Annotated in this window: 46 protein-coding genes and 3 pseudogenes (1 of these 49 cut by a window edge); 25 read left to right on the top strand and 24 right to left on the bottom strand. The window is 58.2% G+C overall.

The window, feature by feature from the left end:
* Positions 1–786, top strand: partial view of a guanine deaminase gene (guaD, locus tag QRN38_RS03625; RefSeq protein ID WP_057418436.1) — the 3' portion only. The gene continues 528 nt to the left of window position 1, outside the view; 786 of the gene's 1,314 nt are visible here — the last part of the coding sequence; its start codon lies beyond the left edge, outside the window; the stop codon is at positions 784–786.
* 454 nt (positions 787–1,240) lie between these two features.
* Here the strand turns inward: guaD and QRN38_RS03620 are convergent, their stop codons facing one another.
* Positions 1,241–1,990, bottom strand: a complete 750-nt coding sequence (locus tag QRN38_RS03620; RefSeq protein WP_007245256.1) for a GntR family transcriptional regulator — start codon at positions 1,988–1,990, stop codon at positions 1,241–1,243.
* Positions 1,991–2,111: 121 nt separating this feature from the next.
* Positions 2,112–2,465, bottom strand: coding sequence for a hydroxyisourate hydrolase (uraH, locus tag QRN38_RS03615; RefSeq protein ID WP_005765312.1), 354 nt, complete (start codon positions 2,463–2,465; stop codon positions 2,112–2,114).
* 369 nt (positions 2,466–2,834) lie between these two features.
* Between uraH and puuE the strand changes: the two genes are divergently transcribed.
* From puuE to QRN38_RS03585, 6 genes are all read left to right on the top strand, one after another.
* A complete protein-coding gene (puuE, locus tag QRN38_RS03610; protein ID WP_005765316.1) occupies positions 2,835–3,764 on the top strand; it encodes an allantoinase PuuE in 930 nt (309 codons plus the stop codon).
* Complete coding sequence (gene uraD / locus QRN38_RS03605) at positions 3,761–4,291, top strand: 2-oxo-4-hydroxy-4-carboxy-5-ureidoimidazoline decarboxylase (RefSeq protein ID WP_005765319.1); 531 nt, start codon at positions 3,761–3,763, stop codon at positions 4,289–4,291. Before puuE ends, uraD begins: the two co-directional genes overlap by 4 nt.
* A 26-nt stretch (positions 4,292–4,317) precedes the next feature.
* Entirely contained in the window at positions 4,318–5,313 is a 996-nt protein-coding gene (alc, locus tag QRN38_RS03600) for an allantoicase (RefSeq protein ID WP_057418438.1), read from the top strand.
* A gap of 138 nt (positions 5,314–5,451) precedes the next feature.
* Entirely contained in the window at positions 5,452–5,964 is a 513-nt protein-coding gene (locus QRN38_RS03595) for an ureidoglycolate lyase (protein WP_005765323.1), read from the top strand.
* 5 nt (positions 5,965–5,969) lie between these two features.
* On the top strand, positions 5,970–7,247 hold the full coding sequence (locus QRN38_RS03590; protein WP_057418439.1) for a urate hydroxylase PuuD: 1,278 nt from the start codon (positions 5,970–5,972) through the stop codon (positions 7,245–7,247).
* Between the two features lie 366 nt (positions 7,248–7,613).
* On the top strand, positions 7,614–8,399 hold the full coding sequence (locus tag QRN38_RS03585) for an outer membrane protein OmpK (RefSeq protein WP_005765329.1): 786 nt from the start codon (positions 7,614–7,616) through the stop codon (positions 8,397–8,399).
* A gap of 125 nt (positions 8,400–8,524) precedes the next feature.
* Here the strand turns inward: QRN38_RS03585 and QRN38_RS03580 are convergent, their stop codons facing one another.
* Complete coding sequence (locus QRN38_RS03580; protein WP_054089894.1) at positions 8,525–9,433, bottom strand: DUF808 domain-containing protein; 909 nt, start codon at positions 9,431–9,433, stop codon at positions 8,525–8,527.
* A 147-nt stretch (positions 9,434–9,580) separates the two neighbouring features.
* The gene (locus QRN38_RS03575; protein ID WP_024666116.1) at positions 9,581–10,087 is read right to left on the bottom strand and encodes an Lrp/AsnC family transcriptional regulator; all 507 of its coding nucleotides are present in this window, start codon (positions 10,085–10,087) and stop codon (positions 9,581–9,583) included.
* Between the two features lie 165 nt (positions 10,088–10,252).
* Between QRN38_RS03575 and QRN38_RS03570 the strand changes: the two genes are divergently transcribed.
* The 3 genes from QRN38_RS03570 (at position 10,253) to QRN38_RS03560 (ending at position 11,951) form a co-directional block, all read left to right on the top strand.
* Entirely contained in the window at positions 10,253–11,269 is a 1,017-nt protein-coding gene (locus QRN38_RS03570; RefSeq protein ID WP_003376162.1) for a 1-aminocyclopropane-1-carboxylate deaminase, read from the top strand.
* 168 nt (positions 11,270–11,437) lie between these two features.
* Positions 11,438–11,677, top strand: coding sequence for a type II toxin-antitoxin system RelB family antitoxin (gene relB / locus QRN38_RS03565; RefSeq protein ID WP_005740683.1), 240 nt, complete (start codon positions 11,438–11,440; stop codon positions 11,675–11,677).
* Positions 11,667–11,951 (top strand): type II toxin-antitoxin system RelE/ParE family toxin, encoded by a 285-nt coding sequence (locus QRN38_RS03560; RefSeq protein ID WP_080395495.1) that lies wholly within the window; start codon positions 11,667–11,669, stop codon positions 11,949–11,951. The genes relB and QRN38_RS03560 overlap by 11 nt, the downstream gene beginning before the upstream one ends.
* A gap of 35 nt (positions 11,952–11,986) precedes the next feature.
* On the opposite strand, the gene QRN38_RS03555 is transcribed toward QRN38_RS03560, so the two are convergent.
* Positions 11,987–12,841: a LysR family transcriptional regulator gene (locus tag QRN38_RS03555; protein ID WP_057418440.1), complete on the bottom strand. Its 855-nt coding sequence runs from the start codon at positions 12,839–12,841 to the stop codon at positions 11,987–11,989.
* Between the two features lie 74 nt (positions 12,842–12,915).
* Between QRN38_RS03555 and QRN38_RS03550 the strand changes: the two genes are divergently transcribed.
* Entirely contained in the window at positions 12,916–13,848 is a 933-nt protein-coding gene (locus tag QRN38_RS03550) for a DMT family transporter (protein WP_057418441.1), read from the top strand.
* A gap of 28 nt (positions 13,849–13,876) precedes the next feature.
* Here QRN38_RS03550 and QRN38_RS28165 read toward each other — a convergent pair whose 3' ends face one another.
* From QRN38_RS28165 to QRN38_RS03530, 5 genes and pseudogenes are all read right to left on the bottom strand, one after another.
* On the bottom strand, positions 13,877–14,581 hold the full coding sequence (locus tag QRN38_RS28165) for a methyl-accepting chemotaxis protein (RefSeq protein ID WP_370464042.1): 705 nt from the start codon (positions 14,579–14,581) through the stop codon (positions 13,877–13,879).
* A 201-nt stretch (positions 14,582–14,782) separates the two neighbouring features.
* Positions 14,783–15,805, bottom strand: a pseudogene (locus QRN38_RS28160) (methyl-accepting chemotaxis protein); the annotation flags it as partial.
* A 251-nt stretch (positions 15,806–16,056) separates the two neighbouring features.
* Complete coding sequence (locus QRN38_RS03540) at positions 16,057–16,542, bottom strand: DUF2269 domain-containing protein (protein ID WP_007245243.1); 486 nt, start codon at positions 16,540–16,542, stop codon at positions 16,057–16,059.
* 2 nt (positions 16,543–16,544) lie between these two features.
* On the bottom strand, positions 16,545–17,672 hold the full coding sequence (locus tag QRN38_RS03535) for a saccharopine dehydrogenase family protein (RefSeq protein ID WP_057418443.1): 1,128 nt from the start codon (positions 17,670–17,672) through the stop codon (positions 16,545–16,547).
* A 389-nt stretch (positions 17,673–18,061) separates the two neighbouring features.
* A pseudogene (locus QRN38_RS03530) lies at positions 18,062–18,578 on the bottom strand (metallophosphoesterase); the annotation flags it as partial.
* Positions 18,579–18,705: 127 nt separating this feature from the next.
* Between QRN38_RS03530 and QRN38_RS28155 the strand changes: the two are divergent.
* Positions 18,706–19,257 (top strand): annotated as a pseudogene (locus QRN38_RS28155) (MCP four helix bundle domain-containing protein); the annotation flags it as partial.
* 72 nt (positions 19,258–19,329) lie between these two features.
* Complete coding sequence (locus tag QRN38_RS28150) at positions 19,330–20,388, top strand: methyl-accepting chemotaxis protein (protein WP_375233751.1); 1,059 nt, start codon at positions 19,330–19,332, stop codon at positions 20,386–20,388.
* A 13-nt stretch (positions 20,389–20,401) separates the two neighbouring features.
* Here the strand turns inward: QRN38_RS28150 and QRN38_RS03520 are convergent, their stop codons facing one another.
* The 7 genes from QRN38_RS03520 to QRN38_RS03490 form a co-directional block, all read right to left on the bottom strand.
* On the bottom strand, positions 20,402–21,601 hold the full coding sequence (locus QRN38_RS03520) for an MFS transporter (protein ID WP_057418446.1): 1,200 nt from the start codon (positions 21,599–21,601) through the stop codon (positions 20,402–20,404).
* Between the two features lie 265 nt (positions 21,602–21,866).
* Positions 21,867–23,159: a PQQ-dependent sugar dehydrogenase gene (locus tag QRN38_RS03515; protein WP_005765363.1), complete on the bottom strand. Its 1,293-nt coding sequence runs from the start codon at positions 23,157–23,159 to the stop codon at positions 21,867–21,869.
* Positions 23,156–23,584: a DUF2231 domain-containing protein gene (locus QRN38_RS03510; RefSeq protein ID WP_005765365.1), complete on the bottom strand. Its 429-nt coding sequence runs from the start codon at positions 23,582–23,584 to the stop codon at positions 23,156–23,158. Before QRN38_RS03510 ends, QRN38_RS03515 begins: the two co-directional genes overlap by 4 nt.
* Positions 23,585–23,730: 146 nt before the next feature.
* The gene (locus QRN38_RS03505) at positions 23,731–23,874 is read right to left on the bottom strand and encodes a DUF2256 domain-containing protein (RefSeq protein WP_003376191.1); all 144 of its coding nucleotides are present in this window, start codon (positions 23,872–23,874) and stop codon (positions 23,731–23,733) included.
* A complete protein-coding gene (locus QRN38_RS03500) occupies positions 23,871–25,409 on the bottom strand; it encodes a cryptochrome/photolyase family protein (protein ID WP_057417025.1) in 1,539 nt (512 codons plus the stop codon). Before QRN38_RS03500 ends, QRN38_RS03505 begins: the two co-directional genes overlap by 4 nt.
* A 105-nt stretch (positions 25,410–25,514) precedes the next feature.
* Positions 25,515–26,375, bottom strand: coding sequence for an HNH endonuclease (locus QRN38_RS03495; RefSeq protein ID WP_054089901.1), 861 nt, complete (start codon positions 26,373–26,375; stop codon positions 25,515–25,517).
* Positions 26,372–27,913 (bottom strand): AAA family ATPase, encoded by a 1,542-nt coding sequence (locus tag QRN38_RS03490; protein WP_011104676.1) that lies wholly within the window; start codon positions 27,911–27,913, stop codon positions 26,372–26,374. Before QRN38_RS03490 ends, QRN38_RS03495 begins: the two co-directional genes overlap by 4 nt.
* Positions 27,914–28,375: 462 nt before the next feature.
* On the opposite strand from QRN38_RS03490, the gene QRN38_RS03485 reads away from it, so the two are divergent.
* The 3 genes from QRN38_RS03485 (at position 28,376) to QRN38_RS03475 (ending at position 34,013) form a co-directional block, all read left to right on the top strand.
* Positions 28,376–30,544, top strand: a complete 2,169-nt coding sequence (locus QRN38_RS03485; RefSeq protein WP_057418447.1) for a TonB-dependent siderophore receptor — start codon at positions 28,376–28,378, stop codon at positions 30,542–30,544.
* A 469-nt stretch (positions 30,545–31,013) separates the two neighbouring features.
* Positions 31,014–31,262: a hypothetical protein gene (locus QRN38_RS03480; RefSeq protein WP_010202224.1), complete on the top strand. Its 249-nt coding sequence runs from the start codon at positions 31,014–31,016 to the stop codon at positions 31,260–31,262.
* 60 nt (positions 31,263–31,322) lie between these two features.
* Entirely contained in the window at positions 31,323–34,013 is a 2,691-nt protein-coding gene (locus tag QRN38_RS03475) for a beta-glucosidase (RefSeq protein ID WP_054080450.1), read from the top strand.
* A 58-nt stretch (positions 34,014–34,071) separates the two neighbouring features.
* On the opposite strand, the gene QRN38_RS03470 is transcribed toward QRN38_RS03475, so the two are convergent.
* Complete coding sequence (locus QRN38_RS03470) at positions 34,072–34,728, bottom strand: TetR/AcrR family transcriptional regulator (RefSeq protein WP_054089904.1); 657 nt, start codon at positions 34,726–34,728, stop codon at positions 34,072–34,074.
* Between the two features lie 488 nt (positions 34,729–35,216).
* Between QRN38_RS03470 and QRN38_RS03465 the strand changes: the two genes are divergently transcribed.
* The 6 genes from QRN38_RS03465 (at position 35,217) to QRN38_RS03440 (ending at position 44,325) form a co-directional block, all read left to right on the top strand.
* Positions 35,217–37,700 carry a PAS domain-containing protein gene (locus QRN38_RS03465; protein WP_007245229.1) on the top strand — a complete coding sequence of 828 codons (2,484 nt, stop codon included), beginning with the start codon at positions 35,217–35,219 and terminating at the stop codon, positions 37,698–37,700.
* 161 nt (positions 37,701–37,861) lie between these two features.
* The gene (locus QRN38_RS03460; RefSeq protein WP_003376205.1) at positions 37,862–38,470 is read left to right on the top strand and encodes a TetR/AcrR family transcriptional regulator; all 609 of its coding nucleotides are present in this window, start codon (positions 37,862–37,864) and stop codon (positions 38,468–38,470) included.
* A gap of 374 nt (positions 38,471–38,844) precedes the next feature.
* Complete coding sequence (locus QRN38_RS03455) at positions 38,845–40,476, top strand: methyl-accepting chemotaxis protein (RefSeq protein ID WP_010220566.1); 1,632 nt, start codon at positions 38,845–38,847, stop codon at positions 40,474–40,476.
* A gap of 104 nt (positions 40,477–40,580) precedes the next feature.
* Positions 40,581–41,402, top strand: coding sequence for an aldo/keto reductase (locus tag QRN38_RS03450; RefSeq protein ID WP_005619515.1), 822 nt, complete (start codon positions 40,581–40,583; stop codon positions 41,400–41,402).
* Between the two features lie 170 nt (positions 41,403–41,572).
* Positions 41,573–42,592, top strand: coding sequence for a transporter (locus QRN38_RS03445; RefSeq protein ID WP_024666695.1), 1,020 nt, complete (start codon positions 41,573–41,575; stop codon positions 42,590–42,592).
* Between the two features lie 116 nt (positions 42,593–42,708).
* Positions 42,709–44,325, top strand: a complete 1,617-nt coding sequence (locus QRN38_RS03440) for an inorganic phosphate transporter (RefSeq protein WP_057418448.1) — start codon at positions 42,709–42,711, stop codon at positions 44,323–44,325.
* 105 nt (positions 44,326–44,430) lie between these two features.
* Here the strand turns inward: QRN38_RS03440 and QRN38_RS03435 are convergent, their stop codons facing one another.
* Positions 44,431–45,594, bottom strand: coding sequence for an HlyD family secretion protein (locus QRN38_RS03435; RefSeq protein WP_007245227.1), 1,164 nt, complete (start codon positions 45,592–45,594; stop codon positions 44,431–44,433).
* Positions 45,591–47,270 carry an MFS transporter gene (locus tag QRN38_RS03430; RefSeq protein WP_057418449.1) on the bottom strand — a complete coding sequence of 560 codons (1,680 nt, stop codon included), beginning with the start codon at positions 47,268–47,270 and terminating at the stop codon, positions 45,591–45,593. The genes QRN38_RS03435 and QRN38_RS03430 overlap by 4 nt, the downstream gene beginning before the upstream one ends.
* A gap of 311 nt (positions 47,271–47,581) precedes the next feature.
* On the opposite strand from QRN38_RS03430, the gene QRN38_RS03425 reads away from it, so the two are divergent.
* Together QRN38_RS03425 and QRN38_RS03420 are read left to right on the top strand one after the other, a co-directional pair.
* Positions 47,582–48,679, top strand: a complete 1,098-nt coding sequence (locus tag QRN38_RS03425) for an enoyl-CoA hydratase/isomerase family protein (RefSeq protein ID WP_007245225.1) — start codon at positions 47,582–47,584, stop codon at positions 48,677–48,679.
* 3 nt (positions 48,680–48,682) lie between these two features.
* A complete protein-coding gene (locus QRN38_RS03420; RefSeq protein WP_057418450.1) occupies positions 48,683–49,834 on the top strand; it encodes an acyl-CoA dehydrogenase family protein in 1,152 nt (383 codons plus the stop codon).
* Positions 49,835–49,878: 44 nt separating this feature from the next.
* Here the strand turns inward: QRN38_RS03420 and QRN38_RS03415 are convergent, their stop codons facing one another.
* Positions 49,879–55,110, bottom strand: coding sequence for a dermonecrotic toxin domain-containing protein (locus QRN38_RS03415; RefSeq protein WP_057418451.1), 5,232 nt, complete (start codon positions 55,108–55,110; stop codon positions 49,879–49,881).
* A gap of 136 nt (positions 55,111–55,246) precedes the next feature.
* Positions 55,247–55,816 (bottom strand): NADPH-dependent FMN reductase, encoded by a 570-nt coding sequence (locus QRN38_RS03410; RefSeq protein WP_024667312.1) that lies wholly within the window; start codon positions 55,814–55,816, stop codon positions 55,247–55,249.
* A 210-nt stretch (positions 55,817–56,026) separates the two neighbouring features.
* Here QRN38_RS03410 and QRN38_RS03405 point away from each other — a divergent pair, with 210 nt between their 5' ends.
* Complete coding sequence (locus tag QRN38_RS03405; protein ID WP_003376227.1) at positions 56,027–56,242, top strand: hypothetical protein; 216 nt, start codon at positions 56,027–56,029, stop codon at positions 56,240–56,242.
* 46 nt (positions 56,243–56,288) lie between these two features.
* On the opposite strand, the gene QRN38_RS03400 is transcribed toward QRN38_RS03405, so the two are convergent.
* Positions 56,289–56,843: a GNAT family N-acetyltransferase gene (locus QRN38_RS03400; RefSeq protein ID WP_005770773.1), complete on the bottom strand. Its 555-nt coding sequence runs from the start codon at positions 56,841–56,843 to the stop codon at positions 56,289–56,291.
* 21 nt (positions 56,844–56,864) lie between these two features.
* The gene (gene dnaQ, locus QRN38_RS03395; RefSeq protein ID WP_007245221.1) at positions 56,865–57,644 is read right to left on the bottom strand and encodes a DNA polymerase III subunit epsilon; all 780 of its coding nucleotides are present in this window, start codon (positions 57,642–57,644) and stop codon (positions 56,865–56,867) included.
* Positions 57,645–57,671 lie beyond the last annotated feature (27 nt).

Raw genomic sequence — 57,671 nt, 5'->3', positions numbered from 1 at the left:
GTTGATACGCCAGAATCCGGCTACGCCGACAGCAAGGCGCTGATCGAGCGCTGGCATGGCAAGGGTCGCCTGAGCTACGCCGTGACCCCGCGCTTCGCACCGACCAGCAGCCCGGAACAGCTGAGCCTGGCAGGCCAGTTGTTGACTGAATACCCCGGTTTGTACCTGCAGACCCACATCAGCGAAAACCTTCAGGAAATCGAGTGGGTCAAGGCGCTGTTTCAGGAGCGCAAGCACTACCTGGACGTCTACGACCACTTCAACCTGTTGAGCGAACGCTCGGTGTTTGCCCACGGCGTGCACCTGTGCGACGAACAATGCGCGCGGCTGGCGCAAACCGGCTCGGCCATCGCCTTCTGCCCGACCTCCAACCTGTTTCTGGGCAGCGGCCTGTTTAACCTCCCGATGGCCGAGAAGCACAAAGTCAATGTCGGCCTGGGCACCGATGTGGGCGGCGGCACCAGCTTCTCGATTCTGCAGACGCTGAACGAAGCCTACAAAGTCATGCAAATGCAGGGCGCACGGCTCAGCCCGCTCAAATCACTTTACCTGGCGACCCTGGGCGGCGCGCGGGCGCTGCGCCTGGAAGACAAGGTCGGCAGCCTCAAACCGGGCAACGAGGCCGACTTTCTGGTGCTCGATTACAACGCAACACCGCTGCTGTCGTACCGGCTAAAACAGGCGAAAAGTATTGAAGAGATTCTGTTCGTGCTGATGACGATTGGCGATGACCGGACAGTGAAGCATACGTGGTCGGGTGGGCGGTTGGTGCATGAGCGGGGTTGAACTCTCGTCTCTCACACGCAGTGGACGATAGTGATTTATCGTTCCCTACGCTCCAGCGTAGGAATGCAGGTCGCGACGCTCTGCGTCGCAAAGAGGACGCGCAGCGTCCGGAACGGCATGACGACGCAGAGCGTCGCACGATAGTTGAGGTAGTTCAGGTTATCGTTCCCTACGCTCCGCGTGGGAATGCAGGTCGCGACGCTCTGCGTCGCAAAGAGGACGCCGAGCGTCCCGAACGGCATGCGACGCAGAGCGTCGCACGATAATTGAGCTAGTTCAGGTTATCGCTCCCTACGCTCCGCGTGGGAATGCAGGTCGCGACGCTCTGCGTCGCAAAGAGGACGCGCAGCGTCCGGAACGGCATGACGACGCAGAGCGTCGCACGATAGTTGAGATCGGCATGACGACGCAGAACGTCGCACGATAGTGACGAGAAGTGCCTGGGTAAGCAGTCTCAACGCACCGGTTTTTTCCTGCCCAGCACGTGCGAGAACACAGCGTGCAGGTCGTCGGAGGCGCTGTCTTGGTCGAGGTTGAGCTTGCTGTCGATGTGGTCCATGTGATGCATCATCAGCTCGACGGCCCGAGGCGCATCGCGAGCTGCGATGGCGTCGATCAGTTGGGTGTGCTCGTCGTATGAACAGTGCGTGCGGTTACCGGTTTCGTATTGGGCGATGATCAGTGACGTCTGCGACACCAGGCTGCGCTGGAAACTGATCAGCGGCGCATTTCTCGCGGCCACGGCCAATTGCAGGTGGAACTCTCCGGACAGACGAATGCCAGCGCCCCGATCACCGCGGGCAAAGCTGTCGCGCTCGTCGCTGACCATCTGGCGCAGCTCGGCCAGTTGCTCGGCACTGGCATGCTCGACGGCCAGTTCGGTGATGGCCCGCTCGACCATGCGCCGCGCAAAGAACACCTGACGCGCCTCTTCAACACTGGGGCTGGCCACCACCGCACCGCGGTTGGGGCGCAACAGCACGACCCCCTCATGACCCAGCCGCGACAGCGCACGGCGAATGATGGTGCGGCTGACGCCGAAAATTTCGCCCAGCGCCTCTTCACTCAATTTGGTGCCCGGTGCCAGACGCTGTTCCAGAATCGCGTCGAAAATGTGCTCATAAACAATATCGTCCTGAGTCACGCTGCGACCGCTATCTGGGCTGCGCGGCTGTTTCTTGAGGGGCAGGGACTGATCGTTCATGAATACTCTTGCGCGAATGGTTTACGCCGTCGGGGCTGGCGCATTGTACACAGCATGCTGCAGAAGGCAGATTCAGAAACCCGCACGAAAAAAAGCCCGCAGTGTGGGGCGGGCAAGAGAATCAGCTGCCTCTGTAGGTCGAGTAGCTGTAAGGCGAGATTAACAGCGGCACATGAAAGTGTTCCTGACCTGCATCAATGCCGAAGCGCAATACCACCTCATCCAGAAACGCCGGCTCATTGAGCACCACGCCTCTCGACCGGTAGTAATCGCCTGCCTGAAAGTGCAACTGGTACACGCCGGACTGATAATCGTCGCCCTGTAACAACGGCGCGTCGCAGCGACCATCGCTGTTGGTCACGACACTGACCATGTGCAGCAATTGCTGATCTTGCACCCGATATAAATCAACGCGAATGGCAGCGCCCGGGCAGCCGTGGGCCGAGTCCAGTACGTGTGTGGTCAATTTCCCCAAAACTTCGCTCCTTGCCATCCAGTGAGTGTGAAACAGTGCACCAATGGGGTGCCCTGCGTCGTACGATTGCGACCGATTAAGACAGTTTTGAAAAAAGCTGTACACAATAAAATGTCGTTTTCAGCTCGCTCTCCTGTTCAAACCACCAGAACTGATCGATTTCAGTGAAGCCAAGGAAAAATATCAGGTTTTTTAGCTTTAACTGACCAGTCAGGCAGGTTTCTTGCTTCATATCTTGCCAATGCTGACCTTCGATGAAGAAAAGTTCAGGGTTACAACCCGCAAAACAAATTGTATACAATCTTCACTTTGCAGTGCTTGCCTGATCTACGCATTGCACCTGATATCACGCACATAAGGAAGCTTGCAGTGAGCGCTGACTACCCACGCGACCTGATCGGTTACGGCAGCAACCCGCCTCATCCACGCTGGCCGGGCGATGCGCGCATTGCCTTGTCGTTCGTGCTGAATTACGAGGAAGGTGGCGAGCGCAATATTCTGCATGGCGACAGGGAATCCGAAGCGTTTCTGTCCGAAATGGTCGCGGCCCAGCCACTGCAAGGCCAGCGCAACATGAGCATGGAGTCGCTGTACGAGTACGGCAGTCGAGCCGGCGTGTGGCGCATTCTCAAGCTGTTCAAACAGTTCGACATTCCCCTGACCATCTTCGCTGTCGCCATGGCGGCGCAACGTCACCCGGACGTGATTCGCGCAATGGTCGCCGACGGTCACGAAATCTGCAGCCACGGTTATCGCTGGATCGACTACCAGAACATGGACGAAGCCCAAGAGCGCGAGCACATGCGTCAGGCCATTCAGATTCTGACCGAAATCAGCGGCGAACGCCCATTGGGCTGGTACACCGGCCGCACCGGGGCCAACACACGGCGGCTGGTCATGGAGGAAGGCGGCTTTCTTTATGATTGCGACACCTACGACGATGACCTGCCTTACTGGGAGCCGAACAACCCGACCGGCAAGCCGCATCTGGTGATCCCGTATACGCTGGACACCAACGACATGCGCTTCACACAGGTGCAGGGTTTCAACAACGGCGAGCAGTTTTTCCAGTACCTGAAGGACGCGTTCGACGTGCTGTATGCCGAAGGCGAGGACGCGCCGAAGATGCTCTCCATCGGTTTGCACTGCCGTCTGATTGGCCGCCCTGCCCGGCTCGCCGCACTCAAGCGCTTCATCGAATACGTCAAAAGCCATGAGCAGGTGTGGTTCACCCGCCGTGTGGACATCGCCCGCCACTGGCACACGGAACATCCCTTTACCGGCGAGGCCGCGCAATGAGCGAGTTGCAGAACCCAAAGCCCTCGAGCCTGAGCCGCGATGCGTTTATCGCTACCTATGCCGATATCTACGAGCATTCGCCATGGGTTGCAGAACAGGCATTTGACCAGGACGCAGGCCCTGAGCTGGATCAGCTCGACACCCTGCATGCGCGCTTGAGCGACATCCTGCTCAATGCCACTCACGCGCAGCAACTGGCGCTGATCAATGCTCACCCGGATCTGGCGGGCAAGGCTGCCGTCAAAGGTGAGCTGACCCAGGCCAGTACCGATGAACAGGCGGGTGCCGGTATCCACCTCTGCACGCCTGACGAATTCCAGCGCTTTACCGAGCTGAACGAGGCTTACAAGGCCCGCTTCGGCTTTCCGTTCATCATGGCGGTCAAGGGCAGCGACAGGCACAAAATTCTGGCAGCGTTTGAGCAACGCATCCATAACTCGCCCGAGGCCGAGTTCGCTTGCGCCCTGGCCGAGATCAACAAAATCGCATTGTTTCGTTTGCAGGCGCTGCACGCGTCGCAGGCATAACCGCATTCAGAAGGCAGACAATAAGCATGAAAGTTTACGCCGCACCGTTCGAGAAGTTCGTCAACCTGGCCGACGCGCGCCTGGGGACCAAAATCCTTTCGGTCACCGATGACTGGTTCGCCGATGCCAACCGCCTGTTCCAGCCAACGCCTGCGGTCTGGAAAGAAGGCGTGTTCGATGACAACGGCAAGTGGATGGATGGCTGGGAGTCGCGGCGCAAGCGTTTCGAAGGCTATGACAGCGCAGTGATTAAACTCGGCGTGGCAGGCACCCTCAAGGGCGTGGACATCGACACCTCATTCTTCACCGGCAACTTTCCGCCTTCCGCTTCTCTGGAAGCCTGCTTTCTGGCCTCTGGCGAGCCGGACGAAAACACCGCGTGGACCGAAGTGCTGTCGTCGGTGGAACTAAAAGGCAACAGCCATCACTACCACGAGATCAGCCACGACCAGGCGTTCAGCCATTTGCGCTTCAATATCTACCCGGACGGCGGTGTGGCGCGCCTGCGGGTGTACGGCGTACCACATCGCGACTGGTCGAAAGTCACTGAACGCGAGCAGATTGATCTGGTCGCGGCACTCAATGGCGGCCGTTCGATTGCCTGTTCGGACGAGCATTACGGCAGCATGAGCAACATCCTTAACCCCGGCCGCGGCGTGAACATGGGCGATGGCTGGGAAACCGCGCGCCGTCGCACACCGGGCAATGACTGGGTCATCGTCGCCTTGGGGCACAAGGGCGAAGTCGAGAAAGTCATCGTCGACACGCTGCACTTCAAGGGCAACTACCCGGACAGCTGCTCGATTCAGGGCGCGTTCGTCAAAGGCGGCACTGATAGCCAGATCGAAACCCAGAGCCTGTTCTGGCGCGAGCTGCTGCCCAGCCAGAAGCTCACCATGCACGCCGAACACGAGTTCGCCGAGCAGGTAAAAGCCATCGGCCCGATCACCCACATCCGCCTGAACGTGTTCCCGGACGGGGGTGTGAGTCGCTTGCGGGTGTTGGGCAAGGTGTCCAGGTAACGACACCTGAACTCTCGTTACCACGCTCCGCATCATATAAAGGCCTGATTTTGATGCTGGCCGCAGAAGCAGGCGAGCACCGCATTCCATGCAGTGACGAGTGCGATAAACTCTGAAACCATTTAAAGAAGAATCCGCATGCGCACACTGACTATCGAGCCACTGACCAAGGACGCTTTCGCACCGTTCGGTGATGTCATCGAAACCGACGGCAGCGATCATTTCATGATCAACAACGGCTCGACCATGCGTTTTCATCGTCTGGCCGAAGTCGACACCGCGCAGCCGGATGACAAGGCAATTATCAGTATTTTTCGCGCCGAATCGCTACCGATGCCCCTGACCATCGGCATGCTGGAGCGTCATCCGCAGGGCAGTCAGGCGTTCATACCGCTGCTCGGCAACCCTTTTCTGATCGTCGTTGCGCCGGTTGGCGATGCACCTGAATCAGCGCTGACCCGCGCCTTCGTGTCCAACGGCAGGCAGGGCGTCAATTACCATCGCGGCGTCTGGCACCACCCGGTGCTGACGATCGAAAAGCAGGATGACTTCCTGGTGGTTGATCGCAGTGGCTCCGGCAACAACTGCGACGAGCATTACTTCGAGGAGAACCAGCGGCTGGTTCTCGATCCCAACCCACAGGAAGGGTAATAACCGTGCTGGCACACATGATGGAATGGCTGAATCTGGGCGTACGCTGGATTCACATGATTGTGGGCGTCGCCTGGATCGGCGCATCGTTCTACTTTGTCTGGCTGGAAAACAACCTCAACCGCAGCAACCCGCGAGAAGGGCTGTCAGGTGATTTGTGGGCGATCCACGGGGGTGGCATTTATCACCTGGAGAAATACAAACTCGCGCCACCGACCATGCCCGAGAACCTGCACTGGTTCAAATGGGAAGCCTATTCAACCTGGTTGTCGGGCGTTGCGCTGCTGTGCGTGGTGTTTTACGCCAACCCGACGCTGTATCTGCTGGCACCGGGCAGCAGCCTGAGCGGTGCCGAGGGCGTGCACATCGGCCTGGGCTCGTTGTTCGTCGGCTGGTTCATCTACAGTTTTCTGTGCGACTCGCCGCTGGGCAAGCGCCCTGCGCTGCTGGGCGTTGTCCTGTTTTTGTTGCTGGTTGCGGCGGCTTACGGGTTCAGCAAGGTATTCAGCGGGCGCGGCGCGTATCTGCATGTAGGCGCGATCATGGGCACCATCATGGTCGGCAACGTGTTCCGCATCATCATGCCCGCCCAGCGCGCACTGGTCGCCGCCATCGCCGAAAACCGCACGCCAGACCCAAGCCTGCCCGCCAAGGGCCTGCTGCGCTCCAGGCACAACAACTACTTCACCCTGCCCGTTCTGTTCATCATGATCAGCAACCACTTTCCGAGCACTTACGGCAGCGAGTACAACTGGCTGATCCTGGCGGGTATCGCGCTGCTGGCGGTGCTGGTGCGCCACTATTTCAATACACGGCATGACAGCCATCGCTTCGCCTGGACCCTGCCGGTTGCCGCACTGGGCATGCTGTGCCTGGCGTACGTCACCGGCCCGGCCCAGCCTGCGCCGAAGATTGTCTATCAGCCGCTGCCGGGTACCGCTGTCGGTGGTCATCGGGCTGATGAGAAGCCTGCAGCGCCGCTGACTCCGCCCGCACAGGCCGAACCCGCCAAAGCGGCAGGCGCGGATTTCAGCAAGGTGCATGAGGTGATCACGCAGCGCTGCTCGGTCTGCCACTCGGCTACACCGACCAGCCAGCTGTTCAGCGTTGCCCCGGCAGGCGTGATGTTCGATACGCCTGAACAGATCCAGCAACAGGCAGCGCGTATCAAGGCGCAAGCTGTCACGTCGCCAATCATGCCACTGGGCAACATAACCCAGATGACCCCGCAGGAACGCGAGCTGGTGGGCGCCTGGATCGACCAGGGCGCACACATCAACTAGCCAAAAAGGGCAACTGCCCTGTTTTCGCTCCAGACGCCCCGCTCTGGAGCACTTGAGCACGGCGCTGCGGGTCAGTATCCTCCGCCGCCGCTGCCAACCCGTACTGCAACTTTCCTGATTGTTGAATCTGACCGCACGGCTAACTAGCTGACTGGGCGGTCAAGACTCCATTGCCCCGGAAAATGACTTGAAACCGACACGTTGGTGCCGGTTTGAGGATTACTTAAACTTTTTTTACTGATTGGCGCAGCTCTTGCTAACAACACAAAGCTGACCAGACAGACAAAATTATTGCAACCACAGACAAGGCGTCACCCATAGAACGCCGGTCTGAAAAATCACGATCCATACCAAGGGGCTCACCGCATGAACCGTACGTTTTCCAGCGTGTTACTGGCCAGCAGTCTGCTGGCTGCTGCACCCGCCATGGCAGAGGGTATCTTCCAGTGGCAGAGTAATAGCCTGACCTACCTCAATGGACGAGACTTTGCTGTCAACCCGGAAATACAGCAGACCTTCACCTTCGAGCACGCGGACAGCTGGAAATACGGTGACAACTTCTTCTTCGTCGACAAGATCTTCTACAACGGCAAGAAAGACGCAACCGCAGGCGATAACACCTACTACGGTGAGTTCTCCCCACGCTTGTCGCTGGGCAAGATATTTGGCCAGAAGTTCGAGTTCGGTCCGATCAGCGATGTGTTGATCGCGGCCACTTACGAGTTTGGTGAAGGCGATAACGAGTCGTACCTGATCGGTCCGGCATTCGATTTGAAGATTCCGGGGTTCGATTACTTCCAGCTGAACTTCTATCAGCGTCAGACCGAAGGCAATCGCCCGGGTGACGGCGTCTGGCAGATCACGCCGGTCTGGTCCTACACCATTCCTGTCGGCAAATCGGACGTGCTGATCGACGGCTTCATGGACTGGGTTGTAGACAACGACAAGACTTCACGTGGTACCTACCACTCTAACCTGCACTTCAACCCGCAGATCAAATACGACCTGGGCAAAGCGCTGAACTACCCGGAACGCCAGCTCTATGTCGGTATTGAATACGACTACTGGACCAACAAATACGGCATCAAGGACAGCGGCTCGTTTGACACCGACCAGAACACCGCGAGTTTGTTGGTGAAGGTGTTTTTCTGATCACCTGATGATGACGATCGTTCCCGCACTCCGCGTTATACACAGGTCTTGAGATAACTATCGTGCCGACGCAAAGCGTCGCACGATAGTGACGCTCATGCCATCGCAATAAAAAGCAGCCTTACTTACTCCCTCGCCGCTTTCCAGACCTTGCCCACCAGCGTCACGATCAGCACCAGTACCGCGCCGGCAATAATACCGGCGATGGCATCGATCAGGGTCGGGACAATGATCGACAGGCCACCTACGGCAGCAGATGCAGCCTCGGTCACGCCTTCTACCCAATGGTGAGCGAACGGCAGGCCGTGGACCAGAATCCCGCCGCCGACCATGAACATCGCCGCAGTGCCGACGATCGACAATACCTTCATCAGTACCGGCGCCAGCCACAGCAAAGCGCTGCCGATAGTTTGTGCCACCGAGCTCGCGGTCCTTTTCAGGTGCAGGCCCAGGTCGTCAAGTTTGACAATACCGGCCACAAGGCCATAAACGCCCACGGTAATCAGCACGGCAACAATGACCAGAACGCCGACCTGATCCATGAACGGACGGGCCGAGACCACGCCCAATGCCAGCACGATGATTTCCGCCGAAAGAATGAAGTCGGTGCGAATCGCGCCCTTGATGCGCTCTTTTTCGAACGCAACCATGTCCACTGACGCATCCGTAGCAGCCTGCTTGCGCTGGTCGTGCTCTTCGCCGGCTTCAGGGTGCAGCCATTTATGGGCAATTTTCTCGAAGCCTTCAAAACACAGAAACGCGCCGCCAATCATCAGCAGAGGCAGAATCGCCCAAGGCGCGAACGCACTGATCAGCAGCGCCGCAGGCACCAGAATCGCCTTGTTGAGCAGCGAACCCTTGGCCACCGCCCAGACCACAGGCAATTCACGATCAGCTGACACACCGGTGACCTGCTGGGCGTTGAGCGCCAGGTCATCACCCAGCACGCCCGCTGTTTTCTTGGTGGCCAGCGCCACGTCATCCAGCAGGGTCGCGATATCGTCGAGCAGGGTAAGCAAGCTTCCAGCAGCCAAAATGAAAATCCTTGAGCAAGTAAAAAAGAAACGGCGTTCAGTGAATCTCACGCCAAAAGTCATTCGTGTTGCACCAGACAACTCTGACCGTTATCCACAGCGAACGTTTGACGCCGCACAGGACACGTCAGGCACGTTGAGCAACGGTCAGATCGGCAAATGAGTCGTCGACAACACCTGACGCAAGCCCATGAACGAGCGGATCTGTCTGACACCGGGTAAATACAACAGTTGCTCGGCGTGCAGGCGGTTGAAACTCTGACTGTCTTTGGTGCGCAGCAGCATGAAGTAATCAAACTCGCCGGTGACCACATGAAACTCCATGCACCCGGAGACCTTCTGCGCAGCCGCTTCAAATTGCGCAAACGAGTCGGGTGTCGAGCGGTCCAGAACCACGCCGATCAACACCACCATGCCTGCGTCCAGTACATCGCCATTGAGCAGCGCAACAACTCCTTTGATGACGCCCGCGTCTTTCAGCCGCTCGACACGCCTCAGGCAGGCAGGCGGGCTCAGTTTGACCTTCTCGGCGAGGGCCACATTGGAAATCGAGGCGTCACGCTGCAGCGTCTTCAGAATAGCGCGGTCGATCCTGTCCAGCAGCGGCGGCGTATCAGCGCCTGGCTTTTTAGCGCGTTCATTTATTGCTTTCATGGGTAATTTCACAAAATAAAAGTTTGCTGTAATGCCCCGACACTAACGCCGATTTTGCAAATAGACAATTCTTTGCAACCACGATTATCGACCTGTTTTCTATGATAGGAGCCACATCAGGCAAACCGTTCAATGCCTGGATCAGCCTATCAACGGAGACCCGATATGAACCTCAGCAAGTTCAAACGCTACCCTCTGACCTTCGGCCCCTCGCCCATCACCCCGCTGAAACGCTTGAGCGAGCACCTGGGTGGCAAGGTCGATCTGTACGCCAAGCGCGAAGACTGCAACAGCGGCCTGGCCTTTGGCGGCAACAAGACCCGCAAGCTGGAATACCTGGTGCCGGAAGCCATCGAGGGCGGCTACGACACGCTGGTGTCGATCGGCGGCATTCAGTCCAACCAGACCCGCCAGGTGGCGGCAGTCGCGGCGCATCTGGGCATGAAGTGCGTGCTGGTTCAGGAAAACTGGGTCAACTACTCCGATGCGCTGTATGACCGGGTCGGCAACATCGAAATGTCGCGCATCATGGGCGCCGATGTGCGCCTGGACTCGGCCGGTTTTGATATCGGCATTCGCCCGAGCTGGGAAAAGGCCATGGCCGATGTAGTCGAAAGCGGCGGCAAGCCGTTCCCGATTCCTGCGGGATGTTCGGAACATCCCTACGGCGGCTTGGGGTTCGTGCGCTTTGCCGATGAAGTACGCCAGCAAGAAGAAGAACTGGGCTTCAAGTTCGACTACATCGTCGTCTGCTCGGTCACCGGCAGCACCCACGCCGGTATGCTGGTCGGCTTCGCTGCCGATGGCCGTGCGCAACGAGTAATCGGCATCGACGCCTCGGCCAAACCGGACAAAACCCGCGAGCAGGTACTGCGTATCGCCCAGAACACCGCAAAACTGGTCGACCTGGGCCGCGAAATCACCGCCGAAGACGTGGTGCTCGACACCCGCTACGCCTACCCCGAATACGGCCTGCCCAACGACGGCACCCTCGAAGCCATTCGCCTCTGCGCCCGCCTCGAAGGCGTGCTGACCGACCCGGTCTACGAGGGCAAATCCATGCACGGCATGATCGACATGGTCCGCAACGGCGAATTCCCCGAAGGCTCGAAAGTGCTCTACGCGCACCTGGGCGGCGTACCGGCGCTGAACGCGTACAGCTTTTTGTTCAAGGATGGTTGAGGCGACCAATGAACTGAATGAAAAGCTCCCGATGGCCCGCAAACTCGCGGGCCATTTTGCGAAAGCTCAGAAAGCGAATGAACCTGAAATAAAGCGAGTGCCATAGACCTCACAATCTGCACTACACTGCAGCTTGAAAAACTACAAACCACTACACATGAGGTTCATATGTCCGTTATGTCTCTACGCCTGCCGGACGAGATGGCAGATACCCTTGCACACCTCGCCAAAGCGACCGGCCGCAGCAAGTCGTTTTTGGCCTTGAACGCATTACGTGAATACTTGACTCGCGAAGCCTGGCAGATTGCCGAAATTCAGCGTGCAATTGAAGAAGCAGACGCGGGCGAGTTCGCAAGTGAAGAAGATGTAAAGGCAGTGATGAATAAATGGGCGAACAATGCAGGTTGAATGGCTAAAAACAGCATTAAAAAACCTGGATGATGAAGCCGCCTACATCTCGCTAGAAAATCCGGCTGCTGCGGTTGCTTTCGTAGAAGCAATACAAATAAGCGTAAAGCAGCTCGCAAGCTTTCCGGCCCTAGGCCGAGAGGGACGAATTGCTGGCACCAGAGAATGGCCTTTGCCAGACTGGTCTTACCTGATTCCATACCGCATCCGTAACGGCCGATTACAGGTTCTGCGGATTTTCCACACGAGAAGGCAGCCGCCGTTGGTGCGGTAAATCTCCAATACCGTTGGCACAACCGACTTCGCTGATTAAACCCGAAAATACTTCTGCATCGCCTGCGCCAACAGACTCACCGCCTCGTCGGTCTGTGACGCGGGCGAGCGCAGGAAGACGATTTCGTGCTCGGCTATCTCGGGTAGATCATTGAGGATCTGCATGGCCTCTGTAACCCCGCTTCGATCAATGAGGCTGACCGCCAGGCCCGCTTCTACGCAGGCTTTGATCGCCTGATTGGAGGGGCTTTCCAGGACCACGCGGGTTTTGCGGCCGTTGTGCCTGAGTGACGCCATCATAGCTTCGCGATAAGGGCACTGCGCGGCGTGAACGGCCAGCGGCAACGGGTCTGTCGAGGCCAGCGTAGCGTTTACCGGCCCGACCCAGACCGGCTTGGTGGATACCAGAAACTGCGTTTCAGCATTCAACTGCCCTTTGGGCTGCGCGATGACCGCTGCTTGCAGCTTGCCGCGCAGTACCTGCTCGCGCAGGGTGAAGCTGGGTGCGGTTTTCAGCTCCAGCACCACGTTGGGCCAGGCCGCCGGGAACACCGGCAGGATGTCGCGGATAACATGCACAGCGTACTCGTCCGGGACGCCCAGCGTGATGCGTCCCGCCAGATGCGTGCCATGCAAGTCGGCCAGCACCCGGTCGTGGGTGCAGAGCAATTCTGTAGTCGACGACAACAGGCGCTTGCCCAGCGCAGTCAGGGACACCGCCTGGTTGTCCCGGTTAAGCAAGCGCCCGCCTGCCACCGCTTCAAGTCGCTGGATGTGCACGCTCACGGCCGCCGGGCTCTTGTGAAGCTGCTCGGCGGCCGCCGAAAACTTGCCCAGTCGCGCCACTGCATGAAAAGTACGTACCAGCTCGATATCGAGAATTGCCGTCATGGTTCATTAATCCCGAACAACTCGTGCACTTAATTTTGATTTATTAGATTACGCGGGTTTCGTAGCCTGTGTCGATGAACCAGCACCTATCGATTTCTCCGAGCGTATCGCGGCCTGTCTGGCATCAGGCCATTCCTCTTCTCTTGCTTGAAGCAGCACTTGTGCTGACCTGGAGTTCAGGCTTCATCGGCGCACGCTTTTCGCTGGATTACGCACCGCCGCTGCTGGTGGTGTTCTGGCGTTGCGTGGTGGTCACGCTGCTCCTGCTGCCCTTCGTTGCCAGGCAACTGGTGACTCTCCCGGCTACCCTGCTGCTGAAAAATACCGGTATTGGCCTGCTGGCAATGACCGGTTACGTGGCCGGGGTGACGCAGGGCATTGCGCTCGGCGTGCCGGCGGGGCTGGCTGCACTGTTTGCCGATCTGCTGCCGATGGGCATGGCGTTCCTCGCCGCCGTAGTGCTCGGGCAAAGGCTGGTCTGGCAAATCTGGGCAGGGCTGGTGGTCGGGCTGATTGGCGTGGTGCTGGTCACGCACAGCGCGCTGGAATGGGGTAACGCGCCGCTGTGGGCGTACGGCCTGCCGCTGCTGGGCATGTTTTCGCTGGCCATCGCGACACTGTGGCAAAAACACTCCACCACGTCGCAACCCATGAAACTGCTGCCCAACCTGTGGCTGCAATGTTTTATCTCAAGCTTCGCGTTCGCCATTATCCAAGGCACACAAGGCGGCCTGGCGCCAATCGCCAGCAGCGGATTTGCGTTGAGCGTGGCATGGACGGTGGGGTTGGCGACACTGGGCGGCTACGGGCTTTACTGGGTATGCCTGCGCCGCGCGACGGCCACCCGGGTCGCCAGCGTTTTGTACCTCAGCCCTCCCGTGACAATGCTCTGGGCCTGGGCGATGTTCGACGAACCGCTGTCATGGCAGATAGCGTTGGGGATGGTGGTATCGGGGGTGGGAGTGTGGATGGTGATCAGGGCAGAAACTCGGCAGGTTGCCTCGTGAACGTTTCACGAGGCTCCTTGCCAGACGTTTAAATCTTGAAACGCGCAACCATGCTTTGCAGATCACTGCCCAGGCGGGCCAGCTCTACCGTCGAGGCGGCGCTCTGCTCGGTAGCCGATGCAGACTGGTCAGCAATGTCGCGCACGCTGAGCACGCTGCGGTTGATTTCGTCGGTCACGGCGCTCTGTTGCTCGGCCGCGGCGGAAATCTGCTGGCTCATCTGTTCAATCGTGCCGATGGACTGATTGATATCCACCAGCGCCTGTTCGGCCTGGCGGGCCAGTACCACGGTGCCTTCGGTGCGTTGCAGGCTGGCGTCCATCAGGCCCGAAGCGGCACCGGTGCCTTGTTGCAAGGTCAGGATCAGTGCTTCGATTTCAGTGGTCGAGTTCTGGGTGCGCTGGGCCAGCGAGCGGACTTCGTCGGCCACTACGGCAAAACCGCGACCTTGCTCACCGGCGCGTGCGGCCTCGATGGCGGCGTTGAGCGCCAGCAGGTTGGTCTGTTCGGCAACGGCCTTGATTACGTCGATCACGCTGCCGATCTTGCTGCTGTCTTCGGTCAGGCGCTGCATGGCTTCGCCCAGTTGCTTCACTTCACCGGCCAACTGGCCGATTTCCCGCGTGGCGTGCTGCACCACACTGCTGCCGTGCGCCGCACGTTCGCTGGCCTGTTTGGCCGCCCGCGAAGCGTCTTCGGTGTTGCGCGCCACCTCCTGGACGGTAGAGGCCATTTCGTTCATGGCCGTGGCGACCTGGTCGACTTCGTTTTTCTGCAGTGTGACGCCAGCGCTGGTCTGTTCGCTGACAGCCGACAACTGCTCGGCGGCTGTGGCGATCTGCGTGACACCGTTGCCGATGCCGCCGATCAGGCCGCGCAGGGAAACGGTCATGTGCTGCATGGTGTTCTGCAACAGGCCCAGCTCGTCCTGACGGGTCGTGCTGGAGTCCTGAGTCAGGTCACCGTCGGCGATCCGGCGCGCGGCGATGACTGTATCGTTCAACGGAATGGTGATCTGGCGAGTGATCAGCAACGCAGCAAAGATACCAATCAGTAGCACCACCAGCGCAACACTTAACAACTGCACCACAGCGGTGTTCTGTTCCTTTTTGGCGCTGACAATCTGCTGGGCCGCCAGATCATCGGCGACGGCCGCTGTTGCGATGGATTGCTGTTGCAGGTTGCCGCGAACCTGATCGGCCTGCTGGAGCATTTCCGAGATCGACGACATCAGCATCTTATACTGCTTCAAGGCATTGAGCGCGGTATCTACGGCGATGTTGGCTTCGACGGGCAACTGGCTGCGAGCCGCTGCCACCTGGGCAATCAGCGCATCGGCCGAGGTGTAGGTCGCCTGCCGGTTATCGGCGGACGGCACGCTCAGGTAGCGGCGGAACACCAGACGAAAGTTGGTCATGCCGTTACGCAGGTCGCCAGCGATCTTCACCTGCTTGATGCCGGTTTCGTCCGGTGCACGCAACGTATCGTCGATGGTCTTTTGCAGCAGGTTCTCGAAGGTCGCGCTGACCTCGTCGGACACCTTGATGATCGGCTTGAGCGCGTCATCGATCTTCTGATTGATACCGACCAGTTGATCGAACGTCTGCTTGAGGCCGCCTACCCGCTCCTTGATGTCACGCAGTCTGGCCAGGTTGCTCGATACGACGAACACCTCCAGCCCCTGATCGACACTGCGGCTCAGGGTGTCCAGCGCGCCGCTGTAGGTTTGCACACCGGCAGCGCTCGGCCCCGTGGCGTATGCCTGAGCGGCAATACGGGCGTTCAGGACGTCAGCCTTGATCTCGGAGACCTTGCCACTCTTGCCCAGACGCTCGATCAGCAGGTTGGTGCTGGAGTAACCGATAGCGGTGACGGTCAGCACGCCCAGCAAAATAGCGGCGAAGCCCAGCCCGAGCTTCTTGCTGACGTTCAAGTTATCCAACCATTTTGCGCTCATTACGTGTGTGCCTTTGATTTTCCGGAATGTCCGTAAATCGGCGCTGATTCGGTTAACTTGATAGTTAGCGTGATAACAATTAGCTTGCAATACAATAGCCAAAACCTTGAAGCCAAGGTTTTTCAGGGCTTTGAGCCTTCATTAAGATTTATTTAGCTTTGCTCAGCGGCTCTGTTTCCGATGACTGGCGACCTGAGGCACAGAGGCTTCTGCATCAGAATGGACAGAAAAACCGCAAGACAGCGATGACATCACGGCTGCAAAAATGGCATCGGCGTCATCTTGGTCACCATCATCAGCACAATGAGGAACATGCCTGAAAAACCGATGACACCCAGCCAGAACCAGAGACGATAGACAGACTGAAACTGATCGTCGATAAGCGTGCCCGTTGCCACCGCATGATCGGCCAGCCGTTCAAGACGCTTTTGCAGTATCAACACCGGCAACCACAGCGCGCCCACGCAGGCAAAAATAATCAATGAGCTGATAATCCAGTCAGTCAGAAGCGCCATGCCCGACAGTCTGACCATCGCGTAACCGGTGATGACCTGAACAAAACCGGCCGGCGTGGTGATCCAGGTGTCGAAACGCACCACCATTCTGGCGACGTGGGCAATCACCACCGGATTGCCACTGCGGCTGGCGGCAATCAGATAGAGGTAAGAGCCCATGCCAAAGCCGAACAGAAAGATCGCAGCGATGACATGCAGGTACTTCAGGTACAGGTAGAGCACCTTCAGGCCTCCCCGCTTTGGAAATGCACGTCCAGACGAATGTTCGACGGCTGGTTGATCGCTGCCAGGTACTCATCCACGGTGATCTCGCCAACGCAGGCCCGCGCCCCCGGAAGGGGACGATAGCCCGCCGCCATTTTTGCGCTCAGGGCAACCGCGGCGCAGCTGGGAATTTCCGGGCCCTTGTCGTTCAGCGCGGTCAGTTGTGCGCGCATCCGCAACGGTCGGCCATCAGGATCCACGCCACCGACATCGATGTACATCGCGCTTTTGCGGTCACCCAGATGCTCGAAGCGCGTTCCCCAGCGATGCAGACGAACGGCCCACGGCGCAGGATCGCGCAACAGCCTGCAGCGTACGGCCAATGCCAGCAACCAAGTGGCGACAACCCCCGCCTTGAGCCCGGAACCGGCCTTGAAGCTGAGGTTCTGCGCCGCGTAGCGCTCGGCGAAGACGTCGATATCCGGTGCATCGACGTTGGCCAGCAGGCGAACGCCCATGCCGGGCATTCGACGCAAGGTCAGGTCCATCCAGCCCGGCACTTCGTGCACCTGGCCGTCCTTGAGCTGGCGAATGGGCCGCCCTGCGTAGGCCAGCACGCCGAGCACGGTGGACACACCCGGCATTTTCGCCGCAGACGAGATGCCATGCTCTATCGAATCGATGCGCAAAAAACGCTGACGATGCTGGTCGATGATGGCTGCCGAAAGCGTCGGCACCGAACTGCATCCGCTCAGCAGGCTGACACCGGCATCACGGGCGGCGGCATCCAGGGTGGCAATGCCGGAGACGAAAGTGCGGCAGTCCGACAGGTCGCAATAATTGACCCCTGCGTCGATGCAATGCCGCGCCACTGCATAGGACTGCCCCTGAAAAGGCCCGGCCGTGTGAATCACCAGATCGATGCGCAACGCGCGAAGCTCGTCGCTTTTGCCGTCCTGCATGATGTCCACGCACCAGCTCTGGCAAGGCTTGCCGCCCAAGGCCTGTAGCTCGGCGAGCTTGCCTGTCAGCTTGCGACTGTCGCGGCCTGAAATAACCAGTTCGATGCCCGGCATCGTCGCCAGATGGTTGCAGATCAGGCTGCCGAAGTTACCGTAGCCGCCGATGACCAATACACGAAATGCCATTTATCGTCCCTGATGTACTGAGAGAGTGATGAATCTGATACTCGAATAATGGCGCGCATTATTGATCATTGGACGCACGCCGGGTAAAAAACCCTGTGGCTTTTCTGATCGTTCAAAGAGCAATGCTAGTCAATTGAAAAGACGCAACGTCCGCTTAAAAAAACAGCATCCACTTACGACTTCTTGCAAATCAGGGTTCAATATCCCAAGCCTGAGCCAGACGAATCCTACTTGGTGACCATCAGCTACCGACGACTGACGCCAACCGACGCCATTGCCTACCGCTTACTGATGCTGGAAGCCTACACACTTCACCCGGACGCCTTCACTTCAGACGTGAAAGAGCGTGAAGCGTTGCCCTTCGCATGATTCCGCATGTACGTGCCCTTGGCGGAGCGAACCACCAGGTCCAGGCCTTTGATCATTCCGCCGTGGGTGTGCCCGGACAGTTGCAACCCCACGCCTGCAGCAGCGGAGTCAGGCGCACCGGACGGGCGGTGTTTGAGAAGTATGACGGGGGTGTTCAGCGGCGCACCGACGAGCGCTCGGGACAGATTCGGGCCTTCATGACCAAACGCTGGAGCAGCCTCATTCGTTACACCTGCTACCACGATCTGATCGGCCCCCTTCTGCAGAATAACGTGCTCATTGACCAGCACCCGCATGCCCAGGCGCTGGAACTCGGGGATCCACTTGGTCTGCGTCGAAGTAATACTCGCGGTTTCCAGGTATCGCGATGACACCCAAAGGAGCAGTCAGTCTGCTCAACGGAGCCACGTCATTTTTCCGGGCTTCGACGGTGCCATCGACAAGGTCTCCCGAGATGAGAATTGCATCGGCGTTGAGCGTATTAGTGCGCGACACAACGCCTTCGACCCACTCTTTCTGAAACAGGCGACTGATATGCCATCCCCCACTGTAAGCAGCGCAAAATCCTGCAATAACGTCTGCCTATTCAGGCACTTGTAAATATCTATTTGGTGGCTGCCCGACTCAAGCATACTGTGCGGCTATTCGCCAGTAGTTTGACGTCATGTCACTGGCAACCCCCGTACCTCCCTTGCGAGCACCCTTGATGAAAAAACCGGTTTCTCTGGCAACCCGTATCGGTCTGGGATTTGCCGCCGTGGTATCACTGTTGATATTGATCACCGCCGTCGGCATCCAGCGGGTGGGCTTCATTGATTCGACTCTTGAGGATGTGGGAGCCAATGCGGCAAAGGTTCAGCGTTACGCGATCAACTTTCGCGGCAGCGTGCACAATCGGGCGATCGCTCTGCGCGATGCGGTACTGGTCAACAACGATCAGGACCTTGCGCTGCACCTGGGAGAAATGACCCGTCTGGAAAAAGACTACGTCGACTCGGCCATGCCGATGGATCAGCTGTATTCCCGGCCCAACGTGACCAGCGAAGAACGCCAGTTGCTGCGCAGCATCAAAGACATCGAACAGCAGACCCTTGCGTCCACTCAGCGTGTGATTGCGCTGCGTCGGGCGGGTGACATTGCCGGTGCTCAGGCGCTGTTGCTGCGTCAGGTTTCAGGGGATTACAGCGAGTGGCTGAGACGGGTAAACGCCCTCATTGACCACGAAGAGGCTTCAATCAGGTCGCAACTCGATGACGTGCAGGCAACCGCCAGCCAGTTCCGTGGCTTGATGCTTCTGGCCACTGCGTTCGCCGTTCTGCTGAGCATCGTGCTGTCAATGGTCATCATCCGTTTTGTCAAAAGAACCCTGGGGGCCGAGCCTGCCGACGTCGCGCAGGCCATTCAGCGACTTGCCGATGGCGATTTGCAGCAGAACATTTCCACCGAGCATCCCGACAGCGTGATGGGCGTGCTGAAAACGGCGCTGGGTCGCCTCTCGGAGACGATCACTCAAGTGCGAATGGCCGCTCAGGAGGTCAGCCAGTCATCGACGATTCTGTTGGCGGCCTCTTCCAGCAATAACGCTCAGGTAATGGTGCAGACCCGCGAAGCCGAACAGGTTGCAACCGCCATCAGTCAGATGGCCACCACGGTCAATGAAGTGTCCGGCTACGCGGCACAGGCAGCGGATGCAGCGCGCCTGGCCGACGCCGAGGTGGAAACCGGCAACAGTCTGGTGGAAGGCACGACCGCTGCCATCGAGCAACTGGCGGCCACGCTGGTCGAGACAACAAAAACTGTGGAACAGGTGTCCAGACACGGCGAGCAGATCGAGACGGTCATCGAGGTGATCAGCTCGATCGCGTCGCAGACCAACCTGCTGGCCCTCAACGCCGCCATCGAAGCCGCGCGCGCGGGTGAACACGGTCGCGGTTTTGCCGTGGTGGCCGATGAAGTGCGCTCCCTGGCGACCCGCACCCAGCAGTCGACGCAGGAAATTCAGGCGATGATCAACACGCTGCAAGGCGGCACCGGAACCGCCGCGCAGAACATGCGTGACAGCTGCGAGCTGGTCAACAAGGCTGTGGCGCAGACCCGCAATGCGCAGAACGCGCTGGCGAGAATCAGCAAGGAAGTCGGCGCGATCAATCACATGAACGCACAGATCGCCAGCGCTTCAATCCAGCAAAGCTCGGTGGCCGAAGAGGTCGCGATGAATATCAACAGTATTCATGACTCGACGCTCAAATCAGCCAGCGGTTCTCAGCAGGTAGCAACGGCCAGCGAAGACCTGGCGTTGCTTGCAGATCGTCTGACGCAAAAAGTGGCGTTCTTCAAAGCGGGCTGACGGTGGGCCTGTCTCACTCTGTGCAGGTGACCTGTCTTGACCTGCGCAGCGAGAACCCTACCGTTAACATGGACAGCGCGGCACACACCGCGCCAGTCACAATGGCAGCGGTAAAGCCTGCACCTTCAGACACCAGTCCGCCGATGAACGCCCCGCCGCCAATCGACAGATTCACCACACACACCAGCAGCGCCTGAACCCCTTCCACACGTCCGTTCGAGGCGTCGAAACACCATATTTGCGTGGTGATCGGAATCATCCCGAAGGCAAATCCCCAGACCAGAATGACTGGCCAGAGCAGCCACGGGTTGCTGACAAATACCAGCAGCGCACTCAGCGACCCGAGCATCAGCAGGGTCATGATCAGCACCGAGGACGGCGCGTTTCGGGCAGCCAGTGCCCCGCCAGCCAGGTTGCCGGCGACGGCTGCGAGGCCAAAGGCAAACAGCAACAATCCCAGTGTCTGACCTCTGATGTCTGCGGCGTCCTGCACGAAGGGGGCAAGGTAGGTGTAGGCCGCAAAATGCCCGACATAGATCAATAGCGCGGCGGCGAACATGCGGCGGATCTTTTGCTCGCCGGCCAGCGACAGCATCTGGCTGATACCGGCAGAGCGCTCGCCCGGCAACGCAGGCAGCAACGCCGCGATCAACAGGCCCACGGCAACGGTAACGACCGCTGCCGTTTCAAACGCAGCTCGCCAGCCGAAAGCTTCGCCGATCAGTGTGCCAGCGGGAATACCCGCGACCGTGCCAATCGAGACCCCCGCGAGAATGTACGCGGTTGCCTTCACGCCCTCCTTGCCGGGCCTCAAACGCGGCCCGAGCGAACCGGCAATGGTCCAGAAGCCTCCCAACGCGAAGCCGAGCAATACCCTGCCGGTAAGGGTCAGCCAGAACTGACTCGACAATGCCACGATCAGGTTGGACGCCAGCAGTATCGACAACAGCCCGAGCAACAGGCGCTTGCGATCGACCTGGCTGAACAGGGCGATACAGGAAGGCGCGGAAATGGCCGCGAGGATGCCGGGAACAGCCATCATCAGGCCAGCGTGGCTGACCCGTGTTCCGAGGTCTGCGGCGATATCGGGCAGCAGCCCTACGGGCAGGAATTCAGTGGTGACGGTGGCAAACGATCCAAGCGATACGCTGCCGACGGCCCACCATGAAGCGGGTTTTGTTTCGACGTTTACAGCGGTTTCAAAGCGACTCACAGCGGTTCCAGAATTCAGGTTTTTCGGCAACTGGCCGGTTTGACCAGTGCATGGATGCGAACAACCCTAACGTGTAAGCGCGTGCTGAATCCACCTTGTCTAGCGTGTGGAATGCAGTTCGCGACGCTCTGCGTGGCAAAAAAGAGGACGCAGAGCCGTGGGAGCGGACTTGTCCGCGAAAGGGCGCTCCGCGTCCGCAAAAGAGGACGCAGAGCGTCCGGAACGGCATGCGACGCAGAGCGTCGCACGATAGGCGTAGGCCCGGCTATTTGTTACGCGTCACCCTCCAGACGGTGTTTGCCAGGTCGTCGGCGATGATGAGCGCGCCTTTCGGATCAACCGTGACGCCCACTGGCCGACCGCGAGTCTTGCCATCGGCACCACGGAAGCCCGTGGCAAAGTCCACTGGCTCACCGGCCGGGCGTCCATTGGCGAAAGGCACGAAGATCACTTTATAACCAACCGGGTTATCACGGTTCCAGCTGCCGTGTTCACCGACGAACACGCCGTCTGCAAATTTCTCGCCCATGGCCGGGATGGAGAACGACACGCCGAGTGCAGCAACGTGCGAGCCCAGGCTGTAATCAGGCTTGATCGCGGCTGCGACTTTGGCCGGATTTTGCGGCTGGGCACGTGAATCCACGTTCTGGCCCCAATAGCTGTAAGGCCAGCCGTAAAAGGCGCCCTCTTTCACCGACGTCAGGTAATCCGGGACCAGGTCAGGACCCAGTTCGTCACGCTCGTTGACCACTGTCCACAACTGCCCGGTACCCGGCTGAATGGCCAATGCGGTCGGGTTACGCAAGCCGGTCGCATACGGCCTGTGCGCTCCCGTCACAGCATCGATCTGCCAGACCATGGCACGATCGATCTCGACCTCCATACCGCGCTCGGTCACGTTACTGTTCGAGCCGATGCCGACGTACAGAAAACGCCCGTCCGGGCTGACGGTCAGCGCCTTGGTCCAGTGGTGGTTGATCGCCGACGGCAGGTCCGTCACCTTGGCCGGCTCGCCGCTGGCCTTGGTCTGGCCGTCCTGATAATCGAAGCTGACCAGCGCATCCTGATTGGCTACGTACAACTTGCCATTTGCAAACGCCAGACCATAAGGCGCATTGAGGTTCTCGGCAAAAACTGTCTTCAGTTCGTATTTGCCGTCGCCATCCGCATCACGCAGCAGCGTCAGGCGGTTGCCGCCTTTGACCTTGGTGTTGCCCTGCGCCTTGATGACGCTGGCGATGACATCCTTCGGCTTGAGCTTGGCTGCACTACCGCCGCGACCTTCTGCAATGAGAATATCGCCATTGGGCAGAACGATCGATTGACGAGGAATGCTCAGGTCGGTCGCAATCGCAGTCACGCTGAACCCGTCAGGCACAGTCGGTTTTTGATCGCCCCATGCGACAGGCTCGGCAATCTTCATGCTCGGCAACAGGCCACGTTGCGGCTCGGGCAGTTTCGGGTCCGGGCCCCGCGCCTGAGTGCTGTCCGCTTCGCCACCACACGCGCTCAACAACAGCGCCATACTCAATGCAGTCAATGCGTGGGCCTGTCTCATTGTGCACCTCCCGAACGCAGGCTGGTCAGCCCTGTCCATGTTGCGACACACGCCAATACAGTGACCACCACCGACAGCACCAGACCCGAAGGCATAACCGCCCAAGCATCTTTTGCATGCTCGAATGCGTTGACCAGGCCCAGCACCCAGGTGACCAGCAACAGCAGGAAGTACGCTACAGGACGGCCCGCCTTGTGATCGGCACGGATCAGGTTTACCAGCGCAAACAGCAGCGCCAGCCCGCAGAACAGCAAGCCTGCGGCAATCAGCCAAGCGGCAAAATTGCTCCATTGGATCTGGAAAGTCTGGTAGTAGGCGATATCACTCAGCAATGCACCGAGAAACAGCGGGACGGTGCCTGCGAGCAGGGTCGCGTGCAGCGGCCCTGGTGTGCAGCGGTAGACGGGATGGGTGGTGACGGTCATAACGGCTCCTTATCGTTCGGCGCCCCTGGATCGGTGCTCAGTGCACATGCACTGGCCTGTCGGGGTCGCGCTGACTGCGCATAGAAGAGGATCATGCTAGCGAAGCGATAGTTCAGCGCGTTTCATTTCGAAATATGTTGAAAACCTTATCCGCCCGTTGACGACTTGTTGCGACGACAGCGCTCCGAGCAGTAACGAACCTCATCCCAGCAACGCGCCCACTTCTTGCGCCAGGTGAACGGCAACCCGCAAACCACGCACGTTTTGACCGGCAGCTCGCTCTTTTTCAAAGCGCCTCTCCTGCGTCGAGCCTGGCCAGCAAGTGCTCGCCGCGCTCCCACAACGCCTGTTGCTTGGCCTCGGCCATGCGATCAAGGTTCTTGTAGATCATGCCCATGCGCTGGTTACGACGTAACTGGTCGCTGTGACGCATCAGGAAATGCCAGTAGAGCGCGTTGAACGGACAGGCATCGTCGGTCGTGCTTTCAGTCACCTTATAAGCGCAGCCACGGCAGTAATCAGACATGCGCTTGATGTACTGACCACTGGCACAATAAGGCTTGGAGCCCAGATAACCGCCATCGGCGTGCATGACCATGCCCAGCGTGTTGGGCAGTTCAACCCAGTCGAACGCGTCCATGTAGATTGCCAGGTACCACTCGCAGATCTGCTCCGGCACGATACCGGCGAGCAAGGCAAAGTTGCCGGTCACCATCAGGCGCTGAATATGATGGGCATAGGCATGTTTCAGGCTCTGGCCGATCGCCTGGCTCATGCAGTTCATCTTCGTTTCACCGGTCCAGTAAAACTCCGGAAGCGGCCGGCTGTTGCCAAACAGGTTGCCGCTGGCGTAGTCAGGCATCTTCAACCAGTAGACGCCACGCACGTATTCGCGCCAGCCAATCAATTGGCGGATAAACCCTTCGGCGGCATTCAGCGCCACCCTGCCCGACCAATAAGCGGACTCGACATCGCTGCAAATCTGGCGCAAGTCCAGCAGCCCGATGTTCAGCGCCGCGCTGATGCGCGCATGAAACAGAAAAGGCTCATCGGTGGCCATCGCGTCTTGATAATCGCCGAAACCCGCCAGACCAAAATCCAGAAAATACTCCCACAACGCCTGAGCATCCGCCTGCGTGACGGGGTAGTCGAAGGTATCCAGCGAGCCATAGTGGCTGGCGAAACGCTCCGCCACCAGCGTCAGCACGTCGCGAGTGATCGCATCTGCCGAAAAGCGCATCGGGTACGGCGCGGCCACGCCCTTGGGCAGCGCCTTGCGGTTCTCGGCATCGAAGTTCCAGGCACCGCCGACCGGCGTACCGTCACCGTTCAATAGCAACCTGCTTTTGCGCCGCATCTCCCGGTAGAAAAACTCCATGCGCAGCTGCTTTTTACCGTGCGCCCATGCCGCGAACTCATCACGGGAACAAAGAAAGCGCGTATCGGCATACCACTGAATCGGCAGCCCACCATCCTTGATCGACTGCTCCAACCGCCAGTCGCCGCACTCGGTGATGTGCAGTTGCTCAGCGTTCAACAAGGCCTGCCAGCGACGCAATTCGCCCGGCACCGAGCCTGTGTTTTGCGCATCATCGAGCGTCACGTACTGCACCCGAACCCCACGCTCGCGCAACGCCTCGGCAAAATGACGCATGGCGCTGAAGATCAACGCGATTTTCTGCGGATGATGCGGCACATGACTCGCCTCCTCCATCACCTCGACCAGCAGGACCGTTGCGTGCTCGGGGTTCAGGTTCTGCAGGGAGGCCAGCTCGAAGGAGAGCTGATCGCCTAGAACGAGATGGAGTTGGTGGGATTGGGTCATGGTGGCGTCCGCGCCAATAAAGTTGTACCAATGTAAATTTTTGTACAAGTTTTTCCTAGCGATTTTTTTATGCGCCTGCTTCTTGGCCGAAGACCCCGCCGCAGATCAGATATAGCTTTTGTAACCGCCTGATTGAAACCATTGACTTTCTGAAAGGGCCTCATACATCGGCGCCTTCCAATGGTTGGCTCTATTCTTCCTTTCGGAAGAAGCAAATCTTTTAAGGTGATCCTTTCTATCCTTACACGTCTCCAGGTCGTCAAGCACTTCAATCATTCCTGAAAGTTCTGCAGCGGCCTCTATACCAAAGCGGCGCGCGAGGTCCAAATTCTTGAAGTGATTTTTCGCGCGTAACTTCAGCGGGTCAGGCCATTCTCCAGGGGGGTCTGCAAAATATCGAATAGTGGGAGGCGTCGTCTCGACCAGCTCTGCAAAAACCCAAGGCTCTTTTTCGAACCTCACACATTCAAAATAAAGATGAGACTGCTGATTGGCTTCAGTCACCGCGCAGGCGCCCTTGACCTTATTACAATCAGTGCATGCCGGCACCAGATTAATGGGCAATATGGAGTAAGCCGGGTACCTGGCTTTGGATAAAAAATGATCAAGCGTCGTGGCCTGGCCAAATCCACAGAGGGGACATTTTGCAAGGGGCGCAGAGATGATTAACTTATCGTAATACGTGCGCGCCGCCTTCCCTTTATTCAACAGTTGATTCGAGTACAGCGACATAAACTCTTTTTTGGTCAGTGTCGCCACCACCTCCTGATCCGGCTTGGCATGCGCACTCAACGGCAGACAGTACAACTCGCTCGTGCTGGCTTTTTCCGTATAACCGAGAAAAAGCTCGATAATCGAATCACGTGCAGCTTTAAACCTTTCTGCTAAATCAGGGTTATCAAGACCGCTGACACACGTATCGAACACGTCGATTGCGTCAAAAGCGGGGACCGTGAGCTTTTTCAAGACTCCCTCCTGCTGGCGACCATCTTTCGCAAGATTGCCTGTGCCTCAAACCCGAGCTGCTCTTGATAGTCGGCTAAAATACTTTCAAATGTCCCTCCACGATTGACAGCCTCTTGTAACACCTCGTGGTAACCCGATTTATTGACTTCCAAGCCAAATATTTCGCGGGTAAGAACACCCGCGTTCTCACCGAACGTTTCCCTCTCAGGCCGATCAGCTCTGCCTTCAGCTCGCAGTCGGGTGAGCTTCCACACACAAGAACCCGGCGCCTCTTGAACAACCACGGGGGAGTGAGTTGCGATAATTGCAACACCGTTCCGGTCTTGTAGCAGGTCAGAAATAGCTCGGGTGAACGCGGACAGTAAAGGGGGGTGCAAATGACTTTCAGGCTCATCCATTAGCACAAGCGTTTTTTCCTCGACGGCCTCTACAAGCTTTGTCAATGTCAACAATACAATGGAGTGCCCTGAACTCATCCTGCTAAAAATACGATGCGCTTTAACAATAGCCTCGTCCGTGGGAAGCTCATTTAAATGAGCCAGGTCCATGTCTTCGAAATTGCTGTCAGATTCGAGACGCTTGATCGCAGCCACCCATCTTTGCCGCTTGCTTTCCTGACTAAAGCAAGACTCCAGACTTGTTATAAAGTCTTCCGTCAATGCCTCAGTCGTCTTCGGGGGGCGCTTACCAGGCCCTTCCCCCGGGGATTGCATGCCCACGTAAAAATAAGCGACACCTTTACTTCTATCGGGTTGATCGGCAGGAAACAAGAATGGATCAAACGCGCTAAAAGACACAGAAACAACACTGCTAAAATAATCCGTCGGCATGGGTTCACTGCCCAGCGAATCATAGATCAAAAATTTTCCGCAATGGGGTCTGCCCGTGGTATCGCTGAGAATGGTTTCGACCATGTCATTTAATATTGTTGTCTTGCCTACACCGTTCCGCCCGATGAGTACATGAACATTCGTCGAGGGCAAGGAATGGGGCGTTACTTTAAACGACACGTCCACGCCCGCGCGCTGCTCATCCCCATTTGTCTGGTAACTAAAATGAAAACTTGTCAGCTCTGGCTTCCCGGCCAGCACACGCTTGAACTGGTCACGGATGACAGACCAGCTGACATTTCGCATCAGCGACTCGCGAAACACCTGCTCATTCTTAACGTCCTCCAATCGCAGGGGGTCGGCGATAACATCTTTGAGCGCCTGCAAGACAGCCAACGCTGCGTCGGCCGACAAACCACCCTGAAGTTTTCTATAAAAATCGACATCCTGACCCAGCGAAAAAAAATCATCACTCAGGCTTATATTTTTTGTTGAAAACTTCTCGGACGTCCATCCGTGCTGCTGGTCCTTATATCCAATCTTGGTGGTGCCAAGCTCAGTTTTTTTAGCGTCCGGACCGAAGTGCATGACTGTGAAACTGGTTTTGAATGAGTAGTCGTCCCAGCCACTTCCAACCAACAGCAAGGTATCTGTTAAGTCAGACGGTATTAAAGACGATTTCTTTAGCATCTGCATTGAAAGTTTCAAATCTATTCCTTGAACTATTGGCTCCCTGATAACGGACTGTAGCGCCAGTCGATGCCCACCGCAACCCTGCCGATGACACTGTACGCGTCTACGGCGCCACTGACGTTAACCTGCCTCCGTCGCAACGGGTAGTTGATGAAATACCGTTATTTAAAATGCAAAACCGCTGCGACTGCATCAGACATTGGTTCAGTGAACGCGTCTACCGAGGCGTCACGTTGAAGCCCGGCTTTAATGCAGTCTCATTAAATGCAGCCACTTTTCGTACAGGGCCTGAGACCGGCCTCGGTTTCCTGCCTGAGCAATCCAGGCGCTCGCCGACGCAGCGCCCAAATGTGAAAATTTCGTCATCTATTTGGCCGAAGCGTCTTTTTCTGGCAGAAACAACCTGCCACAATAATGAGAACAGTTATCAACATCATTATCATCCAGCCACGGACGGCTTGAGGGAGTGTCAGGTTCATGCCGGGTCAACAATCGCAACACCGTATTCGTTTCACTCCCGCCCTGCTGACAATGGGCATCTGGATCGCAACCACTCAGGCGGCTTACGCTGCCGATACGCAGGGCGCCGAAGCACCGCCCGCGACGACTATGGAACTGGGTGCTACCGAAATCAGCAGTGACCAACTCGGCGCCACCACCGAGGGCAGTGGTTCCTACACCACGGGTGCCATGCAGACGGCTACCAAATTGCCGCTGACCATGCGTGAAACGCCGCAGGCGGTGACCGTCGTTACCCGGCAACGCATGGACGATCAGGCCATGACCAGCATCAACGACGTGGTCAGGTATACGCCCGGTCTGTTCCTCGATCAGTCCAGCGGGCCCGGCCGTCAAACCTACACGTCCCGCGGTTTCGACATCGACAACATCATGTACGACGGCCTGCCCGCCTCCTACTCGGGCTATACGGCAGGCGTACAGCCCAATCTGGCCATGTACGACCATGTTGAAGTGATCAGAGGCGCCACCGGCCTTACGACAGGCTCTGGCAATCCATCGGCAGCTATCAATATGGTGCGCAAGCGCCCGACGGCCGATCCGCAGGTCTCCCTCACCGGCGCTGTCGGCAGTTGGGACGATTACCGTGGCGTGTTCGACGCCTCCGGCCCACTGAACGACAGCCGCACGGTGCGTGGCCGGATAGTCGGCTCCTACCAGGATGCACACAGCTTCCGTGACCAGGAAAAAAGCGATCACGGCGTGTTCTATGGCGTAATCGAAGCCGACCTGACGGATGCGACCACGGCGACCTTTGGCCTGTCTCGTCAGGAGGATCAAACCAACTTTTTCTGGGGCGGCCTGCCGCTTGGCGCCGATGGCCACCACCTGAACCTGTCCCGCTCGACCTACCCCGGCACGGACTGGGAAAACAAGAAAATCCAGATCGACACCGTGTTCGGCGAACTTGAACATCGTTTCGACAACGACTGGAAACTGCGCGTTGCGGGCTCAAGCTCCACGCTGGACGGCGTGTTCTCGGGTACCTACCTCTCTCGCTACAACGGTCCGCTGGAGACCACAGCCTATCAGTCCAGGCCCGATGAAAAGCAGGCTGCATTCGATACCTACGCCAGCGGCCCGGTCCAGGCGTTTGGCCGCACTCATGAAGTGGTGGTCGGCACCAGCAGGCGCGTCTACGACAAGACCAGCAAGGAATACAGCCCCTACGACACCGGACTCCCTATCGGCGCGCCGAAGCCGGACTTTGTCCGCAACGGTAAAACTCACAACATCGCCACCCAGGACGCAATCTACCTCACCACGCGCCTGAGCCTGGCGGACCCATTGACCCTGATTCTCGGTGGTCGTCTGGACTGGTACGACTACGACGACCGCTCAGGCGACGAGGACTTCAAGGTCACACGCAACCTGACACGTTACGCGGGCCTGATCTACAAACTGGATGACCAGTACTCCCTGTACGCCAGCTACACCGATATCTTCAACCCGCAGAATTATCAGGACCTGTCCGGTAAAGTGCTCGACCCCGTGGTGGGCAAGAACTATGAGATCGGTATCAAAGGCGAGTATTTCAACGGCGCTCTCAACGCCAGCCTCGCGGTGTTCCAGATCGATCAGGAAAACCTCAAGACCGAAGCGCCAACCCAGGCAGGCTGCGCGGTACTCACTTGCTACGATGCCGCAGGCCTGGTGCGCAGTCAGGGCATCGACATGGAGCTACAGGGTGCGCTGACCGAGAACTGGCAAGTCGGGGCGGGATACACCTACGCCCGCACCCACTACCTCAAGGATTTCGATCCGGCGAAAGAAAATCAGCGTTTCGACACCGACACGCCTGAGCACTTGTTCAAATTTTCGACGGTCTATCGCCTGCAAGGCGCACTGGAAAAAATGCGCGTTGGCGGCAACGTCTACTGGCAGAGCCGCCTGTACAACGACATTGCCCTTACCGACGCCAGCTACCGTCTGGAACAGGGCAGTTATGCCGTCGCAGACTTGATGGCTGGGTATCAGGTGAACAAGCATCTGGACCTGCAACTGAACGCCAACAACATCTTCGACCGTACCTACTACACCGCGATTGGCGCCAGCAGTGTCTGGGGCTCTACCGACGTCTACGGCAACCCGCGCAGCTATGCACTGACGGCGAAGTATAGTTTCTGACCGTGAAGCACGCCGCTACCGGACAACTCGGTAGCGGCGTGAACGGCGGTGCCAGGGCTTCTAGCAGTAGCCCGTCCGGCGAACTGCACATCCTCGCGCTGGCTGCAGGCATTCAAGCGCTGGCAGCAATCGCTGCTGGCCAGAGGCCAATCGGGCAATGAAAAGTTCGCAAAAAACCTCAAAACAGAGCGATCACTCTGCTTAAGAAAAAGACAAAATATTCCCTCAAATAAAGCAATAACGGCATTTTATTGCCATAGAATTTAAATTTAACAACATAAAAATCAATAAAATAACAAAATAAGAAATTTAAAATTTAGTTATTCAATCATTATAAAAATGACTTCGTGTATTTTTATCACTCAGTAATTTTTATTCGCCACACCCTTTTCAACGCTACCCGTCAGCCGCCCACAAGCGGCTGGCTTATATGCCCTCTGTTTCATACCTCTGTTTGGAGATTCTCCCGATGGCCAGACGCTTGCTGCCTCTAGTTGCCACTTTGCTGACCTGCCTGACCACTTTCGCGGTTTCAGCCGCCAACAAGGAAAACCCTCTGCCCGCTACGTCGAGCGAGCGCCGTGTGGAGGTTGATACACAGCGCGAGCAGATCACCGGGGCCGATCTTGCCGCGAGGAAAATACCCAGCGGAGCACAGACGATTGTGGACGCTCCGATCGACACCGCTGACGCCCCTGCCGGCAACGAAAAGCCCTGATCGGGTCGTTGACGCACCGCATTTCACCCAAGGTATTACGCAAGGAATAACTCCGTGTCCATGATCAAACAAGGCTTAGGCTTGAGCGTACTTGCGCTCAGTGTGGCCCAGGCGAGCACAGTGCTTGCTGTGACTCCGATGACCGGCAATGAAGTTGAGGCGCGCGTAGGCGCCATGCTCGACAACATGACTCAGTCAGAAAAGATCAACTTTTCGCGCGTCGACGACGGGCGAATGATCCCCAAACTGGATAAATTCAACCTGCAGGGCACGGTCGCTTACGACTCGGCGATGGGCGTACTGGTCGGCGGCAAGACGTTCGGTGCGCAGTACCCTTCCCCGTCTGCGCTGGCGGCTACCTGGAGCATCAATCGGGCCAAGGAATTTGGCCTGGCCATTGGTTATGAAACCCGCATCGCGGGCGGCCAGCAAATGCTTTCACCGGCCATCAACCTGTACCGGACGCCGTTCAACGGGCGGTCAGCCGAGTACATGAGTGGTGAGGATCCGTTCCTCGGCGCGGTCCTGGCGCCGGCAGTCACCAACGGCATTCAGGTGCAAGGCGTGCAGGCCGCGGCCAAGCATTACCTGATGAACGAGCAGGAAGCGAATCGGCACTATCTGGATGTGAAAATCGACGAACGCGCGATGCAGGAGTTGTATCTGCCCGGCTTCGAATCGCTGGTCAAGAACGCCAATATCGCGTCGGTCATGTGCGGCTACAACAAGATCAACGGCGAGTACGCGTGTGAAAATCATCATCTCATTACCGACATCCTGAAAGGCCAATGGGGTTTCCAGGGCAACGTCATGAGCGATTTCAACTCGGTCCAGGACGCCTTCAAGGGCGCCTGGGCAGGCACTGATATCGACATGCCGAGCGGGCTCCAGTTTACCGAAGCCAAGCTGCTGCCTTACGTCTGGAACGGTCAGTTGCATCAGAACGTGATCGACGACAAGGTCCGCCGCAACCTGCGAGCGCTGGTCAGCTACGGCTTTGACAAGGGCATCAACAAGGCCCAGCCGCTTGAGCATCGCGAATACGGCCAACTGGCGGCGCTGAACGTCGCGCGCGAATCGATAGTGCTGCTGCGCAATGAGCCGGTAGATGGCCAGAAACCGCTGCTGCCGCTGGCCAGAAGCGCGAAGATCGCCGTCATTGGCGACATGGCCGTACAACCGCCCTCCGCGCCTTTCGGCACGGCCTACTCGGCACCGGCCAGTTATGTCACCGAAGTGAGCGGGCTCAAGCAACTGGCATCGAATGCATCGAATGTCGACTACCTGCCACAGATGAGCCTGAACCCGAAGTCTTCAGTGTGGTATCAGCCAGGCGACAACAAACAGGCCGTCAGCAACTCAGGCGTCAAAGCCGAGTATTACGCCAACACCACCTTATCGGGCGACCCGGTTGCCAACCGCATAGAGCCGGGTGTCAATCTGGACTGGACCACCAACACCAACGTGACCGATAACGGCTCCACTGCTGTCAGCGGCTACACGCCTGCGGCCGGTTCGTTTTCCGCCCGTTTCACCGGCAAGATCAAACCGACGATCACCGGCGCCCATGTGTTCAAGGTCCGTGCCGACGGTGCCTACAAGCTCTGGATCAATGACGAACTGGTGCTTGAGGACGAAGGTGCGCAAGTCTCGTTCGATTTGATTCCGGTCATTCCCCGAACCGTTAAAACGCCAACGCTCAAAGCCGGCACCGAGTACAACGTGCGTCTGGAATATCGTCGACTGAGGGGCAACTTCATCCCGGTGCTGGGCGGTTTGAACGGCGTGCAGATGAGCTGGGCGTCGTTGCGTCCACCGAAGAACCTGGCCGATTACGATGCTGTAGTGGTGGCCGCAGGCAGCAACTTCGAGTACGAAGGCGAGTCCCTCGATCACCCGTTTGAACTGCCACAGTTTCAGTCAGAACTGATCGGCTTCATTCAGAAAGCCAACCCGAAAACCATTGTGGTGATGCACGGCGGTGGCGGTATGGACATGCAGCCGTGGGCAGACAAGGTCGCCGCTTCTTTGCACGCCTGGTTCCCGGGCCAGCAAGGTGGCCAGGCGTTGGCCGAGATTCTGTACGGCAAGGTCAACCCATCGGGCAAGCTGCCTATCACGCTGGATAAAAAAGCGCAGGACAACCCGAGCTACGCCTCGTATTCCAACCCCGTGCCTTACTATTTCAGCAGCGCCAACCCGCCCACTGAAATGACCTACAGCGAAGGCCTGTATCTGGGCTACCGCGGTTACGACAAGAAGCACGCCAAACCGCTGTACCCGTTTGGTTTCGGGCTGTCCTACACCACTTACCAATACAGCGACCTGAAGCTGTCGAGCAACGTACTGGCCCCGGGCGCTACTCTTCAGGCCAGCTTCAAGGTCACCAACACGGGCGACAAGGCCGGCTTTGAAGTTGCTCAGCTTTATGTGCAGCCCTCCAAGCCCCAGGTTGATCGTCCGGAGAAGGAGCTGAAAGGCTTTTCCAAGGTTTATCTGAAGCCGGGCGAAAGCAAGACGGTGACGATTGCGCTGGATTCGCGTTCGTTCGCTTATTACTCGGCCGATTCGGTGAGCTGGAAGGTTGACCCTGGCAAGTTCAAGGTACTGGTGGGCAAGGACTCGGAAAATCTGCCCCTCGACCGCACCGTGGTTGCTCTTTATCCGGAACAGCTGACCACTCGCGATTCCAACCCCCTGCCGATACCCCTGCGCAAGGCAGTTCAGGTACAACCAGAGCAGGCTTACTAAACAGCAGTCATCCAGGCAGCAGTGACCGGTGGTCGAAAGGCCACCGGTTGCATCGCCGTCATGTAATGGTTGCCTGACGCCCCGTCAGATCCCGCGCCAGTCGCTCGATGAATCTGGCAAATGCCTGTTCGATCTGCACATCACCCGGCGACCGAAGCCACTGAATCTGCATGCCGTCCATCATCGCCGCTATCTCAAGGCTGATCTGCCTTACATCAACGTCTGATCGAACTTCACCGGCCTGAATCAACGCGTTCAGATGAGCCTGAAGATGACCGTGAACAATCCCGAAACGTTCGCTGAACCAACGATGTGCCGGGTGAGTGACCGACAGACTTTCCGTGTTGATAATCATCAACGCCTGACTGACCGCAGCGTCTTCGATGCTGAAACTCATGACCAATTTCAGAAAAGACATGAAGCCTTGCAGGGAACCGTCTTGATCGGCTTCCTGCAGTCTGGAGGCGACATACGTGTCACGATGTTCAAGAACCGCCTGTAACAATGCGAGCTTGTTCGGAAAGTGGTGCAACAAACCGACTTGAGAGATGCCTGCAACCTTGGCGATGTTCGTCAATGAAGCACCGGCATATCCATCCCGGGCAAAGATGATCATGGCCGCCTGAATGATCTCGACCTTGCGCAGATCGCCTTTGGGAATTCGACGGCGCTTGACCGCCGCAGGTGCACCGCAATTGCTGGAGTTCACAGACATGGGCAGAGTACTTTTCGCATCACGGGATTCGCTCCTGCTTGCACGTTATCCGGATTGAAGCCACAGATCACAAGCAGACCAAGCGGCTGAGCCCGTGTGTCCTTAAACATGAAATCGTAGCATGCAGGCGAGTGAAAACCGGAAAATACCTGTTTTTTGCAGGCTAAAGAACCACCTGCGCATGCCGATGAATAGCGTGGTAAATCGTACAGATTCCAGCACCAGAAGACTCGAGCAGTCTGATTTGCCTCGTACTTTAAACGCGGACGTTGAAACCCGCTCACTCCCAATGACGCTTTCAACGCGACGATACAGTGGTACTGACGCTGCGCTATATTGCGATCGCCATAGAACGGCAAGCACCGATACGTTCTGATTTCATTGCATCACGCCGGTCGCGGACACCTTACGGCCCAGGCAAGACATTACATGTGTGAGCCGGAGGCGCTCTGAAAGACCTGACACGAGAAGAACTGGAGGCGCAGATCGTGCGTCTGCGCGCAGCGCTTGAAGACGCTGGCATCGACGCCGGAGCAGACGGCGGCCGCACCATCGAAGAAACCCGGGAGCGCTATCGACTGGCCGCGAAGGCGACCAACGACACCATCTGGGATTGGGACTTTGCGGCCAACCATGTGCTTTGGAACGACGCGCTGGAACAGGCTTACGGCCACCCGCTGGCGACGCTGGACACCTCCGGCGACTGGTGGATTGCGCAGATCCATCCTGATGATAGGGCGCGCGTCTACGACTCCATCCATGCAGTGATCGACGGCGACGGCACGGCATGGAGCGATGAGTACCGCTTTCACCGCCAGGATGGCTCGTACGCCGACGTTCTTGACCGTGGCCATGTGATCCGCGACAGCGAAGGCAATGCCGTACGCATGATCGGCGCGATGCTCGACATGTCGCAGATACGCAAGGCCGAGACCGCGCTGCGCCAGAGCGAAGAGCGCTCCCGAACCATGCTGGAAACCATCGAATCGGCGTTCGCTATCATTCAGGTCAAATTCGATGCCGACGACAGCCCGATAGACTATCGCTTCCTGGAGGCCAATCCGGCGTTCGAGCGTCAGGCAGGTGTCGATCTGCGTGGCAAATGGGTCACCGAGTTCGCGCCGGACCTTGAGCGTTTCTGGTTTGAAACCTATGGCCACGTTGCAAAAACCGGTGAGCCTGCCAGTTTCGAGAACTATGCCAAGGCGTTCGAGCGCTGGTTTGAAGTGAAGGCGGTGCGCGTTGGTGAGCCGGCTGATCGGCAAATCGCGGTCATGTTCAGCGACGTGACTGCCCGTCGGGATGCCGAAGAGCGTTTACGGACCAGCGAGGCCGTCGCCCGCGAAAACGCTGAGCGAGTGCAGCTGGCCCTGGCCGCTGGCGCGATCATCGGTACCTGGCACTGGGACCTGCCGTCTGATCGCTTTACGGTCGACGAAGCCTTCGCCAGGGCTTTTGGCCTTGCCCCTGCGCTGGGCCATGAGGGTTTGAGTCTGGAGCAGGTCATTGCCACCGTTCACCCCGAAGACCGGCCAGGCTTGATTGATGCGATCAACGCCGTCATCACCCGAGGGCATCTTTACGCCCATCAGTACCGGGTGCGTCGTACCGACGGCATCTACTACTGGATAGAGGCGAACGGCCGGGTTGACCGCGCCGACGATGGCACCCCCTTGAGCTTTCCGGGCGTGCTGATCAACGTAGACGAACGACGCTCCATTGCCGCCGAGCGCGACCGGGCCACGGCCGCCTTGCGCACGCTCAACGAAACACTTGAACAGCGCGTGGCGGCGCGTACTGCCGAGCTTATGCAGGCTGAAGAAAAGCTGCGCCAATCGCAAAAAATGGAAGCCGTCGGACAACTGACTGGCGGTCTCGCCCATGACTTCAATAACCTGCTGGCAGGCATTTCCGGTGCCCTTGAGCTGATGGGCACTCGCATCGAGCAAGGACGCTGGAGCGACGTAGACAAATACATCGTGACCGCACAGGGTGCTGCCAAACGTGCGGCGGCCCTGACACACCGGCTGCTCGCCTTCTCCCGGCGCCAGACGCTGGATCCGCAACCGACCGATGTAAACCGACTGATCAAAGACATGGCCGATCTGATTCAACGCACGGTTGGCCCCAGCATCGTGGTCGACACAATAGGTGCCATAGGCCTCTGGCCCACGCTGGTGGACGCCAGCCAGCTGGAAAACGCGCTGCTCAATCTGTGTATCAATGCCCGCGATGCCATGCCGGATGGCGGGCGCATCATGGTCGAGGCGAGCAACATGTGGATGGAGGGCGATGTGGCCAAGGCCCACGATATGCCCGATGGGCAGTATTTGTCGTTGTGCGTGACCGATACCGGCACCGGCATGACGCCGGATGTCATCGCCAAGGCATTCGACCCCTTCTTCACCACCAAACCTATCGGTCAGGGTACAGGCCTTGGTCTGTCGATGATTTATGGATTTGCCAATCAGTCAGGCGGGCGGGTGCGCATTCAGTCCGAGGTCGGCAAAGGGACGGCGATCTCCCTCTATTTACCGCGTTACGACGGTGCCGCCGTCAGGGACGAACACGACACCGGCAAGACACCGGTCGAGTTCACCGAGTCCGGCGAGACGATCCTGATCGTCGACGACGAACCGACCGTGCGCATGCTGCTCACTGACGCACTCGGCGATCTCGGCTACACCCTCATCGAGGCATCCGACAGCCTGGCCGGCCTCAAATTACTGCGCTCCGATGTGCATATCGACCTGTTGATCACCGACGTGGGCCTGCCCGGCGGCATGAACGGGCGGCAAATGGCCGATGCCGGGCGAGAAGTTCGCCCGCACCTGAAGACGCTATTCATCACCGGCTACGCAGAAAACGCGGCCATTGGCGATGAGCAACTGGGGCCTGGCATGAAAGTGCTGACCAAGCCGTTTGCAATCGATGTGCTGGCTTCCAGGGTTCAGGAATTGATGAACGCGTGAACCGGGTGGAGTGTTCTGATCAGCCAGCGAGCGGCTGATGGGAACGCTCCACGACGGCTGGAAAGGCTCGCTAACACTTGCCGACACCTTCAACATTGAGCGCTGCGCAAACCCGGTGCTAACATGCGCGACCGCCATGCAGGCAAGGGAATAACCGGGTCATGAGCAGTATTCGCGAGCGCAACAAAGAACTCATCCTGCGCGCTGCCAGCGAGGAATTCGCCGACAAAGGCTTCGCCGCCAGCAAGACCAGCGATATCGCCGCCAAGGCCGGTGTTCCCAAACCCAACGTCTATTACTACTTCAAATCCAAGGAAAACCTCTACCGCGAGGTGCTGGAAAGCATCATCGAGCCTATTCTGCGTGCGTCGACGCCCTTCAACCCGCAAGGTGTCCCGGCCGAAGTGCTCAGCCGCTACATCCGCTCGAAAATAGAGATTTCCCGCGACTTGCCCTTCGCGTCGAAGGTGTTCGCCAGTGAGATCATGCACGGCGCTCCGCACCTGACACCGGAGCAGATCGAACAGCTCAACGGCCAGGCGCGGCACAATATCGAGTGCATTCAGGCCTGGATCGACAAAGGCCTGATTGCCGCGCTGGACCCTCATCATCTGATGTTCACCATCTGGGCCGCGACCCAGACCTACGCCGATTTCGACTGGCAGATTGCGACCGTCACCGGCAAGGCGAAGCTGGACGATGCCGATTACGAGGCGGCCACGCAAACCATTCTCAGGCTGGTGCTCAAGGGCTGCGAGCCGGATCGCTGAACAAACCATTCTGAGCAGCGCACTTTCCTGCAGACGCAAAAAACCCGCCGAAGCGGGTGGTATTGCAACATGACCATTCCAACGTCCTGTCAGTAGCCTCCTGGCAATGGTCGATCGTCCCTAATCGCTGCGGCGTTCCTTCGCTGCAGCTGTTGAATTGGATCCTACATTGAGCGAATGTCGGTCGATAGAGCCAATCGCTTCTCTCGATGTAAGCCTTTCGCCATACCTGCTCACGCCGTCCCTAAGCTGTAAAAAAATGTGACGGCAATCTCATGTTTGGTCATGATCCGCCGAGATGCTGAAAAGGCTCTGCTATCCGGCTTTGCGCCGGTCGGCCTCCAAAAAAGAAAAATAACGTTCGGGGTGAGATCATGAATATGCGCAGTTTGTCCATCAGCCGCCGCTTGTGGCTGATTCTTGTCGTTTCTGTGCTGATGCTCCTGGTGCTCGCAGCGGCCCTGCTCAGGCAGACTCATGAAGACCTGTATCGGGCAAAATCCGAAAAAACCATGCACGTGGTGCAGACTGCCAGCGGCATTCTCACGTTTTATCAAGGGCTTGAGGCAGCCGGCAGCATGACTCGCGAAGCCGCTCAGCAGCAGGCCCTGAAAGAGATCAAAGGTCTGCGTTACAGCCAGAATGACTATTTCTGGATCAACGACCTGCGCCCGGTCATGATCATGCACCCCACCAACCCCAAACTTGAAGGTCAGGATATATCGACCATCAGGGACCCGGACGGCTTTGCGGTGTTCAATGAAATGGTCGCCCTTGTCAAAAGCAAAGGCGCCGGCATGGTCAATTATCGCTGGCCAAAACCGGGCGCCAGCGAGCCGGTAAAGAAGACGTCTTATGTGCAATTGTTTCAGCCCTGGGGCTGGATTCTGGGGTCGGGCGTGTACGTGGATGACGTCGCGGCAGAGTTCAAGACTCAGCTGTGGAATGCGGGGCTGTTCATCGTCGGGATCGTGCTCGTCATGGTCCTGCTGCTGGTGTTGATCGTGCGCAGTATCGTCCGCCCGCTGAGAGCAGCGGTTGCAGCCATGGCCAATATCGCCAGTGGCGAGAGTGATTTGACCCGCACCCTGGAAACCCACGGCAAGGATGAAATCACCGAACTGGGCGGGCATTTCAACGCCTTTATCGCCAAGCTGCGCAATGTCGTCAGCCAGTTGCAGAGTTCTTCCGTGGCGCTGGGTCAGGCCTCCACCGACCTGGGCAGCAACGCCGAGCAGGCGCAGAACCGCAGCCAGCAACAATCCCAACAGATGGATCTGGTCGCCACTGCCGTCAATGAAGTGACCTACGGCGTGCAGGACGTGGCCAAGAATGCCGAGCACGCCGCCAGCGAAATGCGCGATGCCGAGTCGCAGGCGCAGCAGGGTCAGGTCAATATCGACAACAGTCTGCGCCAGATTGAACACCTCTCCGGCACCATCGGTCAGGCGGTTGATGTGATGAAAAGCCTGGCCAGCGAGAGCACGCAGATTGGTAGCGTGCTGGAGGTGATCAGTTCGATTGCCGAGCAGACCAACCTGCTGGCGCTGAACGCTGCCATCGAGGCAGCGCGCGCCGGTGAACAGGGTCGCGGCTTTGCCGTGGTGGCCGACGAGGTGCGTTTGCTGGCCCAGCGCACACAGAAATCCACCGCAGAAATTCAGGCGATGATCGAACGCCTGCAAAAGCATTCCGATGCAGCGGTCAAGGTGATTGGCGACAGCAGTCGCTCTTCGCAACTGACCATTGAACAGGCCAATCAGGCCGGTCAGAGCCTGAGTTCGATCAGCCAGGCGCTGCGCAACCTCAACAGCCTCAACGCCTCGATTGCCAGCGCCACCTTGCAACAAACGCATGTGGTAGACGACATAAACCAGAACGTCACCCAGGCTGCGCAGTTGTCCCAGAGCACCGCGCTGGCCGCCGAACAGTCGACCTCTGCCAGCCTGCACCTGAGAGGGTTGAGCGAAGAACTGAATACCTTGCTGAGACAGTTCCGGGTTTAAGCACTTATTATCATGAGGCGTGCGGAACCTAGCGCGCCTCTTGTTGCCTGAGACCTGCTTACTTAACTGCTCACTTATTGATCATTTATATGCAGGGGGGTCACATGCGCACACTGGAATTGGCAGGCAACACCGTACCAGTGCTGGGTCAGGGCACCTGGCACATGGGTGAAAAAGGGCACCAGCGCTCGGCAGAAATCGCCGGTCTGTGCCTGGGCATCGAACAGGGCCTGACCCTGATCGACACCGCCGAGATGTACGCCGATGGCGCCGCTGAAGAGATCGTCGGGCAAGCCATCGCAGGCCAGCGTGACAAGGTCTTCGTGGTCAGCAAGGTCTATCCGCACAATGCCAGCAGTGCCGGTATTCCCGTCGCATGCGAAGCCAGCTTGCGCCGGATGAACACCGACTACATCGATCTCTATCTGCTGCATTGGCCGGGCAACTACCCGCTGACCGAGACCGTCGAGGCGTTCGAGCGTCTGCGTGAGGCCGGAAAGATCGGCGCATGGGGCGTGTCCAACTTTGATGTCCGGGACATGATCGAGTTGAACAACCCGCGCTGCGCGACCAATCAGGTGCTGTACAACCCGGAACAGCGCGGTATCGAGTTCGACCTCATGCCGTGGAGCGCAGACCGCCACTTGCCGTTGATGGCGTACTGCCCGATTGGCCAGGCCGGCGATCTGCTTTACCACCCTGCCCTGCATGAAATTGCCAAACGCCATGAAGCAACGCCAGCGCAGATCTCTCTGGCGTGGGTGCTGCGTCAGGACAACCTGATTGCCATCCCCAAGGCGACCAACCCGGAGCATATCCGCCTGAACATCGCGGCTGAGCAAATTCGCCTCACCGAGCAGGATCTCGCTGATATCGACCTGGCCTGGCCCGCACCGACCCGCAAGGTGCCACTGGCGATGGTCTGAAGCACCTGACGGCGGTGACAAGCTGTCTGTGAACTGAATGGCCGCCGGATGCGGCCAGCTTTCCAGTGCAAACGAAACACTCTGCAACAAGCCGTCACAAATATGAAATAACGCCTTGTCATCATGCGGCCTTCGCCTCCCCCCTTCGGGCGGGCCGCACGTGGACAGCCATGAACCACAGTATTGCGCACCACCATCAGGATTCAGACCTGTTCGGCCTGCTCTATGGCTTCCGTTTTCGCCACGGCGAAAGCGGCCAGGAAATCGGCTCGGCTGCCGCCCTGGATTACTTGCAAGATCCGCCCGACGAAGAAGACTTTATCTGGCTGCACCTCAACCTCTCGCACGCCGCCTGCGAGCGCTGGATGAAAACCCATCTGGAACTGCCGGAAGAGTTTTTCGAAGCGCTGCACGAAGGCTCGCGATCGACCCGAATCGAACACGTTGACGCGACTTTGCTGGCAGTGGTCAACGATGTGGTGTTCGATTTCAACAGGCTGTCGACCGACATTTCGACGTTATGGGTCTGCGCGCGGCAACGGTTGCTGATCACCGCGCGGCTGCAACCGCTGCGCTCGGTGGACAAGTTGCGTTCGGCGGTCAAGCGCGGCGAACAGTTCGATTCCCCCTTGGAATTGCTCGCCCACCTGCTGAGCGACCAAGGCGAAGTGCTGACCCAGTTCCTGCGCAAGACCAGCGTCAATGTCGATCGTATCGAAGACCAGTTGCTTTCCCAGCGGCTGAGCAACAATCGCTCCGAACTCGGTGCAATACGCCGGGTGCTGGTGCGCCTGCAACGCCTGCTCGCGCTGGAACCAGGCTCGTTGATGCGCCTGCTGCATCGCCCCCCGCAGTGGCTGCGCGAACAGGATGCACAGGCACTGCGTCAGTCCGTTGAAGAGTCGTCGCTGGTGATCAACGACCTGACGGCACTGGGTGAGCGCATCAAGCTGTTGCAGGAAGAGATTGCCGCCAACCTCAACGAACAGAGCAGCCGCACGCTCTTCACCCTGACCGTGGTCACGGTGCTGGCGCTGCCGATCAACATTGTTGCCGGCTTCTTCGGCATGAATGTCGGCGGCGTGCCGCTATCGACTGACCCGGAAGGCTTCTGGATTCTGGTGGCGCTGGTCGCGACCTTTACGCTGGTGGCAGGACGCTGGGCATTTCGCAAACGCGGAGATTATTGACCGGCTTGCCGGTTGTCAGAAATCTGGCGCAAAAGCGCATTGACCAAGTCCATGTCGCATCTCTGTCACATTTTGCAATGACCATGTCAATATTCTTTCAACCCAGGATTGCGAACATGGCTATAAACGCACTTTCTCCCGACGCTACAGGTCGTGCGAGCCTGTCAGCGACTCAGTTCGGGCGCAAACCCGGCCGACTGACCATGGTCATTTTCTTCGCGATACTCATCGCAGGTCTGTTATTTACCGGCTACAGCCTCAAGCAGGATGTCGACGACATGGGCACGGTGGTCACCACCTGGACCCCGTTCGTGCTGTTGGGCGTGGCCTTGCTGATTGCGCTGGCATTTGAATTCGTCAACGGCTTTCATGACACCGCCAACGCCGTCGCAACGGTGATCTATACCCACTCGCTGCCGCCTGGCTTTGCGGTGGTCTGGTCGGGCTTTTTCAACTTTCTCGGCGTGATGCTCTCCAGTGGTGCCGTGGCGTTCGGCATCATCGCGTTGTTGCCGGTGGAGCTGATCCTGCAGACTGGCTCGTCGGCAGGCTTCGCCATGATTTTCGCGCTGCTGATCGCGGCCATCATCTGGAACCTCGGCACCTGGTGGCTGGGCCTGCCGGCCTCCTCTTCGCACACCTTGATCGGCTCGATCATCGGTGTCGGCATTGCCAACGCATTGATGCATGGGCGTGACGGCACCAGCGGCGTGGACTGGTCTCAGGCCACCAAGATCGGTTACTCCTTACTGCTCTCGCCGCTGGTCGGCTTTGGCTGTGCCGCCCTGTTGTTGCTGGCGATGCGCATGTTCATCAAGAATCGCGCACTGTACAAGGCACCTGAAGGCAGCGCGCCGCCGCCCTTGTGGATTCGCGCCATGCTGATCGTGACCTGCACCGGCGTGTCGTTCGCGCACGGCTCCAACGATGGACAGAAAGGCATGGGGCTGATCATGCTGATTCTGGTCGGCACCCTGCCGATGGCCTACGCGCTAAACCGCACCATGCCCACCGATCAGGCCACTCAGTTCGCTGCTGTGGCCGAAGTCACCCAGCAGGCGCTGATTCGCAGTGTGCCGCAGCCCGCCCCAAGTGATTCGCGCCAGACGCTGTCGGATTATCTGGTCAGCAGGCAGGCGGGCCCTGACCTGATCCCGGCGCTGGCGGTGATGACCGGCAAGATCGGCAATCAGGTTGCCAGCTATGGGTCGCTGTCGAAGGTGCCTGCGGAAGCGGTGACCAACGTGCGAAACGACATGTACCTGACCTCGGAAACCATCCGTTTGATGGATAAAAACAAGGTGGGCAATTTCGACGCAGATACCCAGACCAAGCTCGATGCGTTCAAAGGGCAGATCGACAGCGCGACGCGTTTTATTCCGACCTGGGTCAAGATTGTTGTGGCCATCGCCCTGGGGCTGGGCACGATGGTCGGCTGGAGGCGTATCGTCGTGACCGTCGGCGAGCGGATCGGCAAGACGCACATGACCTACGCCCAAGGGGCGTCGGCAGAGGTGGTGGCGATGTTCACCATTGGCGCAGCGGACATGTACGGGCTGCCGGTGTCGACGACTCATGTGTTGTCGTCCGGTGTGGCAGGTTCGATGGTCGCCAACGGCTCGGGACTGCAAATGCGCACCCTGCGCAACCTGGCCACCGCCTGGGTGTTGACCCTGCCGGCAGCTATTTTGCTGTCAGGTTCGCTGTACTGGGTGTTCAGCAAACTGTTTTGAGGTCATTGGCGAGAGGTGCCTCACCACGTCTTGAATGCAGGTTGCAAAGAGGACGCGGAGCGTCAAGAAAGGTATGCGACGCGGAGCGTCGCACGATAGTTGCGATTATCGTGCCTCAGCGTCCGGTGGCTCATCCCCCTCTACGCTGGTATCGATACTTACCACCACCGACATCCCCGGCCGTAGATGCTCAAGCATCGGCTGGTCGGCATCGACGACAATGCGCACCGGGATGCGCTGAGAGATTTTCACGAAGTTGCCGGTCGCGTTATCGGCGGGCAGCAGGCTGAACTCCGAACCTGCTGCGGGCGATATTCTTTGTACATGGCCGTGCATTTCACGACCGTCCAGCGCATCGACGGTGAAACTCACCGGCTGGCCGAGGCGCACGTTGGCCATCTGGGTTTCTTTCATGTTGGCGACGATCCAGCGCTGCTCCGGCACCAGCGCCATCAGTTGCGCACCCGAATTGACGTAGGCACCCAAACGCACACCAATCTGCCCCAACTGACCGTCACGCGGAGCAACAATGCGGGTGTTGTCCAGGTCGATGCGCGCCAGTTCGATGGCTGCCTGGGCGTTGGCCACCGAGGCTTCCAGCGAGCCACGGTTGACGATGACGGTTTGCAGGTCCTCACGGGCGATCAGCAATACTGCCTTCGCCTCTGCAACGGCGGCATTGGCCTGGGCATCGGCCGCCCGGGTCACGTCCAGCTCGCTTTTCGACACCGAACCATCGGTCACCAGCGCCTGATTGCGGCGCAGATCGGCGGCGCTCTTGCGGCTCTGGGCGATGCTGTTCTGCAACTCGGCCTGACGCTGGCCGATCGTCGCTTCGGCGCTGCGCCGCTGTTGCAGGTTATTGGCCAGCGATGCCTTCTGCACAGCCAGTTGCGCCAAGGCCTGATCGAGGCGCTGACGGTAGATGCGGTCATCCAGACGCACCAGCAAGTCGCCCGCCTTGACGAACTGAAAGTCTTGCACCGGCACCTCATAAACATAACCGCTCAGTTGCGGCCCGATCAGCGTGGTCTGGCCTTTGACCTGTGCGTTCTCGGTGCTCTCGATGGGGCTGGCAAACGGTGGAAACTGCCAGGCGTACAGCACCAGCAGCACCCCGGCCAGTGCGACGGCACCGAAAATCACTGAAGACACCACTCGCTTGCGGGTCGAGCGCGGCTTGCTGGTGACCGGGGACGTCAAGGGTGCCGGGGCCGGTGCAGGCGAGCTGCGAGGTGCTTCGGTATCAGGGGTCTTGGATTCGGTCATGAAGATTGAACGCCGGAATAAGGTACGGTAGGCGAAGCGGCAGGTGCCACGGGCGCCAACGCCTGGGGTTGGGTGGTCATTTTCAGCCACAGCATGCGCAATGAAATCCAGATCATGGTCAGCACCGCAATCAGTGCAATGAGCATGAAGACATCGTTATAGGCCAGCACGTTGGCTTCCCGGGTCGCCGCCGTGGCCATGGCGCGAATGCCCTGACTGTTGCGCAACAACGGGTCGGCAATGACCGAACTGTAACTGGCGCTGTAGCTTTGCAGCCGCGACTGTACCAGTGGGTCGATCAGGGTCAGGTGCTCGACAATATGACTGGAGTGAAACTTTTCGCGCACAATCTGGAAAGTGCCCAATGCAGCCGATCCGATCAGGCCGCCAATGTTCTGGGTAATCCCGAACAGCACCGAAAAACTGACCATATTGCGCGGGTTGGCCAGCACGCCGCTGATGCCCAGCACCAGGGTCGGACCGAGAAAAAACGTGCCGCCAAACGCCAGCAGGAACTGGCTGAGGTACATGTTCGACTGCCGGGTCAGGTTGGTCGAATGACTGTCCATCCAGGCACCCACCGCCATCATCGCCAGCGAGATCAGCAAGGGCTTGATCAGGTGCGCAGGGTTGATGGTCAACGCGCTGACCGCAAGCCCCGCAACGCTGCCCAGCAGCATCACCAGATACAATGTATGCAATTGCTGACTGCCCATGTTCAGCGCCTGAAGAAACCCTACAGCGCCCACGGACTGTTCGGACAGCACGATACGAAACAGGATGACGGCCAGCCCGAGACGCAGAATCGCCCCGCTGCCCAGCCAGCGCGTGATCAACAACGGGTTGCTGCGGTTGTGCTCAATCGCCAGCCCGGCGCAGATCAGCACGATGGACGCCGCCGACGCCGCGCCTATCCACGGCGCTTCCAGCCACCATTCGATACGCCCCAGCGACAAGACCGCACAAAGCAGCGCAAAGCCGCTCGCCAGCAGCCCGAACGTCAGAAAATCCAGTTTCTCGAATGCTTTGAACCGATCACCCGGTGGCAGTTTGAGCAGCAGCACGCAGCCCAGCGAGAGCAGCGCCATGCCCAGTTCGAACAGGTACAGGCCGCGCCACTGGGCAATCTGCAATAAATCCTCGGACACCAGCCGGGCCAGCGGCGTGGCCAGCTGGGCCGTGCCAAGCCCGAGCACCAGCGCCTTGAGCCGCCACTTCTGCGGGAACGCCTGAATCATGTAATACAGACCCAGGGTACTGAGCGCCGCACCGACCATACCGTGCGCTGCCCGCACAGCGATGGCTGAATCGATGTCGTTGACGAACAGGTGCGCCAGGGTCACCAGCGCGTACAGCACCAGAAACAGCTCAGTGAACGCGCGCAGACCAAATTGCTGACGAAATTTCACCAGCAGCAGGTTCATCGACACGTTGGTCATGATGTACGCAGCCGGCAGCCAGGCGATGTCTTGAGAGGTGGCACCCAGCGCTCCCTGCAGATACGGCAGGTTAGCGACCACCAGTGCGTTGCCGAGCCCGCCGGTGAGCGCGACGATGACGCCGACCAGCGCGAACGCCCAGCGCCTGGCATCCGAGTGCAGCGGCGTCGATGGCGAGCCCGGCATGGTCGGACGCTCGTGGGCAGCCCAGTCGCGCGGAGCGTACTTGTCAGTCATCGGCTGGGCTTGGCATGCGGGGAAGTTTTCATGTGAGCTTTTTCATGGGAGCTGCTGGATGAATTCACTTGTGTGACAGTAACGACAGCCAGAATACTCAAGCGCCTGGTAACGATTCGTGCAGCCAGTCACGCGAAGTAAAGCTCAAGCCTCGATAAACATAACGATAAATAGCCCCAATAGTGGCTATTTGTAACTTCAGGCTATGCTTAAACGCAGTTTTGCTTTGCACATTTGCGCTGCTAGGATCTTCCACGACGCTTGTACCAGACTCGAACAAGAAGAAAGCGCAACCGAACAAGGAGTTCAGAATGAGTTCACAGGTTTCATCCGCCCGCTCGGTTCGACAACCCGCCAGCCGGGATTCGATCGGTGTCGAGGTGCGTAACCACATCGGTCACTTGACCCTCAATCGCCCGGAAGGCCTGAACGCAATCGATCTGGACATGGTCCGCACGCTTCGTCAGCAACTGGATCTGTGGGCTGATGACGCGTCTGTTCATGCGGTGGTTCTGCGTGGCGCAGGCGGCAAGGCGTTCTGCGCCGGGGGCGACATCCGTTCACTGTATGAAAGCCATAAGAACGGCCAGGATCTGCATCAGACCTTCTTTGCTGAAGAATACGAGTTGGACCTGACCATACACCGCTACCGCAAACCCGTGCTGGCCCTCATGGACGGTCTGGTGCTGGGCGGCGGCATGGGACTGGTTCAAGGGGCCGACCTGCGCGTGGTGACCGAGCGCAGCCGGCTGGGCATGCCGGAAGTTGCAATCGGCTACTTTCCGGATGTCGGCGGCAGCCACTTCCTCTCCAGGCTGCCAGGCGGGCTGGGCACCTGGCTGGGCGTTACCGGTTCACAGATCGGCGCTGCCGATGCGCTGTACTGCGGGCTTGCCAACTGGTCGATGAACAGCGAAATGCTGCCGCGCCTGGACCATATGCTTGATCACCTGAAATGGAAATCGACGCCGCTCAAGGACCTGCAGGGAGCCTTGGCCAAGCTGGCCACACAGCGCCTGCCCTACCCGCCCCTGGAAATACTGCGCCCGGCCATCGATCACTTTTTCGGTTTGCCGGACATTCCCAGCATGCTCGAACAACTGCAGGAAGTCGTCATCGGCGATACCCGCGAGTGGGCACTGGACACCGTCAGCCGAATGAAAAGGCATTCGCCGCTGGCCATGGCCGTAACCCTGGAAATGCTCCGCCGTGGACGCCATCTGTCATTGTCTTCCTGTTTTGCCATGGAGCTGCACCTGGACCGGCAATGGTTCGAGCGCGGCGACCTGATCGAGGGCATTCGCGCCCTGATCATCGATAAAGACAAGAAGCCGCAATGGAAACACGCCAGCGCGCAGGACGTCAGTGCTGCGCATGTGCAGAGTTTCTTCAGCGGTCTGGAGAATTGAGTCGTGCACGATCTTGAATTGACCGAAGAGCAGGTAATGATTCGCGACATGGCGCGCGACTTTGCCCGCAACGAAATCACCCCGCATGCCCAGGCCTGGGAAAAAGCGGGCTGGATCGATGACGCACTGGTTGCCAAACTCGGCGAGCTGGGCCTGCTGGGCATGGTGGTCCCGGAGCAATGGGGCGGCACCTACATAGACTACGTTGCCTATGCACTCGCGGTTGAGGAAATCTCCGCCGCCGACGCCGCCACCGGCACGCTGATGAGCGTTCATAGCTCGGTGGGTTGCGGTCCGGTCCTCAACTACGGGACCGATGAGCAAAAACACACCTGGCTGGAAAAGCTTGCCACCGGCCGGGCCATTGGTTGCTTCTGCCTGACCGAACCGCATGCGGGCTCCGAAGCGCATAACCTGCGCACGCGCGCCGAACTGCAAGATGACGAATGGGTCATCAATGGCGCCAAACAGTTCGTCAGCAATGGCAAACGGGCGCAGTTGGCAATCGTGTTTGCCGTGACCGATCCCGAGCTTGGCAAAAAGGGCCTGTCGGCGTTTCTGGTGCCGACCGACAATCCCGGTTTTGTGGTGGACCGCAGCGAGCACAAGATGGGCATTCGCGCCTCCGATACCTGTGCGGTCACGCTGAATAACTGCCGTATCCCGGCAGCCGGTCTTTTGGGGGAACGTGGCAAAGGGTTGTCTATCGCCCTCTCCAATCTGGAAGGTGGCCGTATCGGTATCGCAGCCCAGGCGCTGGGCATCGCCCGAGCGGCCTTTGAAGCGGCGCTGGCCTATGCGCGTGAACGCGTGCAGTTCGACAAGCCGATAATCGAGCACCAGAGCATCGCCAACCTGCTGGCCGACATGCACACCCGCATCAATGCCTCACGGCTGTTGATTCTGCATGCCGCGCGCCTGCGCAGCGCCGGGCAGCCTTGCCTGTCAGAAGCTTCACAGGCCAAGCTGTTCGCCTCGGAGATGGCCGAATGGGTGTGCTCCAAGGCGATTCAGATTCATGGTGGTTATGGCTATCTGGAGGACTACCCGGTCGAGCGTTATTACCGCGACGCACGCATTACCCAGATCTATGAAGGTTCCAGTGAAATCCAGCGCCTGCTGATTGCACGGGAACTGCGTCACTATCTGGTCTGACGCGCCACCACTGCCCCGACAACTTGCGCCGCCGGGGCGTTGCGTCAGCGTCTCACAAATCGCTCTCGCCCCAGTAACGTCACCAGCAATGCGACTGAATCCGCATTTTTGAGCATGACATCGGCACGCTTTCGGACATTTTCGTAAAAAACATCACGCGCCTCTTCAAGGGTTTTCTTGCCGCAGATACGCAGAATAGACTGTTTACCGTTGCCGTCCTTTCGCCTCAGGTCGCGCCACGCGTCGTCGTCGTCCAGTTGCTTGAACAGTTTGTCGCGGTCAGTCTGGTAGGACAATGTCTTCTGCTGCTGGGCAATCAGCTCGTTTCGGATACGCAGCCGATAAGTCGGTGCGTCTTCGAGCAAGTCAACGAATGGGGCCTGAGAATCAACGTACGCAATGTCATCTGTCTTTAAAACCAGATGGGAGAGCTCGTGAATCAGAATAGCGGCGCGATAATGCGGACCAAACTTGAATTCACCCGAACGCATTACTCTGATCTTGAACCGGTAGCTCGGCAACCGAAAGAACTGCTCAGTCAGAAAGACCCGCCTTGACGGATCTGCCTCGAAGATGAAAGCACTCGACGACTCGTTACCCAGTCGATTGACCCCGACTACAAAACGTGGAGAGTCAATGGGTGAGAGGGAGGGGTCCATCAGCGCCTGATAAATATCGGCGACCGCCCTTTTAGTGATGTCATATAGCTGCTTATCCGGAACCTTTTGACCAAAGAAGTCGCCGATGATCTTTTCGGTGCGCGGATCCAGTCCTCCCTCCGGCAACTCGCGGGTTAAATTGGCCAGAGAGGTTTCCAGATAGCGCTGAGCCTGGGCATGTGCATCTTCGATGGACTGGGCCATCTCGCGGTAAGCGTGACGGATTTCGGACATGCCTCGAGCATTGACGACCATTATTTCCTCGACCAGATCGTCGACGAGACTGCCGTCCATACGGGTGAGAGCGCCACCGCCGCCCCTTAGGCCACCCTGGATATCAATCTTCCATTGCTGATCGACATCAAGAATGACCGATGGCCCGACCTTGGTGCCCGCGATGATAAACCAGCCATCCTCATCGTTCTGTAGCTCATAGATTTTGCCATTGATGGCTGCATAATTTTTACCGGTGGCCGGGTCGCGGTAAACACTCAGCAGTTCATCGCGTTGCAGGGTGTACAACGCAGTGTCGTGGACTTCGAATTCACGCAGCCGATCTCGTATCTGCTGCGTCATGGAGCTGTTGCCCCATGAAAACTCAGGTAAGTCAGCGATATCCTCAAGCTGTATGAGCGGGTCAGTCGAGCCGATGCCTTCAGAACCAGGACCGGGCTCGTCACCCTCCCGCGCTGCGGCCGCCGAGGGATCCCCGGAAGTAATCATCACGCCCAGAGCAGCCATGAACTCCGACAGTGCTTTGCCCCAATGCTGATCTCCAGCAGAAATAACCGACATATTCAGGAGAGACTGCCCCTGAATGATGCCAATCAACGCCCCCACACGACCCGGCATGAGCGCCATGATCTGCTCGGCACCCAAGGTAAACAAATACTGCGCCGCCGACCGACGATGTTCGGCGTTAGTAACGCTGTGCTGCTGCACCTCTAACTTCAGGATATCCAGAGCGCCCTTGAACATCAGCAGCAGACAGTTGCCTTCATAAGGATCGATTTGCACGGTCACCGGCGCTGGAGTCTCGAAGGGTGAATCAAACGAAGACTCGACACTGAAGGGCAGGTGTGGCTCCACGAAGCCGCCGTGATCATAGATCTTTCGCACATCAGGATCGACACGATCCAGCATATAAGCCTGAAGGCCAGGAGAGTGATGTATGTCGTGCAGCAGCGCGGCCTGATCCGGGTACTCCTTGAAAACAAATTCCTCGTGCAGCGGTGCGTAGAGTACCCACACCCCTGGCTGACTAACCGAGGGCCCCATCAGGTACGTATTGAGTACGACATTCGGCTCCCAGCCCTCTTTGGCCGCAAGCAGCTTCAAGGGGCTGAACACCATCTTGCAGCCGTTGACAGGAAGTCGCGCGATGGCGTCAGGCATGTTCAGCACGTTTTCGACAACCCGATAGGCCTGTTCGGACAGCTCGTTCTTGAGCCTGAGCGCGAATGCCCGCAGGATGTCCAGCGAAGGGACCTGCTCGACGAACAATTTGCGCCGTTCGAGGTAGCTGGAGGTAGTCGTGGCCAACGCTGAATCCAGCATGCTCCGGAAACCTGTGGCGATGTCCAGTGACGTGACAAGCTCTCGAATATAAGCGGGCGTAAGCGCCGGGTTCAGCGGCTGATTATCCCGTGATGAGAGAGCAATCACGCCGTCCTGTCTGGACAGAAAACGGTTGATGGCATACTCCACAAGGTTTTCACTGACCGCTTGCGTCGCCGCGGGTATCGATTGAGGCGTCTGCCCTGGCGTAACCGGGGCGGGAACATAATGCTCCAGCGTGATCCGGATGTTTTCAGGATCAGGACGAGGCTCGACGAAGTCGGTGTTGAACCTGTTTTTCAGCTGCTCGCAGGAATAGTCGTAGAGGCTGGGGATATCAAACAGAAAATCCTTCTGCCCGACACAGGTCACGTAAAACCGTTGCAGGGCGGCCACCAGCGTAATCTGATCAGCCCTCGACGCGCCGCTGACCCAGGTGGGTACAATGGCTTTGTAGATGATGAACTGAATGGCAACGCCCAGGTAACTTAACGCTTTGCGATTTCGGTCTTCGCGCTCCACGGCTCCCAACAGATTGTTGAAAAGCTCTGATGGCACTCGCCAGCTCACGGCGTCCTGGTAAACGTAGGCCGCTGTGCGCCTCTGACGCTCTATTTCGTCAAGCTGCAACGCTTCGATGAAATGCCCTTCGATGCAGTGCAATGTCACTTTCAGGTCCAGCGAACCTGCACGGGCGCGATGGCCAAGCAGCGCCTGCCTGTCCGGCTCGGCAAGAACGCCTGACACGTGCGAAGCCAGTTCAGTCCCCTTCAGCAACAATGCGACATACTGTTCCAGCGCCTGCAGATTTTCAAAACGTATCAGCCCCTTGCTTAGTACCCAGAGAACGGGCTCACTGCGCGCCAGCCTGTCATGGACGACAAAAGCATTGGACACCTTGATCGCGGGTGATGCCGAGTCGTACTGAACAGCAATGGAAAAAGCATCGACACGCGCGTCACCCAGCGCCGCCCTGAGGCTGGGCAGCGGTCGATCCAGTAACTGCTGGACGCTCTGGATCATTGATTCAGGAAGCGTGGCTATACGCTTTTCAACAAGCAATTCAAGGCGCAGTAAGTACTCTCGAACCAACATGGACATCACACCGGGGTGCATGCGGGTGTCCAGACGGCGAATCGTACGTGAGTAGAATTCGCCTATCTGCTCTTCAAAGCGGCGAGAAAAATCTTCCTGTACACAGACCAGTATTTGCTCAAGCAACGCCAACGGCAGGCGTTGTACCGGTCGATCCAGAATCGGAGTTATCAGCCCTGCAACCACCACGCTGTCAGACAGAGCTGCCTGCGTATAACCGCAAACCCGATCAAGCGCCAACGAAAGCAGGCGCACGGGCACTGAGTCCTCGGCATCCGGTAACACCCAGAGCGTCCGGGCATCCAGTGGCGGTCCTCCAATGACCGCCAGATAACGGTTCAGCGCATGACGCATGCAGCCATCCACACCGGAATGCAGAGCATCAACGCGCTCAAGCAGTGCATCAAGCTTCTTCAGTTTGCCGATCCAGTTGTAAGAAGGCTCGGAGATCAGACCCGACGTCTGCCCACTGCCGACCTGCGCAGTCGCTCCCCACGCCAGATCAAACGCAAGCGGCTCCGGGCGCCAGCGCCCTGAGTCATGCAGGCTCGACAGACGTCCGTCCAGCAACCTGCGGATGTCCAGTGCATCATCAACCCGGACCGGATTTTTTTCAGAATGGATGGCGGGCAGGCCCAGCACGTAACGCAGATTGCGCTTTTGCAAGGCGATGACCGAATCGACGAATTCGCTGAAAAACGCCGCGGTGAGCGCATTCGGGTGCAACTCGACTTGCCCCTGCATCCTGACGGCAGGGTGATCGTTAAGGGATGAGTAAAACAGCAGTCCGGCATGTGAAGGGCCGCTCACTACGTGCGCGATTGCCTGAGCCGAATCGCCGAAGCGCAAGAAACCCGGCAGCGAAGAATAAAGAAACGTGCTCGACAAATCTTCTGCGGGAAAATCAATCAGGAACACGCCAACCTGCTTGACCGGCTCATCTGCGGCCACAGCGACTGACAACCGGCGGACCCGTATCGATTGCGGATCAATCGCGCCAGAACACGCAGGCAGCAGAGTGAGTAAACACCGATACTCGGCCTCGGTCATCGTGCCATGTGCCCGGCTCGCTAAAAGATGCTGACGAAAGCACTCCGCAAGCGCCTGACCGGTAAAGTCTCGCACTGTGCGCCCGTCCAGCCGTTCAGCCATCCAGTAGTCAGCCAGCAATTGCTCGTATACAGCAGGGACTGCGCAGACCGAGTCAGCCAGCGCCTGCTCGAAAAGAGCTGCCTGCGCCTGAGAAAAGGCCTGACCCTCAGCATCCAGAAATTGCCGTTTCAGGCCTGCAGGAAGAGCCTCCAATGAGTATGCCTGCACCGCAGCATCGACCAGGTACTGAGTCCCCATTACCGATGAGACCCCTGGATCCCTCTCAGGGTTGATATCCAGAAGCTGCACGATCTGACTGAAGACGTCGATACCCTCTGCAAGGCCTCTCTGCGCTAAAACGTTCTGCAACGCCTTGCCTGCCGCAGCGCGCATATCCGGCAACGCCTGCAACTGAATAGACAGGCTTTGCAGATGCCCGGCCTGCTGGCGCATGACAGCCAGCGTGCGCGCATCGAACAGCGAGCCGTCGACACGCTCTGCCTCGACAGTAGAGATATCGCTGACGTTGCTGAACCGCTCCTGCAAGGCGGTGAGCAGCGAGGTGCGGCTTTCGAAACGCTCGATTCCGAAAGCCAGCGTACTCAAAAAAAGAGATGTGGCACTTGCAACCGGATCGCTGATCAACCACGCCCCCGCAAGCTCCGCGTCATCAGGCGAATTGTCGCCCATGATCAGCCTGTCGACTCTTGGGAGGCCTGCATCGGTGCCCGGTTCAATACTCGCGGCAAGCAGCCGTTGCAACCACTTGCCATCGTCGCTGCTGATGCGAGAGCTGCCAATTGCGTCCTGAATGTCCTGTGCGAATCGGCTGCGCAGGGAGTCGCTGAAAAAATAGGGAAGTGCTGTTGGCATGTGCTGTTTCCTTTGAATGGCCCTCATCGCTCACTGCGCCGGACGCGTGGCAGAGGAAAAGGAAACAGCTTATTGAGGTAGCGAGAAGCGCCTGCGTTACATAAAGCAATTGATCAGCAGGCGCGCTTCGCTCAAATCAATTGACGGAAGGCTGAGCGTTCTTTTCAACCCAGGCGGCGAAAGCGTTGATGAACTTCTCCAGAAACGGACGGGTTTTGTCGGACAATGCTCCCGCCTCATCAAAAAAGCTCCCGGCACCGCCCAGATAGGCTTCAGGCTGCTGCAGGCACAAGACATCCAGAAACACCAGCGATTGGCGCAGGTGATGGTTGGCACCAAAGCCACCGACCGCACCGGGTGATGCGCTGATCACTGCACCGGGCTTGCCGCTGAACGCGCTTTTGCCGTAAGGACGCGAGCCCACGTCAATGGCGTTTTTCAGGGCGCCGGGCACCGAGCGGTTGTACTCTGGGGTTACAAATAGCACGCCGTCGGCAGCACCCAGTTGCTCGCGAAAAACGCTGTAGGATGGCGGTGGCGAGTAGCCATCGATGTCTTCATTGTAGAGCGGCAGATCACCGATTTCGACGATGTTCAGCTTCAGAGTGGCTGGCGCCAACTCGGCTAGTGCCAGCGCGATCTTGCGGTTGATGGACTCTTTTCGCAGACTGCCGACCAATACGGCAATGGTATGAACCTGGCTCATGAAAATATCCGTCATCTGGTGGAGGAAGGGTTAGGTATAGAACAGAAGCCAGGTTTAGACGACGTCGGCGCCACTCAATTCCGCCTGAACACTGCAAGCGCCTGGATTATTTTTTTCAACAAGGCAAACTCCCCTATAAATCAGTGGTCTACTAGCCTCGATGGATTAGTAAACCAGCAGTTATATTCAGTTTCAGAGGTTACAGAGCAAATGGCTTCAGTTCTCGTCGGACAATTTCATGCCAGAGACGCCGAAGGTCGGGTCTACCCGGTGCATGAGTTCCAGGAATCGCAGCCGGATGAGGCGCAGGACGGGCAGCCGGTGATCACCTACAGACTGGCGATCGGCGACCGGGTAAAACATCTGGGCGGAGAAGACTTTCAACTGGTGCAATCCGGCGTGAAGATCACCCGCACACCCACGTAATGCAGACATCGCTCCCGCCCGAGCCACTGATGCCGGCGGGAAGTCGTCAGTCCTGAAAGATCCGATACCAGAAAATCGCCGTTTCGCGAGTATTGGGATCAATGCCCTTGTAGCGCATGTGATCCACCCCGCCCACCACGTAGCCACAACGTTCGTACAATCTGCAGGCACCCAGGTTGTTGTTCTGGGTTTCCAGAACGATGCCCGGCAAATTGCGCTTGCGACTCCAGAACTCAGCGACATCGAGCAACGAGCGCCCTACGCCATGCCGCCGCGCCAACTCGTCCACGGCCAGCTCATCAATGTATGCGAAGCCGCTCCAGTGAGTACTCATCACGATATGGCCGACCGGGCAGTCGTCCAGCCAGGCAACCATCACCGTGCTGGTCGCGGCGTCGCGATGGTCGGCGAACTCCTGAGAGTCGATACCGTAATTCTTGCTGTAGGGCTCGACCAGCTCAACCTGCCATGAATCAACGCTTTCGCCGATGCGCGGCTGGGCGTAGCCAAGCACGGTAAAGGTAAATTCGCTGTTGAGGATGTAGTCCTCGAAGCATTCGTCTGCAACCCGAATGCTCAAAGCAGGATTTGCCACGGTCATGTCACCATTTGCCGGTTATGGTCAGGAAGAGGCCTGCGCCCCGGCTTCCAGCATTTGTACCCACAGGGCAGGCGCACCGGTGGCCTTGGCGATGGTGGTCATACGGACTTCGTGCTCGGCCAGTTCACTTTCCGAGGCACGAATAATCCGGCAAGGCTTGCGATCAGCTGGCAAGCGGCGAATTTCGCTGCCGCGATTGCCGGAGCCCTCAGCGGAGCCGTTGCCATCCGAGGCGTTGCCGGCCAGCGACAGGCTGGTCTGCCCGCCGGTCATCGCCAGATAGACGTCGGCCAGAATCTCGGAGTCGAGCAAAGCGCCGTGCAGCTCACGACCCGAGTTGTCGACGCCATAGCGTTTGCACAGCGCATCGAGGCTGTTGCGCTGCCCCGGATGGCGCTCGCGGGCCATCATCAGGGTGTCGAGAATCTTGCAGTGCCGGGTGATGTCGGCCTTGTCCTGCGCACCCATCAAGGCGAATTCGTTGTTGATGAAACCAACGTCGAACGCTGCGTTGTGGATGATCAGTTGCGCGCCCTTGATGAACTCGAAGAACTCATCGGCGACTTCGGCAAAGCGCGGCTTGCCGACCAGAAACTCGTTGGTGATGCCGTGAACACCGATTGCGCCTTCGTCACTTTCGCGGTCGGGTTGCAGGTAAACGTGAAAATGCCGCCCGGTCAGGCGGCGACCGATCAGTTCGACACAACCAATCTCGACGATACGGTGACCATCGGTCACTGGCATACCGGTGGTTTCGGTGTCGAGAACGATCGATCTGTTGTCCAGGTTTTGCACTGTCATTGACTGTTGCCTCATCTACAGGCGGCG

Source organism: Pseudomonas sp. CFBP2511, from assembly GCF_030209255.1.
Lineage (GTDB): Bacteria > Pseudomonadota > Gammaproteobacteria > Pseudomonadales > Pseudomonadaceae > Aquipseudomonas > Aquipseudomonas avellanae.
Note: the sequence above shows the minus strand (reverse complement) of the source record. Positions and strands in the feature narration are given on the sequence as shown.

Bases quoted from the DNA above. Each gene is read 5' to 3' on its own strand.
- QRN38_RS03405 (WP_003376227.1), top strand. From the start codon at position 56,027: ATGGCTTCAGTTCTCGTCGGACAATTTCATGCCAGAGACGCCGAAGGT.
- QRN38_RS03430 (WP_057418449.1), bottom strand. From the start codon at position 47,270: ATGACTGACAAGTACGCTCCGCGCGACTGGGCTGCCCACGAGCGTCCG.
- QRN38_RS03425 (WP_007245225.1), top strand. From the start codon at position 47,582: ATGAGTTCACAGGTTTCATCCGCCCGCTCGGTTCGACAACCCGCCAGC.
- QRN38_RS03435 (WP_007245227.1), bottom strand. From the start codon at position 45,594: ATGACCGAATCCAAGACCCCTGATACCGAAGCACCTCGCAGCTCGCCT.
- QRN38_RS03455 (WP_010220566.1), top strand. From the start codon at position 38,845: ATGAATATGCGCAGTTTGTCCATCAGCCGCCGCTTGTGGCTGATTCTT.
- uraD (WP_005765319.1), top strand. From the start codon at position 3,761: ATGAGCGAGTTGCAGAACCCAAAGCCCTCGAGCCTGAGCCGCGATGCG.
- QRN38_RS03560 (WP_080395495.1), top strand. From the start codon at position 11,667: ATGCAGGTTGAATGGCTAAAAACAGCATTAAAAAACCTGGATGATGAA.
- QRN38_RS03535 (WP_057418443.1), bottom strand. From the start codon at position 17,672: ATGGCATTTCGTGTATTGGTCATCGGCGGCTACGGTAACTTCGGCAGC.
- QRN38_RS03460 (WP_003376205.1), top strand. From the start codon at position 37,862: ATGAGCAGTATTCGCGAGCGCAACAAAGAACTCATCCTGCGCGCTGCC.
- QRN38_RS28165 (WP_370464042.1), bottom strand. From the start codon at position 14,581: ATGGCCTCTACCGTCCAGGAGGTGGCGCGCAACACCGAAGACGCTTCG.
- QRN38_RS03585 (WP_005765329.1), top strand. From the start codon at position 7,614: ATGAACCGTACGTTTTCCAGCGTGTTACTGGCCAGCAGTCTGCTGGCT.
- QRN38_RS03415 (WP_057418451.1), bottom strand. From the start codon at position 55,110: ATGCCAACAGCACTTCCCTATTTTTTCAGCGACTCCCTGCGCAGCCGA.
- relB (WP_005740683.1), top strand. From the start codon at position 11,438: ATGTCCGTTATGTCTCTACGCCTGCCGGACGAGATGGCAGATACCCTT.
- QRN38_RS03450 (WP_005619515.1), top strand. From the start codon at position 40,581: ATGCGCACACTGGAATTGGCAGGCAACACCGTACCAGTGCTGGGTCAG.
- alc (WP_057418438.1), top strand. From the start codon at position 4,318: ATGAAAGTTTACGCCGCACCGTTCGAGAAGTTCGTCAACCTGGCCGAC.
- QRN38_RS03400 (WP_005770773.1), bottom strand. From the start codon at position 56,843: ATGACCGTGGCAAATCCTGCTTTGAGCATTCGGGTTGCAGACGAATGC.
- QRN38_RS03595 (WP_005765323.1), top strand. From the start codon at position 5,452: ATGCGCACACTGACTATCGAGCCACTGACCAAGGACGCTTTCGCACCG.
- QRN38_RS03485 (WP_057418447.1), top strand. From the start codon at position 28,376: ATGCCGGGTCAACAATCGCAACACCGTATTCGTTTCACTCCCGCCCTG.
- QRN38_RS03555 (WP_057418440.1), bottom strand. From the start codon at position 12,841: ATGACGGCAATTCTCGATATCGAGCTGGTACGTACTTTTCATGCAGTG.
- QRN38_RS03475 (WP_054080450.1), top strand. From the start codon at position 31,323: ATGATCAAACAAGGCTTAGGCTTGAGCGTACTTGCGCTCAGTGTGGCC.
- QRN38_RS03570 (WP_003376162.1), top strand. From the start codon at position 10,253: ATGAACCTCAGCAAGTTCAAACGCTACCCTCTGACCTTCGGCCCCTCG.
- QRN38_RS03470 (WP_054089904.1), bottom strand. From the start codon at position 34,728: ATGTCTGTGAACTCCAGCAATTGCGGTGCACCTGCGGCGGTCAAGCGC.
- dnaQ (WP_007245221.1), bottom strand. From the start codon at position 57,644: ATGACAGTGCAAAACCTGGACAACAGATCGATCGTTCTCGACACCGAA.
- QRN38_RS03575 (WP_024666116.1), bottom strand. From the start codon at position 10,087: ATGAAAGCAATAAATGAACGCGCTAAAAAGCCAGGCGCTGATACGCCG.
- QRN38_RS03500 (WP_057417025.1), bottom strand. From the start codon at position 25,409: ATGACCCAATCCCACCAACTCCATCTCGTTCTAGGCGATCAGCTCTCC.
- QRN38_RS03440 (WP_057418448.1), top strand. From the start codon at position 42,709: ATGGCTATAAACGCACTTTCTCCCGACGCTACAGGTCGTGCGAGCCTG.
- QRN38_RS03620 (WP_007245256.1), bottom strand. From the start codon at position 1,990: ATGAACGATCAGTCCCTGCCCCTCAAGAAACAGCCGCGCAGCCCAGAT.
- QRN38_RS03550 (WP_057418441.1), top strand. From the start codon at position 12,916: ATGAACCAGCACCTATCGATTTCTCCGAGCGTATCGCGGCCTGTCTGG.
- QRN38_RS28150 (WP_375233751.1), top strand. From the start codon at position 19,330: ATGCTTCTGGCCACTGCGTTCGCCGTTCTGCTGAGCATCGTGCTGTCA.
- QRN38_RS03510 (WP_005765365.1), bottom strand. From the start codon at position 23,584: ATGACCGTCACCACCCATCCCGTCTACCGCTGCACACCAGGGCCGCTG.
- QRN38_RS03480 (WP_010202224.1), top strand. From the start codon at position 31,014: ATGGCCAGACGCTTGCTGCCTCTAGTTGCCACTTTGCTGACCTGCCTG.
- QRN38_RS03410 (WP_024667312.1), bottom strand. From the start codon at position 55,816: ATGAGCCAGGTTCATACCATTGCCGTATTGGTCGGCAGTCTGCGAAAA.
- QRN38_RS03515 (WP_005765363.1), bottom strand. From the start codon at position 23,159: ATGAGACAGGCCCACGCATTGACTGCATTGAGTATGGCGCTGTTGTTG.
- QRN38_RS03445 (WP_024666695.1), top strand. From the start codon at position 41,573: ATGAACCACAGTATTGCGCACCACCATCAGGATTCAGACCTGTTCGGC.